We start from the raw sequence: 57,671 nt of genomic DNA, 5'->3' as shown, positions 1-57,671 counted from the left end.
GCTCATTCAACGGGGAATTGTGTGGGAACAAATTAAATGCTAATGGATAGGGAAAAATATCTGTTTCAGGAGTTTTTCCCTCTAAAATTTCTTTGGCTTGAGTTTTCATTTCTTCCATTGCTCTAGCCCCTGCTCCACTTGCTGACTGGTAAGTGGCCACTACCAATCTTTTAATTGGCTGAACTTGATGCAAAGGCCATATTGCTACACACATTAATATTGTTGTGCAGTTAGGATTAGCTATTATACCTTGATGTAGAGTCGCAGCTTTTGGGTTAACTTCTGGAACTACAAGAGGCACTTCAGGGTCCATACGAAAAGCGCTGGAGTTATCAATTACTATAGCACCAGCTTCTACTGCTTTCTTTGCCCATTTTTTTGATGTAGATGCACCTGCTGATGCTAGCACTAAATCTACATCTTTAAATGAATCATGTGTTACAGCTTCTACTTGTAAGTTTTGTCCTTTAAATTTTAGAGTGCTACCTGCTGAACGGGGTGATGCCAGTAGTTTTAATTCTGCTACTGGAAAATTTCTAGTTTGCAGCAATTCTAACAACTCTGTACCTACAGCCCCAGTTGCTCCTAATATTGCTACTTTGTAAAACTCTGACAAATTCTTGTCCTCCTTAATTTTTCAATAATTTGATTTTTTGATAATGGTTTTAATTAAGTTTAATAGCTTTTTTATGGCCATTAATTTCGATGTTTTAATAGTTTGATCTAATTTTTTATCTATCTGACTTAAAAATATTTTTATTTTTATTAAACTTGGCGATCGTCTAGATTATCTAAGATACACTCCTATTACAACTTTTCCTTTGGATAATTTTCATCAACTAAAGATTAAAAATTAACTTTATATTTCATCCATAACATATATTCAATTTGATAATAAGCAGCATCAATCATATCAAATATTTAATAAAACAAATAAAATTTTTATATTACTCAATTAATTTTATACTTACTGACTGACCATGGTCAAATCAAATCAAACTATTCTTAGATATTTCAGTTTTAGCTATCTACATCAAGTAAATAATCGAGTACTAACATATCAATATTCATAAAAATTTAAAGATAAATTATTATCTAAATTTAATCAGTATCAAATATTATTATAGTTTAACAACTTGAGAATACTGAAATCAGAACTTAGAGTCATTTAATCTAGAAGTAAACTTATTACAATAGCATGATATAGTAGCTTTTACAAGTTAAGATATCTCAGCTTACTTTGCCAATAGGGCGGAAAGAATAAAGTTAAAAAAGTCCTAATATCAAAGCATTATAGGCACAGGTAGAGAAATACTTATAGTTAAGGAATGAGAATTCAATCAAAGTCCAGAATTTTTGGAAAAGAACTAAGATGACATGGAGTTTAAGCTATCTAACTTGCGTAAATAATAAAATTCTCATTCCATTCCTAACAGTGCAAGAAAAAGTAAGAATGTTAAGATTCCCATAAATAATTATATAGCTTACTAGAATCATAGCCTATAATCTTAAACTTAGTTCTAACCAACTTAAACAAAAGCCGATGAAAGTTACCCAGGAAAAACTTCCAGCTAGCCAAATAGGTCTGGAAATCGAGATTACACCAGAAATGTCCAAGAATGCCTACGAACAGGTAATTCAGAAATATATCCGTTCCGCCAATATTCCTGGGTTCAGAAAAGGCAAGGTGCCTCGACAAATATTGATACAAAGGCTGGGTAGAAATCATATTAAAGCTATGGCCTTAGATAACCTAATCAATGATTGCTTAGAAAAAGCAAGAGAACAAGAACAAATCAATGCAATAGGCCAATTTGACCTGGTGACACAATTTGAAGAGTTAGTAAAAGATTTTGAACCAGGAAAAGAAATGGTCTTATCGGTCAAAGTGGATGTAGAGCCAGAGGCTAAAGTTAATGACTATAAAGGATTAGTAGTAAAGGCTGAAGAAGCTAAATACGACCCAGCTCAATTAGATGAATTTCTGGAAGAACGTCGCTCTGAGAAGGCCACACAAATTCCCGTAGAAGGAAGAGCTGCTCAGTTAGGAGATTTGGCAATAGTAGATTTTGAAGGTATCCTCCCATCTGAGACAGAGGGAGAAGAGCCGAAAGAAGTTCCAGGAGGCAAAGCTCAAGATTATCCAGTGGAATTGAAAGAAGGACAATTTATCCCTGGGTTCATTGATGGAATAGTAGGCATGAACCTAGAGGAAACAAAAGAAATTTCCGTTCAATTTCCTGAAGAATATGGTCAGGCAGAGTTAGCAGGTAAGCCAGCAGTATTTACAATTACTCTTAAAGAATTAAAAGAAAAAGAATTACCAGAGTTGGATGATGATTTTGCTCAAGAAATTAGTGAGTTTGAAACATTAGCCGAATTACAGGAGTTCATGGAGAAAAAATTTACTAAACAAAAAGAGGAACAAACAAAACAGAATAAGGAAATTGCCATTGTAAATGAGCTAGTGAACCATCTGGAAGTAGAATTACCAGAAACTTTGATCAAAAATGAAGTTATGCAAATGTTGAACCAAAGTGCAATAGAGTTGAGCCAGTACGGAATTGATGTTAAAGAATTATTCAGCAGTGACCGACTGCCAGAAATGGAACAGCAATCGCGGCCAGAAGCAATTGAGCGATTGAAAAGAGATTGGGCTATTAAAACAGTGGCCAAGGAAGAGTCTATCGAGGTAAGTGAAGAAGAGATTGTAGCAGAGTCAGCCAAAGTCATGGAACAGCTACAAGGAAAGGATGTAGATCCAGATAGATTAAGAGAAGTAGTCACCGAAGACTTACTAAAGGAAAAAACAATCAAATGGTTGGAAGAAAATGGCACAGTAGAGTTAGTACCGGAAGGAACTCTAACTCAAGATCCAGAAATAGATGAAGCTACAGAAACTCCTGTAGAAACTGAGCCAGAGTCAGAAACAGCTCAAGGTACAGAAACTATTGTAGACGTTGAGGCCGAACCAGTAGCTACTGTGGAAAATTCTCATTGAAAAAAGCAGAAGGCAGGAGTTCATTAATTGATAATTGATAATGGATAATTGATAATTACCTCGGATTTTAACCGCTCTTGATTGAAAATAAGGAAATATTATTTCTTTTTTCCCCTTAAAAGGGGAGGCTTTAAACCAGAATTATTTAATTATTAATTATTAATTATTCGGTAAGAGGCAGAAGGCAGAAGGAAAAATTGCTGATCGGATAGTCAACAAAAGGCCAGTTCGTGTCTTATAAACCCAAACAATTTTAAGTACCCCTAAAATTACAGCACTTTTTATGAAGGGTGAGGTACGCTTTTAAAGATAATCTTTTTTTCCCTACTCCCTCTCTTCCAGAATGGTTGGGTAATCACAACTAGCAATATCAGTAAAGTTAAGTCATAATAATATTCAGCGTGACATTCTCCTACATCATAATCTTTGATTTGATATAGGCTTCCCAACCTCACGGACGCGGGCTTTCTGTTTTGCTGGCGCAACGCTGCGCGTTACATGTCGCGGAGCGAAACACAGGGAGTTCAACCACTTAACCCTCCGCAGACACCAGACTCGGAGACCCACCGCCTTTTTGTACTGAACAATTCTGTACTCCCGAAAGCACCCTCAAGAGTTTTACCTTTTCACGGGCTGACTAGAACTTCTGAGATGAACCCCATAATCTATTTTGTTTTCGGTAGCGCTGTTACCAGGTGCGTATTATCGCAACTCCTGATATAATCATCAGAGTAACACAAAAAGGCATACGGGGACGCTATGCGGTTTATTAGTTGGTCGGCAATTCCTCTCCCGTTAACATTCGTATAACAGGAGACCCCTTGCCGACACCAAAGTTGAATTGATACGAATCAAAAATGAGCAAGTAAAAACAAAATTTGTTTATATATAAACTTATGTACTATGGTTATATCTCAATATTCTGATGATTTAGTTAACATTTATAACAAGTTACAAATTTACTCCGGTCCTAGTAACATTGTCCCCATGGTTGTCGAACAGTCAGGCATGGGAGAAAGAGCTTTTGACCTCTACTCACGGCTGCTGAGAGACAGAATTATTTTCTTGGGGACTCAAGTGGATGATAATTTAGCCAACACCATTACTGCTCAGATGCTATTCCTGGATGCTGAAGACCCAGAAAAAGATATTCAACTCTATATCAACTCTCCAGGAGGTTCTGTGACTGCTGGAATGGCTATATATGACACCATGCAGCAAGTACGGCCTGATGTTGTTACAATTTGTTACGGTTTAGCTGCAAGTATGGGAGCTTTTCTTCTTTCTGGTGGGACAAAAGGTAAAAGAATGTCCCTTCCTAGTTCTAGGATAATGATTCATCAGCCTCTAGGTGGCGCTCAAGGTCAAGCAGTAGATATAGAAATTCAGGCTAAAGAAATCCTGTATCATAAACGTAAGCTGAATGAACTGCTATCATATCATACAGGTCAACCTTTAGAAAAAATAGAGGTTGATACAGACCGCGACTTCTTTATGTCCTCAGAAGAGGCTAAAAATTATGGCTTGGTCGATCAAGTGATTACTAAACAGAATCTTCCTGTACCAGGAGAGTCTGTTCCTGCAATTTGACATACTCTCCGGCTGTTAGGCACAGAGATTCTCCTGAAACAAGGATTCTTGGTTTGCGCTCCGCAAGGCTACGCCAACACTGAGTCCACTTAAACTAATTACCTTGGGATACCTAGCCCAGAGATGGTTCTCACCCCTGCGCGTTTGCTCTATTCCAAGAGCCTGTTCCCGTATTCCCTACGGTACAGTTCAAACCTCAAACAAAAATTTTGGTTCTCTAGTACTTGTTGCTTAGAGTTTTTCCATGTACAAGCATTACTGTACAAAACCCCATAACTCTTGTCTTGGTCAGCATTCCGCAAGCGAGCTGACGGCGACGCGGGGTCTGACCGCAGTTTTCAAGGTGCAAACGCTACAGTTAAATAGCTATAGGTTTTTAGAGCGGTTGAATACCTTTCCGCTGTTTCCATAATAACATTAAAGTCCCCCTAAAAGGAGGAGGCTTGAAACCCAATTTTTCGGTAATAAGAGGAAGTTATGTCTAAATACGACTCCCATCTAAAATGTTCATTTTGTGGCAAGTCTCAGGAACAGGTCCGCAAGTTAATAGCAGGTCCTGGAGTTTATATTTGTGATGAATGTGTAGAGTTGTGCAATGAGATTTTAGATGAGGAGCTTTTTGACTCTAAGGCAACAAGGCCACAACCTCCAATGGCACGGTCGGGAACCTCTACTCAAAAGCAAAGTAGTGGTGCCAAGAGAGTGTCAATAGCCCAACTTCCTAAGCCTAGAGAAATTAAGAATTATCTGGATGCTCATGTTATTGGTCAGGAAGAAGGTAAGAAGGTTTTGTCAGTGGCAGTTTATAACCACTATAAACGTCTGACCTTTGTCGAAGCAAAAAAAAGTGGTAAGTCTTCTCCAGATGAGGTGGAATTACAAAAATCTAATATTTTATTGATAGGGCCGACTGGTTGTGGTAAAACATTGTTGGCTCAAACTTTGGCAGAATTATTGGATGTACCATTTGCTGTGGCAGATGCGACAACATTAACAGAAGCTGGATATGTTGGGGAAGATGTGGAAAATATTCTGCTACGACTTCTGCAAGTAGCAGGTTTAGAAGTAGAGGAAGCAGAACGGGGCATTATATATATAGATGAGATAGATAAAATAGCTCGCAAGAGTGAGAACCCTTCTATAACAAGAGATGTTTCTGGAGAGGGGGTACAGCAGGCTTTATTAAAAATGTTAGAGGGAACTGTTGCTAATGTCCCGCCTCAAGGTGGCCGGAAACATCCTTATCAAGATTGTATTCAAATTGACACTAGCAATATTCTATTTATATGTGGTGGGGCTTTTGTTGGTTTAGATAAAATAGTAGAACAGAGAAATGGCAAAAAGTCAATGGGCTTTGTTCAGCAAACAGGAGAAAATCAGCCCAAGGAGAAAAAAGTTATAGATTTAATGAAGCAAATGGAACCGAATGACTTGGTGAAGTTTGGTTTAATTCCAGAGTTAATTGGGCGAATACCAATGGTGGCGGTAGTTGAACCTCTGGATGAGGAGACTCTGATGGCAATTTTGACAGAGCCTCAGAATGCTTTGGTGAAGCAATATCAAAAGTTGTTGCGGATGGATAATGTACAGTTGGAGTTTGAGGAAGAGGCAATTCGGGCGATCGCGAAGGAAGCGTTTAGGAGAAAGACGGGAGCACGAGCGTTGCGGGGTATTGTGGAGGAGTTGATGTTGGATGTGATGTATGAATTACCTTCGCGGAAGGATGTGACTCGGTGTACTATTACTAAGGAAATGGTAGAGAAGCGATCGACTGCAGAGTTATTAATGCATCCATCATCGTTGCCAAAACCTGAGTCTGCTTAAGTAGCGATCGGCATTTTCCGTACCGGAATGCTCTGCAAACAGCACTCAGCTTTCAGCGCGCTAAAAGCTTGGGTTGACAGCGCTTTTCAGATTTATGACACATCGTCATAACCAAAATCCTGTAAGGGGGGAATGGCAATTTGCTAACGCAAAGCTCCGAATGGCACCCCTACTGTGGTCTACTGAAATGAAAACCGCTGTAAATCTCCGACTTCTAGCTTGTAGTTTAATTGTTAGTAGGTGCAACATTTAACCTACTCAAAGCTATATACCTTGAATCTGTATAGCATCACCAGTATAAAGTGATGGCTGTTGCCGGCAAAGTCTTGTTGTCAAGCAACAAGACGCATAGTTTTTTTAAGGTTTGGAGGCCCGTAGCCTACTCGTTCCCCGCACTGTGGCGTCTCACAGTCCATTATTTAATGTCGCTTAACATCAGACCATTTATCTTTGGATAAATTTTAGTTCTTGGCCGGACGGGAGTGTTCGCTTGTTAAACAAGTTACTAACCATAGAAAATCATACTTTATTTAATAGTTTTTGTCAAAGAATTGATTGAGCTTTCAACGAACCCTTTTAAAGCTACATAACTACATATAATAAGCCTTGAAAAGGTTTATATAGGTTTTTGGTCAACTATTACTCCTCTAATTCGGAGGAAATTATTGTCCAGTGTTCGATTAGTTTTTCTGGCCGCCAGTTTCGTCTAATTGTAGTATATAAATCTGTAGTTTGGTAAGTATTTATACTATGCAAATCATCTCAATTACTTTTTTCGTTCATCAAATTCCGAGTAAAAAATTTGGGGTTGCACATTATGGAATGATAATGCAAAAATAGGTGTTCGATTTTGACTAAAAACCATTAATTAATCATTCTACCAATTCTCAAATCCAAAATCCTGTTCATCAAAAATCTCAAATCATTTGTCACTGTGCAACGCCAAAAATTTACGCATAAATACTTGCTCGATCATGTACTCGATCGCGACAGCTATGATTTTCTTCTAAAATTCTGTCTCCAGCTCTCCTGACTCCTGACTCCTGATTCGGTTCCTACATTTTGTGGTGCGGAATGTAGGTTAAAACTTAAACCGAATAAAATACATCTGTCTCTGTTTATCTCACTTACTGTTAAGCGTGACATTAGTTTTCAGTTTCCTTGAGGCGGATCTGAAAGCTTTTTCGTAAGCAATATCCAAATATTCTTGAGATTTTTCAAAATTGTCTAAATCGGGATTATTAATAGCTATCCAGCCCATCCAACCGTAGACAGGATGGGGAATAAAGACGTTTAATGCCTGAAAATCAAAATCTCCTTCAATAACTCCGCCTTTAGGAGGTCTTGACGGTCGAAGACCAAATATTTCTTCGTATTTTTCAGGTGTCAAACCAATATTAAGCCGAAAAACCCCAGTGCGGTTGAGATATGAGGCTTTATCATTTTCACCATCCTTTGATTTAATAGTGACAAAATAGCTTCCACGCTTCAACTTCATCCCAGGATTAACAAAGTAGCTGCGTTCGCCCCAGGAATTGATGATATTTAAGTGTTTATAAGTTTCTAACAGATAAATTTCGATATTGCTTTCGTTAACCATATTTTAGAAATTGTTTATTCCATAAAAATAGTATATCTGTATAATAAATTATTACAGCGCTTTTCATTTGAGTAGACCACAAAATTATTTTTGGCGCTTAGAGTAGAGTAGGAGTAGGGAGTAGGGAGTAGGAGTAGGAGTAGAAAAATGCTTTTGGGTTGCCCATACTAACTGTAGTCTATCCATGTGAAAAGCGCTATAAGAGACTAAACAACAAATTTTTAGTCATTACTATTGAAAAAGTTATTTTAGGAGAAATAAATAAAAATGGCATCAGAATCATTAGGAACTATTTTGGTTTTTGGCGCGACAGGGGCAATGGGAAGTTTTGTCGTCAAACATTTGCTCACAGATAAAAAGAATAATTGGCAAATTCGAGCTTTTACCAGAAATACCAATAGTTCTCATGCTCAAAGCTTAGTTAAATTAGATAGCGATCGTGTTAAATGTCAGCAAGGCGATCTTAATTATTATGAAACTATTACCAAAGCGATGAAAGACGTTTATGGGGTGTTTTGCAATACCAATTTTTGGGTTGGTAGCAGCGTGACTAAAGAGCGTCAAATAGGGTTAAACGTTTTGGAAGCTGCTCGAAAAGCTGATGTGCAGCATTTTATTTATTCCTCTCTCGATGCTTGCGTTCACATTTCTCAAGGAAAAGTTCCCGTACCTCATTTCGACGCCAAAGCTGCTGTCGAACACGAAATTGACTGGCACAGATCGGATGAATTCATGCGCCAAGAGAAAGGTTGGTATTCGAGCAATGTTAGCGTATTAAAAACATTAGCTTACTTTGAAAACTTATTTGCTTTTATGAAGCCAAGTTGGGGAAAACTTAGTGATGGGCGGGAAGGATTTATTTTTTCTGTACCAGCCGCAGATGCTCCCTATCCTTTTATTGCTCTTGATGACATTGGTTGGTTTACAACCCATATGTTTGCCCATCGGGAAACCTGGGGTGGTCGAACATTGGAGATCGGAGGCGATCGCCTAACTTTTGCTCAAATTGCAGCTACTTTTGAGCGAGTAACGGGTATTCCCGCAGAGTATCAACCTATGAGTGATGAAGAATTTTTAGCTCTCGATATGTCTAATGTTCACGATCCTCTCAATCAATTTAAGTTTCATCGCGAATATGGTCCCGATCGCAACCATGAAGCTTTAAGAAAAATCCATCCTGATTTGATGAATTTTGAAACTTGGTTACGACATAGTGGTTGGAAAGGTGAAGCACGAGAAGTTCAAAAAGATGCAATAACTGGTAGCGAGTAATAGATGCATTAGTACTTACAGAAGTAATCGGGCGGCCTTTTACAGCACTTTTCAAATTGATGAACCATTTCTTCATAAGCAAAACTTTGTAGGGACGTTCCATGGAACGTCCCTACTGTGGTCTACCCAAATGAAAACCTCTGTAAAACAGAAGTGCGATCGCCTCAAGAGCTTTTAGAAAAGGCTTTACAACCTGGAGTAGAGGGTATTAACTCTAATGCCTATATAAACTGTGTTTACACTCAATTATAACTAAACATTGCTGATAAAATTCCCCCAGCAGATCGCATTTTCGATAACTTTGAAGCAATAGTAGGACGCAAACCAAATACTTGGCATGATTTTGCTGTTAATTACCACGATAAATTAACTTATTAATTAGACATAATTAGATATTTATTGTGATATAGGGGAGTGAGGGAGTGAGGGAGTTAGGAGATTAAATATTGAAGTAATTATAGAATTATCAACATATACTATATAAAAATAAAAGGGACATTCCATAATAATTGAGAGTATTTAGGGACAATACTCATCCGATCATTTCCAAATTTCTTTGTTTATTAGTTATAATAAACTTTATATAAAACCCCTCTTGTTAACTTTATATAAAACCCCTCTTGATAGTTAGACTTGCGATCATAGCATATTCTCAATAAACCTCTGATTTGATTGATATTTCTAAAAAATATTGAGAATTTATATCAATTACTTTTAGAGGCTTTAAACTAACCTTTAAGTAAAAAATTGCCAAAAAATAATGCTTTATTTAAGTCCAAATACCTTGGAAACACAATCTAACTTAATAAGTTTTATTCTTAATAACTTATTTGTAAGTTGGACAAAGCCACCGTTGCACTGGGAGCAGTTAACGGTGTGAGAACATCAAATCTTGATCAAGAATAATAATGACGATATCTTTTCTAGTTTTTTACTTTTGATAGCTAAAATAGCTTTTGAGCTTGTAGCAATATCAAATACATTAATGCGCCTTAATGCGTAGTGCTATCAAATTTTTCAAATTGGACATGACATTATGATAGGCAATTTCATTGGTCCATCAACGTTGCGAACAAAAGGAAATTGAGATAATGCGTAAAACAATATTCAATTTAGCAAGAATACAAGTATCTGATTATCACCCAGTGCAACTACTCTTTGAACTACAGCAGAAGCTAGAAGGCTTTAATAGAGATGATTTTGCCGAGTTGATGGGAGTGCAACCCCAAACTGTCCGACAATGGTGTAGCAAACGTGGTAATCCCAATCCTCAAGCTAGACAATTAGCTGGTGAAATTAAGGCCAGACTACAACGCGATCGCGTATTATAGAAAATTGTAGATTCAATCTACTGACATTTTATTTTAATTAGTTCACTATAGCAATTAAAGCAATTAACACTATATCCACAAAGGAGAACTACTAATGGTAGACTATAACATCACACAAGAATGGACTCCAGGAAAAATGGTTGAACTCAGCACTGAGCTGGAAAAACCCAGTCCATTTTATTTCGGATATGATATTAAAGAACATTTTCTCAAAGAATTATCAAAACACGATATAGACAAAATCTTTTTCTTCTCAGAGCAAAATATGTTTGGGCTTTACGGAGAGGAACTGTTCCACGAGCTGAATTCGGAATACAAATGTCTTCTAGAAATGGTTCCCCCTGGTGAGAAATGTAAATATTTTTCAGTTTTAGAACAAATATGTGAAACATTAGTCACTGAAGGTGTATCTAAAAAATCTCTATTAATTGCCTTTGGTGGAGGAACAGTAGGAAATATTGTCGGTTTGGTTGCTGGATTAATTTATCGTGGAATTCACTTTGTCGAAGTATCTACAACCATGACTGGAATTACTGATAGTACCCTCAGTAACAAACAAGCGGTTAATGGTTTAAGTGGTAAAAATCACTTTGGTCTTTATCATAGTCCTCTGTTTATTTGGGGAGATACAAAATACCTCAAAACAGAGCCTCCTTTCTCCAAGCGATGTGGGATTATTGAAGGGATTAAAAATGGTTTTATTGCCGAACCTACCTTTTTGGATTATTTAGAAAAAACTCTTAATCCTGAGCTTGATTTTTCCGAGCAGGTGTTAACTGACCTAGCTTATAAAATTATTCTTTCCAAGTTAGAAATACTCAAAAAAGACCCCACTGAAAAACATTATGGAATTATTTTAGAGTATGGTCATACCTTTGGTCATGGTTTGGAATGGCTGCTAAAAGGAAAACTATCTCATGGAGAAGCAGTTTCTTATGGTATGAAAATAGTAGCGGAACTAGGGCAAGAACTGGGCTTTATGTCACAAGAAGATGTAGATTTGCACCACCACTTTATTGATGATAAACTCGGATTTAATAATCCTTGGCCTGAGCATGTAACTACTGATTTATTAATGAAGGCGATGATTGCAGATAATAAGAAAACAGGGGACGACCTTCGGTTTGTTATGTTAGAAAAAATCGGTCAATGTTATAATCCAGAAGGAGATTTTTTGATGACGGTTGACAATAAAACGGTAGAAAAAGTTCTGGATAATTATATTAAAAAAGCAACTGGAAAAGTTGCACTTGCTGTTGCATAATTGCAGTAATTTAACTCTACTTCTCCTCAGTCCAACTTAGGATTATTTGTAAGTACAATGATGGGAAATAAGATTGATAAATTTAATTATAGGGAAAGGAAAAAAATCGAGATTTTATGGGGATTTAATCATCGAAATTACACCTTTTCCCGTGTTTTCCCTACAACCTATTCCCTGTCTGACAAAGGTTTCCAGTGGGGTAAAGGATAAATCCTTAAAGGAGGAGTAGAGTAGCTTGATATTTTAGCATAAAATTTCATGGTTTGTCAAGATTGAATTGTTGGGTAGTGTGAGCATCTTGCTCCCATAAGAATAGAGCAGGGTGGGCAATTCCAAACAGGTTGACCATGAATATAGAGCCTTGGGATCTATTTAAAAATAGAGGAGGAGATGGGGAGATGGGGAGATGGGGAGATGGGGAGATGGGGAGATGGGGAGATGGGGAGATGGGGGGATGGGGAGATGGGGAGATGGGGAGATGGGGAGATGGGGAGATGGGGAGATAAGAGCATTTTTCTACTTGCTTGGTGCACTATCGAACGGCGCGGGGTCGCATCCACTTTTTCCCCTATTCTTGTTCCTGAATTTCCACTGACTCGCTCAGACTGAGGACTGTTGCTAAAAGCACATACCGCATACTAAAGATACTAAATGGGTTCTATAGAGCGATCGCTATTTGCCAACCCTACTAACTAATGTTGGGTTTATCCTTATCCTACGGATAAGCTGCGCTAACGGATAAGCTCCGCTAACTTGTCTCAACCCAACCTACAGTTCTGCACTCCAACTGACTGTCCGTAAGCAAGATGCTTACATTAACAATACTTGTCAAATATTCATTCACCAGGAAAGTCAAGTAATGGAAAACAGTAAATTTATCAGTCACAGTACAAAAATTTACTTAGATAGAAACCTGCAAGTCATTATTGGGATAACATTGATAGCAGTCTTAGGTTCAGCAGGTAGTATCGGACCAGTATTACCAACAATGGCATCAGCACTGCAAATTCCTCCAGAAAAAATAGGATTAGTGATTACAGTATTTGTTGTACCCATCGCCATTGGAACTCCCATCTTAGGAGTATTAGCAGATCGCTTTGGGAGAAAACAAATACTCATTCCCTCATTGTTATTGTTTGCTGTCGCTGGAGTTGCTTGCAGCTTTGCTCCCAATTTTCGTACATTGCTAGAATTGCGGTTTCTCCAGGGTGTAGGAGCTGCTAGTTTAGAATTCCTCGCACTTACATTAATCACCGATTTGTATGCAGGCAAAAGTTTAACATCAGCAATGGCATTCAACGCTAGTATGATTGGCATAAGTTTGACAGTGTATCCTCTAATTACTGGATGGTTGGCAACATGGGGATGGCGCTATCCTTTTTTACTGCCAATGCTTGCAGTTCCAGTTGTACTTGCTGTTATTTTTTTCCTAGAATTACCCTCCTTTGAAAAGCCGCCAAAATTCCGTTTGAAGGTATATTTAAGAAATATTTGGCATAGTGTTAATAATAGGCAGGTATTAGGATTATTATTTGCAGTAGTTGCTTTATTTATATTGCTATTTGGTGCTTATTTTACTTATATTCCGATTTTAGCTGCAGATGTTTTTGCAGCTTCTAATGTGACAATTGGAATGATTTTAGCAACTATGGCTTTATCTTTAGCATTTGTGTCTTCTCAGGTAGCATTATTTTCTCAATCTCTATCAGAGTTTACCCTAATTAAAATTTCATTTGTACTTTATACTTTGGCAGTAATAGTTACTCCATTCCTACAAAATATGTGGTTATTATTAATCCCTAGTATTTTGTTTGGAGCTGCTCATGGAATGTGTTATCCTGCTACTCAGGCATTGTTAGGAAAACTCGCTCCTCAAGATTATCGCGCTGGTTTTATGGCTGTTAATGCTACAGTTTTATCTACAGGACAAGCATTAGGTCCGTTGTTAGCTGGAGTTGCTTTTGGAGTTTGGGGAATAGCTGGAGTTTTTTACGCTGCTGCTGGTTTTTCTGTTTTGAGTTTGGGGTTAATTAGTAAACTTTTTGTAACTGTTGATTAGCCTAATATTTAAGAAGGAAGAAGGAAGAAGGAAGAGGGAAGGCTTTAATTAGGGCGTGACCGATCTCATCTAAAAGCATTGACATATAAAGACAAGTGCCTTTTTGAGGTCGAGAAAAGTGCCTGGTTTTCAGCTCTTCATACTCAAAAAGTTAGTATTTTAGGCAAAAGTTGGGCAGAGAAATCATTCTTACAATTCTTACTCCTACCTACTCGCTCCCGACCCTTTTCTCCTGTCTCCTGTCTCCTGTCTCCTGTCTCCTACCCTCACCCATAAGACTTTTTCAGCAAACCCTAATTACCTATGGTTAAAACCGTTACGGAATTGAATATAAGGAAATCTGATTTCTTTTTTATCCTTAAAAGGAGAGGGTTTAAACCGAATAGATTAATTATTAATTATCAATTATTCATTGGTAAAAATAATTGAGAAATTGAGACAGAATAAAAGTTACTGTTAAACTCCCCTTCCTAAACCTTAGAAGTAATTATTTATTACTAATTGCTGTTTGCGTAGCATTCCAAAGGAATAGCTTACTGCTAATAGCTGTTTGCGCAGCATTCCCCAGGAAATACTTACTTTATGGGAAAAGATAACTTAAGTTTTTTTGTAATATATCTACTAAGAAAATGAGTATAAGTATACAAAGAAAAATCGGTGTTACTACCTGGATATTTGGTCAGAATAAATTAGAAAAAACTGCCAATATTATTTCAGATATGGGTTTCGATGGAGTCGAATTATATGTAGATATTAATCAAACTCTACCCCAAGATGTGAAAAATATTTTGGCGGATAATGGATTAGAAATATTCTCCATGACTCCTAGTAATGTAGATTTAGGAAGTAGCGATCGCCAAACAAGAATGGCAGCTCTAGATTACTATAAAAAGTTAATTGATTATGGAGCGGAATTAGGTAATCCTATAATTACTTGCCATGAATATATTCAGAGTCAGATGGGAACTACTTATGCAGGTTCGAGGGATAATTTAATTGCTTCTTGCCAAGAATTAGCAGCTTATGCAGAAAAAGCCAAAATAAAATTAGGCTTTGAACCCCTGAATCGTTATTTATGTCGTTTCATTCTGAATAGCAATGATGTTTTATCTTTACTCGCAGAAATTAACTCGCCAAATATGACTGTTATTCTAGATACTTATCATGGCAATTTAGAAGAAGCAAATTTAGTTGAAGCTATTCAAAGATGTGGGGATAAACTGAGCGTATATCAAATTGCTGATTCTAATAGAAAAGGCATTGGTTTTGGTCATACTAATTTTGCCGAACATTTCGACGCACTAGATGAGATAAAATTCTCCGGTCCAATAATTCTGGAATGTGCTCAACCTCGACAAACACCAGGTTCAAAAGAAGAGATTGATTTGGATGAACTAAAATTTCATTTGTCAGTCAGTAAAAAATGGATTATGAATCAAACAAAAGTATTAGTTGCTAATAGTTGATTTATAGTTTTAGTTGCATATAGATGTAGGTTTGGTTGAGGTGCTCACAGGGATTCTGCCACGGATATACGGATTAAATTGATAATTGATAATGGATAATTGATAATTACCTCTGGTTAAAACCGTTACGGAATTGAATATAAGGAAATATTATTTCTTCTCTTGGTCGATTGGATATGGCGAGGAGACCTCGCCATCCCTCGACCGCTTTTTTCACCTTAAAAGGGTCGGCTTTAAACCAGAATTATTTAATTATTAATTATTCGGTAACGCACCATTTTTACTTAGGGCTTGCTGATTAAATATCAAAGCATTGACAGATCAAGGTTTTAGCATTTTTTGGTCGAAAAAAGTGCCAGCTTTTCGGCGGAAAGAGCTGCATAAAGCTAGTATTTTGGGACGATTATGGCAGAAAAATAACTCTTACAATTTTTCCGACTACCTCCTCTATAATTCCCCGTTCCTCCTGTCTCCTGTGTCCTGTATCCTGTCTCCTACCCCTACTAAAAGACTAGTGAAGCGCAAACCCTACTTATTGTTGTTGGGTTTCCTACGTCAACCAAACCTACGCTTATTGCTTCCTTTAAACACTACGAATTAAAATTAAAATTAGGAGAAAACAAAATGAATCCCATCTATCAAGACCTCAAAGAAAAACATATATTAATTACTGGTGGCAGTAATGGAATTGGCGAAGCTCTAACTAAAACATTTGCGGAACAAGCAGCAGAAGTTACCATTTTAGATAAAGATTATGAAAGAGGTTTAAAAGTAGCTGAAGAATGCCAACAATATAATTGTAAAGTCAACGTCTATGGAATAGATTTAACTGATAGTGAGGCTTTAACTGAAACTTTAGCTAAAGTTAAAAAAGACAAACCAGTAGTAAATGTTTTAATTAACAATGCAGGTTATGACCCCAGATATAACTTGTTAGAAATGTCAGCACAAGAATGGAATGATTTATTTCAATTAAATGTTGTACATTATTTCATCACTTGTCGGGAATTATTACCAGAAATGATTAATGCTGGTGGCGGTAGTATTATTATGACAAGTTCTCACCTAGTTTGGATTGCTAAACCAGATATGGTTGCTTACAATGCCACAAAAGGAGCAATAGTAGGTATGGTTAGGACTTTAGCAGAAGCAGTAGGCAAACATTATATTCGAGTAAATTCCGTAGCACCAGGTTGGATAATGACAGAAAGGCAACTGCGACAGTGGGTGACACCAGAAGCAAAACATAAGACTGTACATGAATTACAATCAATTCCCATAGAATTAACACCCCAAGAATTAGTAGGAACATATTTATTTCTTGCTTCTGATACATCCAGAGCAATAACTCGTCAGACCATAGTTGTAGATGCAGGGTATGCACAGACTTAAATAAAGTCAAAAGTCAAAAGTTAAAAGTTAAAAGTAAGAATCTGGGTTCAGTTATTCTTCTGTTTTGGCTTTGTTGGATGAAAGTAGCGTTCTTAATATCCATTGCGCAGCTTAATCGCTCTGTTTCACGATTATTGATGCACTACCATCTATTGTCCAATAGTTATTTCTCTGCTGAGAAAGCGATCGCTATACACAACTCAAAAGTCAAAAATTAAAAGTTAAAAGTAAGAATCTGGGTTCAGTTATTCTTCTGTTTTGGCTTTGTTGGATGAAAGTAGCGTTCTTAACATCTATTGCGCAGCTTAATCGCTCTGTTTCACGATTATTGATGCACTACCATCTATTGTCCAATAGTTATTTCTGTGCAGTGCCAAGCGATCGCTATACACAACTCAAAAGTCAAAAATTAAAAGTTAAAAGTAAGAATCTGGGTTCAGTTATTCTTCTGTTTTGGCTTTGTTGGATGAAAGTAGCGTTCTTAACATCCATTGCGCAGCTTAATCGCTCTGTTTCACGATTATTGATGCACTACCATCTATTGTCCAATAGTTATTGCTCTGCTGAGAAAGCGATCGCTATACACAACTCAAAAGTCAAAAGTTAAAAGTTAAAAGTAAGAATCTGGGTTCAGTTATTCTTCTGTTTTGGCTTTGTTGGATGAAAGTAGCGTTCTTAATATCCATTGCGCAGCTTAATCGCTCTGTTTCGCGATTATTGATGCACTACCATCTATTGTCCAATAGTTATTTCTGTGCAGTGCCAAGCGATCGCTATACACAACTCAAAAGTCAAAAGTTAAAAGTTAAAAGTAAGAATCTGGGTTCAGTTATTCTTCTGTTTTGGCTTTGTTGGATGAAAGTAGCGTTCTTAATATCCATTGCGCAGCTTAATCGCTCTGTTTCACGATTATTAATGCACTACCATCTATTGTCCAATAGTTATTTCTGTGCAGTGCCAAGCGATCGCTATACACAACTCAAAAGTCAAAAGTTAAAAGTTAAAAGTAAGAATCTAACCAGGTTCAGTTATTCTTCTGTTTTGGCTTTGTTGGATGAAAGTAGCGTTCTTAACATCTATTGCGCAGCTTAATCGCTCTGTTTCACGATTATTGATGCACTACCATCTATTGTCCAATAGTTATTTCTGTGCAGTGCCAAGCGATCGCTATACACAACTCAAAAGTCAAAAATTAAAAGTTAAAAGTAAGAATCTGGGTTCAGTTATTCTTCTGTTTTGGCTTTGTTGGATGAAAGTAGCGTTCTTAACATCCATTGCGCAGCTTAATCGCTCTGTTTCACGATTATTAATGCACTACCATCTATTGTCCAATAGTTATTTCTGTGCAGTGCCAAGCGATCGCTATACACAACTCAAAAGTCAAAAATTAAAAGTTAAAAGTAAGAATCTGGGTTCAGTTATTCTTCTGTTTTGGCTTTGTTGGATGAAAGTAGCGTTCTTAACATCCATTGCGCAGCTTAATCGCTCTGTTTCACGATTATTAATGTTCTATTGATCTATTGTCCAATAGTTACAGCAGTTTCCACACGTTATGAAGTACATATGCGCAGCAAGTGCGGCAGCTATATACTTTCATGCAACAAAGCCTTATTTAATTATTACAGGACTTACGCAAAGGCGCTATTTATAGAGTTCAATAACTATTGTCCAATAGTCTTTAGCGCTATATGTAGCGTATCTTCGTAAGTCCTATATTAATTATTAATTATTCGGTAAATATATCTATAGCGCTACCCATTAAGGTTAGGATATGAATAGAAGCTGTTTGCGCAGCATTCCGTAGGAAAACCCTTTTTTATTCCCCTGTTGCCTATTGCCTACTGCCTGTTGCCTTGCGCGTAGCGCTTTAGCGCAACTACAAACAAAGACTATGTCTCAAAAATCAACTATGGGTATTAACAAAACTTTATTAATTATGGCAATGGTCGGTGGAGCTGCAGTTGCCAATTTATATTACAATCAACCCCTATTAGCAATAATTGCCGAAAGCTTCCATGCTCCCACTCAGCAAGTCGGGTTAATTCCCATGATGACACAAATTGGTTATGCCTTGGGATTACTGCTATTTGTGCCCTTGGGCGATATCATAGAACGACGACGCTTAATTGTGACAATGCTAATAGCAACCGCTATAGCTTTACTAACAGCAGCTATATCTCCTAATATTAGTTGGTTAATTGTTGCGAGTTTACTTATTGGTATGACTACAATAATTCCCCAACTCGTTGTACCTTTTGCTGCTTTTTTAGTAGAACCGGGAAAACGTGGCAAAGCTGTCGGAACTGTAATGAGTGGTTTATTCATTGGGATTGTTTTAGCTAGAATGACTAGCGGGTTTGTCGGAGCAAATTTCGGTTGGCGAGCAATATATTTCTTTGCTAGTGGGTTGATGATGTTAATAGCAGTAGTATCAACATTTGTACTGCCAAAAGCAAAACCCTCTGTGACTCTCTCATACCCTAAATTAATTTTTTCTTTGGGACAAATAATTCGAGAACAGTTATTATTGCGACAAGTAGCTTTAATTGGGGCAATGTCTTTTGCTGCTAATAGTATTTTCTGGAGTACAATGGCATTTTTCCTGAAAGCGCCACCCCTAAACTACAGTAGTAAAGTAGCAGGAATGTTTGGTTTGCTTGGTGTTGTGGGAGCTATAACAGCGGTAATTGCTGGTAGAATGGCAGATAGAAAAAATCCTAGATTGATTTCTATGTTAGGTGTTGTGATTTCTAGTTCATCATTTTTAGTATTTTCTTTAGCAAGATATGAATTATGGGGTTTAATTTTGGGAGTGATGTTGTTAGATTTGGGAGTACAGACAACTCAAATCTCTAACCAAGCACAAATTTATAGTTTGCCTGCCAAAATACATAGTCGTCTGAATACGGTTTATATGGTTTCCTATTTTGTGGGAGGATCAATGGGGTCTTACTTTGGTAACTATGCTTGGAGTAATTGGCAATGGAACGGAGTTTGTGGTGTTGCTTTATTTGTTCTAGTTTCAGCTTTGAGTATTTTATACTTTACAATTTTCTGGAAAAAACCAAAGCAACAACTTTTGAGTGCTAGATCGACAAGATGAAATATTGAGATGAACCCACCCCCACTCGTGTTTACGGAAGTCAAAAGTCAAAAGTCAAAAGTAAGAATCTGAGCAGGTTCAGTTATTCTTATGTTTTTGTTAGGTTGCGCAGTTGCTTTTTCCTTTCCTTTGCTTCGGAATGCTGCATAAAATTAAACCTATAGAACCCATTTGGGATCTATTTAAAAATAGAGGAGGAGATGGGGAGATGAGAGCATTTTTCTACTTGCTTGGTGCACTATTGAGCAGTGCGGGTTCGCATCTGCTTTTTCTCCTATTCTCGTTCCTGAATTTCCACAACTTTTGAGGACTGAGGACTGCCGCCAAAAGAACATACCGCGTACAAAGATACGGTTAGGGGTTCTATAAATATATCAGGACTTACGCAAAAGATGAACAGGACTTAGACAAATTGACTTTTAAACCACCTAAAATCTTACTTTTAACTTTTAACTTTTGACTTTTGACTTCCGTGAAACGGTATAGCTTTCGTAGTTGTGCTAAAGCACTCCAAATATCTCTAGCAGCGCTAAAGCGCAACTACAAACTCAGACTTTTTTATAATTATTGCAACCGACTTTACCGAAAAAATGAGAGGTAATTCTAAATTCTAAATTCTAAATTCTAAATTCTTGAAATCCTATCCGTTTTAAAGGAGAAGTAATTCTAAATTCTAAATTCTAAATTCTAAATTCTAAATTCTTAAAACCTACACTTTTATACAACAAAATAAATAGGAATTTTAACTATGGGTGTTATACGTGCGCTTCGCTTTGACAATTTCGGTTCTCCGACGACTCAACTCAAACTTGAAGAACTTCCCACTCCCGTTTTACAACCAGGTGAAGTGTTGGTTGAAGTTCATGCAGCATCTATTAATCCCAGTGATGTGAAAAATATTTTGGGAGTTATGGAAAATACTACCCTTCCACGCACACCCGGTAGAGATTTTGCGGGAGTTGTCGTCGCAGGTGAGCCAAATCTAATTGGTACTGAAGTTTGGGGAACAGGAGGCGATATTGGATTTATCCGTGATGGTTCCCATGCTTCTCATTTGGTATTACCTGTCGCAGCAATACAACCCAAACCGAAAAATATATCCATGATACAAGCAGCAACTATCGGAGTCAGATATATTACCGCTTGGTTATCTTTGATTGAAGCCGCAAATTTACAACCAGGAGAAACAGTTTTAGTAGTGGGAGCAACAGGTGGGGTTGGTAAAGCTGCGATTCAAATAGCAAAATGGAAGGGAGCTAAAGTTTTAGGAACAGTGCGACGGGAATCAGATTATTCAATAGTTGAAACATCTGGTGTTGATATCGTTATTAATTTGGCAACGGAAAATCTTAATTCTGCTGTTTTATCTGCTACTGGAGGTAAAGGTGTGGATGTGGTATTGGATACAGTCGGGGGTTCTATGTTGGAAAATAGTATGTGGACCCTCGGTCATAGAGGTCGTTTGGTCGCGATTAGTGCTCCACCAAAAGAAGCGAAAATTTGTTTTGACCTCCGGGATTTTTATCACCGGGAGTTGCGCTTGTTTGGGGTAGATAGTCGAGCTTTTGACGTAACTCAATGTGGGGAAATTTTGGCAGAACTCAATCCCTTGTTTGAAACAAATGCTATTTTACCACCAGAAGCGATCGCTACTTACCCACTTAGGGGAGGAATAATTGCCTACGAACAAGTACACAATAAAACTAATGTTTCTCCGCTAGTTTTAACTACTTAGGACTTACGTAGGTGCGCTATATATAGTACTTGCAACTATTGGACAATAGTTACTAGACTCTATAAATAGTGTCTTTGCGTAAGTCCTGCTACTAATATGTAGTAATATCATTTCCGGTTAACTTCTGACTTCTGACCTCTGACTTCGTTAAACCTCCGATACTCGAAAACTGTTGTAATATCATGTCCGGATAATTAGTTATAAAAAAAAACTTTCTCCTTCAACTCCAGTTATTCTTTCTTCTTTCTTCCCCTCCTGGGAGGGCGAGGGGTGGGTTGACTCCTGACTCCTGACTCCTGACTCCTGACTCCTCCGTAGTTATTTATTTATTACTGTTCAACCGGACATGATATAAGATGAGACAGTTTATTGATTAATCAAGGAAAAGTGTCTCAAAGCACAAAAAATTCCATCAAAATTTACCAAGATTCTAATTTTCAGATTATTATTGGAATCACTTTAATTGCACTTTTAGGTACCGGTTCTATAAGTCCTATTTTACCTTCAGTAGCTGAAGATTTGAATGTTTCTCCCGAACATATTGGTTGGGTAATCTCAGCGTTTGTTATTCCTATTACTATTGGTAGTCCAATCTTTGGAATATTAGCTGACCGTTATGGTAGAAAGCAAATTTTGATACCTGCTTTATTCCTATTTGCAATTGGTGGAACCGTTTGTTCATTCGCTCCCAATTTTCAGACCTTAATAGAGTTTCGTTTCGTACAAGGAATTGGTGCAGCACCACTAGAATCATTAGTTTTAACATTAATTAGTGACTTTTATCGCGGTAAATTACTGACAGTAGCTATGGCTTTTAATGTCATGAATATCGGTCTTACTTTAACTATTTATCCTTTAGTTAGTGGTGGGTTAACTACCTGGGGATGGCGCTATCCTTTCTTATTATCTTTGATGGCTATTCCCTTAAGTTTTTGGGTGTTATTTTATTTAAAAATTCCGGCAAGACCTAAGCAAAAATCATTTAACTTAAAAAATTATTTGAGAAACATTTGGCAAAGTATTAATAATTATCAAGTAGGAGGTTTGTTAATAGTAATTGTTTCTATTTTTATTCTCTCATTTGGTCCTTGTTTAACCTATATTCCTCTATTTGCCGATCGCCAGTTAGGAGCAACTCATATTGTAATCGGAATTATTTTAGCAAGCAGAGCTCTTGCCTTTGCATTTGTTTCATCTCAATTAGGGCTATTTGCCAAGTCCTTATCTGAAGTTACTTTGATAAAAGTTGCATTTGTTATTTAATGAACTACCCCGCCGTGTAGACGGACGGGGTTTCTAAGTCCCCGTCAACAAAGTCCGCACTTTGAGATTTTGAGCGCTTCACCAAGAAAATGGGTCTGAAGCCTCGCCCTTCTAGGGCGACTTTTTATTGGTTTATTGGTGAAAAAGTAGTAAGTATGCTATCATATTATTAGTTTAAACAAAAATTATGAAAGCTAGATTTAAGTATCGTATTTATCCAGCACCGGGACAAAAAGCCAGATTAGCAAAGCTGTTTGGTTGTGTTCGTGTTGTGTGGAATGATAGTCTAGCTTGCTGTCAGGAAAAGTACAGATTAGGACAAAAGAAACCCACTAATTCTGAGCTACAAAAACTCTTTATTACTCAAGCAAAAAAGACTGAAGACAAAGAATGGTTATCAGAGGTTTCAGTTGTACCATTACAGCAATCACTGAATGATTTAAACCAAGCTTATCAAAACTTTTTCAGTTCGACAAAAGGCCAGAGAAAAGCAAGAGCCATAAAACCTCCCAAATTTAAAACCAGGAAATCAAAACAGACTGCCAGGTTTACCTTGAGAGGGTTTAAAGTACACCAAGATAAAGTTTATTTAGCTAAGATTGGAAAGCTTAAAGTAGCCTGGTCAAGAAAACTACCCAGTGAGCCTAGCTCAGTAACAGTAATCAAAGATTCAGCTAATAGATACTTTCTTAGTTTTGTAGTAGAAATACAACCAGAAACTTTACCAAAAACGGATAATTCAGTAGGTATAGATTTAGGAATTAAAACTTTTGCTACATTAAGTAATGGTCAAAAAATTGATGCACCAAAACCACTAAAGAAACGAATTAAGAAATATCGAAAGTTAAGCAAATCATTATCTAAAAAACTAAAGGATCTAAAAGATATGAAAAAGCTAGGTTGAGGGTAGCTAAATTTCATGCCAAACTGAAAGATACAAGAACAGATTTTCTGCATAAATTATCTACTAAAATAATTAGTGAAAACCAAACAATTGTTTTAGAGGATTTGAACGTTTCTGGTATGGTAAAAAACCGTAAATTATCCAGAGCTATATCTGATTTAGGTTGGAGAACATTCAGAACATTCCTAGAAGGAAAAGCAGAAAAATATGGTCGTGATTTTAAAGTAATTAGTCGTTGGGAACCCACATCTCAAACTTGCTCTAGCTGTGGGTTTAAAGGTGGAAAATTAGACCTTCAGGTGCGAGAATGGGAGTGTCTCAACTGCGGCGCAAAACATGATAGAGATGAGAATGCAGCGATCAATATATTAGTCGCCGGAGGGCATTCGGAGACGAAAAACGGACGTGGAGGCAAGCGTCAGACTAGCGTCAAGGTAGCAGCAGCCTGTGTTAGCGGCAGCTATGCGAAGCAAAACGTCAACCCGCCGAGGAGTTACGGCTCGGTAGGAATCCCCGTGCCTTTAGGCCGGGGAGGATGTCAATTGCCCCAGTTGCCTCATTGAGCCAGTATGCTTACGGGTCAAATCAGTAGAGCTAGAGCATCGACGATTAACGAGGCCAGTTCCTAACCCCGGTTGCCTATCTGCAGCAACATTCCACATCACCATGACCGAGCCTTGGTCTCTTGGTATCTCAAAACCACAATCATCACAAACATGGTAACGATTACTCAATTGCGCCCATTCCTGATGAACATTTCCACATCTTGGGCAACGTTGAGATGGCTTGACTTTTTTGGTGTCTATGGTTATGTGCAAACCACCTTTCGCTAGGATTTTATATAGCGCCATTTGGTTTAACACTCCAAAACCCACATCTAACAAGGCACGGTTTAAACCTGCTTTCTGTTTTTTGCGCTTACCTTTTTTAGCCTTGCGAGTCATACCTCTAACATTTAATTTTTCGGTCACAACGATGTCATAACAACTAGCAATTTCTGTTGTGACTTTGTGCTGCCAATCTTGTCTTACGGCTGACTGTTTGGCCTTGAGTTTAGAGATTTTTCTCTTCGCTTTTTTCCATCTACTTGATGCTTTTTGCTTACCTTTAATTGGTCGCTGCTTTCTTTTGAGTTGACGTGAAGCTTGCTTAATTTTTGGGGCAAACTCCCTGTCAAATCTAGGATTACTGATTGAATCGAACCCATACCCGTCATAGCAGGTCAATGCTGTTTCACATCCTAAGTCAAAAGCCACCATTGATTCATAATCCAGTGGAGACTTACTACCAAACAATGGTAATGGTTCCGAGGTCTTGATACTAAATGAAGCATTCCACTCATCTTGATGAGGACGATAAACAATCGTACAAGTAGTAGGTTTTCCCCAATACTTAAACCTACCCCGCATCCTGAGTCTCATACCCAAGTCATTAAGTGTCACCCATCCACAATTGACTGTATATTTTTGGCTACATTCAATCTGCACTTTAAAACCTTGCCGACCATCTGGGTAAGTCCAACCGGAGTAATTTCTAATTGGCTTAAACTTTGGACGCTTCCTGATTCCTTTGAAAAAAGCGTTGTAAGCTAAGTCAACTCGTTTTACGGTTGCTTGCAATGAACTCAGATTAAGCTGTTGATAATCAGACCACTGCTGCCTAAAACCTGGTAATGCGTTTTGCTGAGTCAAGTAGTCTACACTTGAGCGGTTTTTTCTCCACTCAAAATGTCTATGAGCGACACAAGCGTTATACAAAAGCTGGTGCAGTTTTCTGGCCAAAAATAGTTTTTCTTTTTGCACTTTTGTCGGATACAGTCGAAAAGTCAATCTTCTATTGGCCATAGAACGATCACCTCTAGATAACGTTTGAGTCGATATAATTATCTTAACACCTGTATTGCTGTAGTAGATAAAAACAATGAGTTTAGAAACGACTGATTTAATGTTAATCGTTGATGGAGAAACAGCACCTGTGGAGGCCAAAACTCCACCAGGAAAACCAACATTTTATGACACATTTAATTATATAGCTAACCCTGATCGCTTCTGTCGTGAAAACTTTGAAAAATATGGTCCTATATTTAAAACAAGTGTTTTTGGTGGAACAACTGTATTTGTAGGAAGTGCCTCAGCAATAAAAATGGCCTTCAATGGAGACCAGAAATATACAGAAATTGCACTACCAGAAACTACAATGGAGATGTTTGGCGAGTACAGTCTATTTCAACGTCCTGACTTACATCGTCAACGAAAAACAGCACTAGCTCCTGGTCTTACTGGTGCAACGTTAGAAGGATATACAATTCACATCAATAATATTATTGCTCGAGGTATCAAAACATGGGCGAATAGAAAAATTCCGCTATATCCAGAAGTGGAGAAAATTAGTTTTGATATACTCACACCCCTGTTGTTAGGAATTAGCTTAAATGACTCCGATCCAAAAACTTTTGAGGGTTTGCCAATTTCCTCTAAAGCGGAATTAAAAGCTTTATACAAAACGTACTTTGATGGTTTTTATGGACTGGTCAAATGGAAATCTCCTCTCACAGCATTCGGTCGTGGAATTAAAGCACGGGTAAAATTGATTGAGTTTATGGATGCTGTCATCAAACGGCGACTAGCGGAAAATGAAAAGATTAACCCGACTCAAGATTTCCTATCAATGATGTTAGCTAGTCAGCAGGAAAACCCAGATGGAGTATTTAGCGATACTTTGATTAAAAATCAATGTCTTTTGCAACTTTGGGCATCCCATTACGAAATTTCAGGGTTTATATCTTCCTTAATATATCAACTTGGCAAGCATCCACAGATATTACAACGGTTACGACAGGAACAAGTACAAATATTAGGAGAAAATAACAACTTTAGCCAGTTTTCACCAGCAGATTTGAAACAGATGATTTTTCTGGAAGCTACCATTAAAGAAACTCTCCGCACTTTACCGCCAAGTCCTACTGCTAGTCGTCGGTTAACTCAATCTGTTGTAGTGGATGATATTCTCTACCAGAAAGGTTGGACTGTGATTGCAGAACCTAGAATTGCTCATATTATGCCAGAATATTTTGAGCAACCAGAGAAATTTGAGCCAGAACGTTTTTTGCCAGAACGTGGTGAGGGTAAGATGTACGAATTTATCCCTTTCGGTGGTGGGGTACACGCTTGTTTAGGAGCGCAGATGGCAATATTAGTTAGCAAAGTTTTTGCGTCTCATTTACTACAAATGTTTGATTGGCAACTGATGGGAGAGCCAAAGTTTGTTCAGTTTCCCATTAAGAGAATTAAAGATGATTATCAAATAGAGATTAAGTCTATAGCAGGGAATAGGGAATAGGGAAAAGGGAACAGGGAACAGTGGAAAAAGTATTTATCTGTCTAAGGTTTATCATCAATTTATGTGCTAAACAACTCGTTCCTTGCTATAGAAATCAAAATTAAATACTAGGGAACAGGGAACAGGAAAAAGTATTTATCTGTCTAAGGTTTATCATCAATTTATGTGCTAAACAACTCGTTCCTTGCTATAGAAATCAAAATTAAATACAGTGTATTTCATATTAGACCTCTCCAGAAAAGAGGGAATAGGGAATAGGGAACCCACCCCTAACCCCTCCGGTGGAGGGGAATAACTGATAATTTCTGTACGACAATTGATTTTATTTTTCATTTTTGGAGATGTCTATTAGTAAGGTACACCAATCGCGGGCAAGATGCCCGCACTAGGAACACTTTACCGAAAAATTAACGTATAAAGCTTCTCTATTCATGGAGAAAAAAGCGGTCGAGGGATGGCGAGGAAACCTCGCCATATCCAATCGACCAAGAGAAGAAAAAAATTCCTTTTAATCTAATCCTCTCCTTGAAAAGAAGAGTTCATTAATGGATAATGGATAATTGATAATTTATAATTTATCAAAATAATATGGGTCTAAAACCCCGCCTTTTAAGGCGCAACATTTTTGGAGCGGGGCTCAAATCCCTACTTCCCCCTCCTGGGAGGGGTTAGGGTGGGTTGGGAGGGGTTAGGGGTGGGTTGGGAGGGGTTAGGGGTGGGTTAACTTCTGACTTCTGACTTCTGACTTCTGACTTCGTTAAAATTACCTCTGGTTAAAACCTTTCTTGATTGAATATAAGGAATATTTTCTTTTTTTTCCCCTTAAAAGAGGAGCTTTCAAGGCGCGAATTATTTAATTAGGGTTTGCGTATGGAAAGTCTTTTGGTAGGGGTAGGAGACAGGAGACAGGAGACAGGAGACAGGAGAAATGGGAATTATAGAGGAGATAGTAGAAAGAATCATCCCTTGATTTTTCTGCCCAACTCTTGACCAAAATCCTAAGATTTTGAACCTGAGTCGCCTAAAACCTCGCACTTTTTGATACTTAAAAAGGCACTTACCTTTATCTGTAAAAACTTTGAGATTTAATCAGCAAGCCCTAATTATTAATTATTAATTATTCGGTAATTCTAAATTCTAAATTCTAAATTCTAAATTCTTGAACTCATTTACCTACAATTTTCTGTATGTACATATTAATCTTAGTATTGTTTCTAGCTATCTGTTTTTGTCTCGGTGCTCTCCCACTCACTGGTTTAATAGTTAAAATTCTGGCAAATATCGACCTCAGAAAAGTCGGTACGGGTAATGTTAGTGTGGCAGCAGCGTTTACTCATGCGCCGAAACCAGCGGCAATAACAACAGTATTAGCAGAAATAGTTAGAGGTATTGCGCCAGTTTTAGTAGCAAAAGTTTTATTTCCAGAGATTTTTACCTTGCAGTTAGCGGGATTAATTTTGTTAGTAGCAGGTAGATATTTTATTGCTAAAGGTGGCGGTGTTACTAATGCTAGTTGGGGAGTTTTGGTTTATTCTCCTGTGGTGGCATTAGGTTCGGGAATTACAGGGTTATTAATATTAGTAATAGGCAAACAAATATTTCCCAAAAAAAACCAAAATATCCGGCAATGGGCAGCTCGTCTGGGATGTCTCAGTAGTTTTTTATGGGTGTTATTATTTCGCCAGTCAGCATCTTTTTTAGAACTTTTAGCTGCTGCTGGATTAGCAATTATATTAGTAGTAATAAATCTGAGGCAAAGTGATGATATGGCTTTAAAAAAACAAATTATATTTTCTCTCGATAATCAACTAGATGCCAAAATATGTGGCGAGAAAGCAGCTAGATTAGCTCAATTGAAAAAAGTTGGTTTTAATATTGTTGAAGGTTTTGTTTTACCTGCAACTGAAGCAGGTACTCGAGGCAATTGGAATAGGGAAGTTGATTCTTCATTACCTACTATCAACTCTCCTTTACCGAAGCTGGATAAAATGTCTATTAATTTTCCCCTAATTGTTCGTTCTTCTGCTGTGGGGGAAGATAGCGATAATAGTTCGGCTGCCGGACAATATCAAACTATTTATCCGGTGAAAAATCAAACAGAATTATTAGAGGCAATTAATATTTGTCGTCAATCTTATTGGTTGCCAGAAGCTGTTGCTTATCGTCGGCAAAGAGAAATTCCTGATGCGGAAATGGCGGTATTAATTCAGCCTTATATTATCAGTCAAGTTGCTGGAGTAATGTTTACTCGTAATCCTTTAGATGGTGGTGCAAAAATAATTATTGAAGCTCTGCCAGGAGGTGCAGAAAAAGTTGTGGGTGGGCAGTTTAGTCCGGTACATTTAGAAATTGTTGAAGAAGGAAGAGGGAAGAGGAAAGAAGGAAGAAGGAAGGAGGAAGAGGAAAGAGGGAAAAAGTTGATTGTGACTCAAACTTCAACTAATTTTAAACAGCCTGTAGACGACGAGGTATTAAATCAAAAAGAAAAAGATAAAAATCAATCTTTAGAAGAAGGAAGAGGCAAGAAGCAAGAGGGAAGAAGGAAGGAGGAAGAAGCAAGAGGGAAAAAGTTGATTGTGACTCAAAATTCAACCAATTTTAAACAGCCTGTAGACGACAGACTATTAAACCCAAAAGAACAAGATAAAAATCAATCTTTAGAAGAAGGAAGAGGCAAGAAGGAAGAGGCAAGAAGGAAGGAGGAAGAAGCAAGAGGAAAAAACTCGATTGTGACTCAAAATTCAACCAATTTTAAACTTGTAGACGACGAGGTATTAAATCAAAAAGAAAAAGATAAAAATCAATCTTTAGAAGAAGGAAGAGGCAAGAAGCAAGAGGCAAGAAGGAAGGAGGAAGAAGCAAGAGGAAAAAACTCGATTGTGACTCAAAATTCAACCAATTTTAAACAGCCTGTAGACGACAGACTATTAAAGCCAAAAGAACAAGATAAAAATCAATCTTTAGAACAGGTAAAATATTCTGATTTTTTACCTGAAGAAGTTATTGAAGAATTGGTAAATCAAGCAGAGGCAATTGAAGCATTTTTTCATGGCTTACCCCAGGATATTGAATGGTGTTGGGATGGTGAAAAAATTTGGATTTTACAAAGTCGCCCCATTACTAATCTCAGACCAATTTGGACACGAACTATTGCAGCAGAGGTAATTCCCGGAGCTATTCATCCTTTAACTTGGTCGATAAATCGTCCTTTGACTTGTGGAGTTTGGGGAGAAATTTTTACTATTGTTTTAGGGGAAAAGGTAGCAAAATTAGATTTTACTGAAACGGCAACTTTGCTCGGTTCTCATGCTTATTTTAATGCTACTTTGTTAGGGGAAATTTTTAGAATGATGGGATTGCCGGAGCAGGGTTTAGAGTTTTTATTACGGGGGCAAAAAATGGGAAAACCGCCTTTAGGAAAAGTGTTGCCTTCTTTGCCTGGTTTATGGCGTTTGATTCAAAAAGAAATGGCAGTTGACCGGGAATTTGAACGCGACTATTATCAAATTTTTGTTCCCGCTCTACAAATTTTAGAAAATAATTTCAAACAAAATTCATCTCAGTCTTTATCAGAATTATTAGACCAAGCAGAACAAATTCAGGAATGGTTAAAACCGATTACTTTTTATAATATTTTGGGTCCCATAGGTTTAGCAATTCGGCGATCGCTCTTCCGAATTTCTGAAGAATGGTTGCCTACTGATACTGCTCCAGAAATTGTTTCGATTCGAGAATTACAAAAGTTGGCAGTTAAGTTAAAAATGGCAACTAATTCTGATGTGGAAATAAAGGCAGAATTTGAGCAAAATCAGGAATTACAATGGGAGTTTCAGCAATGGTTGGAAAATTATGGTTATTTGAGTGAAGTTGGTACGGATATTGCTGTAGCAACTTGGGGAGAAAAGCCAGATAATTTCCGTGAATTATTATTTGCAATGGCTCGGAAAGGTGAGGGAGAAAAAGATAATTTTAAAGATAATTTTTCGGTAAAGTCTTTAAATTTGTGGCAGAGGTGGCGACTGGCGCAATGTGCAAAGCGTGCGAGAACTAAGGGTAAAATTGCTGAGGTTTATGGGAAACTTTTGGCTTATTTACGATTGACATTTTTAGCAATAGAAATAAAAGTCAAAAGTCAAAAGTCAAAAGTCAAAAGTGATGATTTAGAAGTTAAAAGTCAAAAGTCAAAAGTCAAAAGTGATGATTTACAAGAAAATCTAGAGGTTTTTGAAGAAAAGGGTGATATTTTTTATTTGGAATTTGAAGAAATTCGGCAATGGATTTTATCTACAGTAGGTTTGGTTGAGGAAGGAAACCCTGCAAAAAGATCCCCCCTAACCCCCCTTGAGAAGGGGGGGATGTTTGAGGAACAAAACAGAACAGAATTTAACACTGTTACACCTAATGACGAGCGATCGCCCCAGCTCCCCAGCTCCCGTACGGACGTTGCATGCAACGTCCCTACCCCACTCCCCTACTCCCTTACTCCCCTACTCAGACAAAGAAAGGAACAACTGGAAAAAGACCGCGATCGCCAAGTTCCCCAGGTAGTTTATGGGAATGTATTACCCCAAGAAAGTAGGGAAACTTTCTCTACTGAGGAAAATGTTTCTATTTTACAAGGGATACCAGGGAGTGTTGGTTGTGTGGAAGGTTATGTCAAGGTTTGTCGGAGTTTAGAGGTAAATCTGGCAGAGTCGGAAAATCTAATTATAGTTGTTCCTTATACTGATGCAGGTTGGGCACCATTATTATTGAAGGCAAAAGGTATTATTGCAGAGGTGGGAGGACAGTTATCCCACGGAGCTATTATTGCGCGGGAATATGGCATTCCGGCAATAATGAATGTTTCTGGAGCGATGACTCGTTTACAGGATGGGCAAAAAGTTAGGGTTGATGGGTATCGGGGGATGGTGGAATTTATTTAATCAGGAGTCAGGAGGTACATAAAAGATCCCCCTAAATCCCCCTTAGAAAGGGGGACTTTTTGTTAGCTCCCCCCTTTTTAAGCGGTTCCCCCCTTATTAAGGGGGGTTAGGGGGGATCTAATTATTATGGCTAATTAATGAGACTTGATATTATTCGTAAAACATAGGAATAGTTGGAAAGGGAGAGCGATCGCCTATTTCCTATTCCCTGCCTTTACCAACAGACTTTTTCCGCAAACCCTAATTATCAATTATCCATTATCAATTATCCATTAATGAATTCTATCCCATGAACTTTTCGATAGATTAATTCAATCTGACAATTAAAATCTACACTAGCAAAATTAACTTCTTCTCCCCCGCTATAAGTTTGAGAAATCCAAATTCCTTGTTCATTTTTTCTAAAACATTCTATACTCATCTCAGACTGACTAACTAATACATATTCTTGTAAACTTGTAGCTGTTTGATAATCGGCAAATTTATCTCCTCTATCAAAATTAGCTGTGCTTGGAGACAAAATTTCTATGATTAAAAAAGGATAAAGAATAAAGTCTTCATTTGAACTTAAATCCCATTCATCATAAGTTACTACCAGATCGGGATAATAATAACAATTAGCTTCTTCTAGTCTAATTTTAATATCGGAATTAAGTACAAGACAGTCATTATCCAGAAGATAATTCCCTAATAATGCGCCTAAATTACTAGCAATAATAACATGGGGTAAAGAAACCCCTACTCTTGCATAAATTTTGCCTCGTCTATACTCATGTTTAATCGGACTTTGTCGCTCTCCTGCTAAATAGTCTTCTGGAGAAACATAGAATTGATTTTGATTAACGACCATTGAGTTTTATTCTGCTATTTAGACTGTTATATTATATCAATGTGTTTTAACGGGAAATGTTTTTGGAGGGTTGTTTAAAATCCCCGAAAAACAACTTCCAACTTCTTTAACATATTTATTCTGAGAGGTTATGATGACTACAGGCCAAAAGTTACGTCAAATATTAGAACAACCAGGTATTCTAGTGCTGCCTGGAGTTTATGATTGTATTGGGGCAAAAATTGTAGAACAGATAGGGTTTTCTGCTGTGTTTACCAGTGGGTTTGGCATTTCTGGTTCCACTCTTGGTCGCCCTGATTATGGTTTTCTTACTGCTACAGAAATGCTCTACACTGTGAGGCGTATTACTGAGTCAGTGAATATTCCTTTGGTAGCAGATATTGATACTGGATATGGCAACCCGTTAAATGTGATTAGAACTGTTACCGATATTGTTGATATGGGAGTTGCCGGAATTATTTTGGAAGACCAAGAATGGCCGAAAAAGTGCGGTCATTTTGAGGGTAAGCGAGTAATTCCAATGGCGGAACACATAGAGAAAATTAAAGCAGCGGTTCATGCTAGGGGTGATAGTGGTTTAGTAATTATTGCTCGGACAGATGCTCGTGCGCCATTGGGTTTGGATGAAGCTATTAAGCGGGGGCGTGCTTGTGCTGAAGCTGGTGCAGATGTGGTTTTTATTGAAGCACCTCAGTCGATAGAAGATTTGCAGGCGATCGCTACTGCTTTTGAGGATGTGTATTTGTTTGCCAATATGATTGAGGGTGGTAAAACTCCGGTTTTATCGGGTGAGCAGTTGGCAGAAATGGGTTTTAAAATTGTGGTTTATCCTTTGTCGGGATTATTTTCTGCTACTAAAGCGATGATGAACTGTTATCGTCAATTATTTGAAAATGGAACTACAGCGGGGTTGACAGATATTGTTACGTTCCAGGATTTTGAAGAGATTATTGAAGTGCCTAAATATCGAGAGTTGGAGCGGAAGTTTTCAGTTGATTAGTACTTACGCAGATAGGCTATATATAGCAATTGAAACTATTTAAGATAGAATTAGACTCTATAAATAGTTTCTTCGCGTAAGTCCTGTTGATTAAATTTGTAGGGGCGAATGGCATTCGCCCTTATAAAACCCATTTTCCATTGAAATAGGGAGGTTGCATAAACATTCCTACAGGGTTATCATTAAAATATTTTAGGAAAGAGTAACGATGCCAAATCTAACAATAAAAGACCTAGAAAAATTAACAATTGATAATTAGAGATAGTTTTCATTATTCGTGATCCATTAATTATGATTGCAATTAAAAATTCTCAATATATTACCGCTCAAGAATATTTGGAATGGGAAGAAAAACAACCGATTAAATATGAATATATTGACGGTGAAGTTATAGCTATGACTGGGGGTAATATTCCCCACAGTGAGATTGTTGCTAATCTGACAACAGCATTAAAAAATCATTTGCGCGGGCAAGGTTGTAAGGTCTTAGTGGCAAATGCAAAAGTGGAAATATCTGAACAAGGACCATTTTTTTATCCTGATTTCATGGTTAGTTGCGATGAACGAGATAAAAAGGCAAGAAAAGCGATTAAATATCCTTGTTTAATTATTGAGGTTTTATCTCCAGGAACAGAATCTTTTGACAGAGGAAAAAAATTCCAAAATTATCGTCGCATTTCTACTTTGAAAGAATATGTTTTGGTGAGTGCTAATGAAATGATGCTTGAATGTTTTCGGTTGAATGAAAAGGGAGTATGGGAGTTTTATTCTTATTTGGAAGGGGATAAGATTGAGTTGAAAAGTGTTAATTTGAGTTGTCCTATAGATTTAATTTATGAGGATGTGTTTTTAGGGGAATAATTGTCAGATTCAGTTATCAGTTATCAGTTGTCAATGGGGAGCGTTGGCGAAGCCTAGCGGCAGCTATATCGCCAAACTAACTCCAAAAAATAATCCGTATATCCGTGGCCAAATCAGTGTCTAGCTACTAGGGAGCGATCGCCAATTTCAGTTATCAGTTGTCAATGGGGAGCGTTGGCGAAGCCTAGCGGCAGCTATATCGCCAAACTGACAAAAAAAATCAGATGACTTTAGCTATTAGCTTAGGATTTTAATCCTTAGTTCATGAAAAGTCTTTAAATACCATAATTTCTGCTTTTGTGCAAAAAATTCCTAAAAGTCTGATAATTTACCACTTATTAACTTTTTTGGTACATTACCTAGTATAATTAAAATATATAATTTAAAACCATAACGTTATACTTATGACTATTTCATACATTAGTACCACAGAAGCAGCTTTTCTGCTAAATATTTCAACAGGTAGATTGCGACTTCTACTGAATACTAATCGTGTTGTTGATGCTAAAAAAGTCGGGAGATTTTGGAGAATTCCTCTGAACCGTCGGGGAATGCCAGAAATTACACCAGGTCGTCGCGGTCCTCAAGGGACTTGGAATAAATTTCAACGTAAAGCCAAGACTATCGTTCATGTTCTAAGAAAAACTATAGACTACAACAGAGATCATAAAACTAAATATGCAGCAGTAGCTGTGAAAGTGGGAGATAAAAAAGATTATTGCCACGCTCTGAAAATTCACGGTTCTTGCGAAATAATTTATCAACCCCATCAACCAAATACAAGTCAAGCTGGAGGTGCCAGGCTGTGGCTTGAAGTAGAGCCGGAAACTATAGTAGAGCGAGTGTACTTTAGTGATGGAGATTATGGTCCGCCACCAGAAGTAGTTCAGCAGCGTGCAAAAGCTAAGAAGCCAAAAAGTCAGAAGAGAAAATCGAAAAAGAAAGGAAAAAAGTAAAGTAGTTAAATATTTGGTTTGGAAACGAGAGTTCCACAAGCAGTGCCTGGGTTCTGCTTAATTTTTTGCTGTCTATAGAACCTATTTGGGAACTAGGAGTCAGGAGTCAGGGGTCAGGAGGGAAGATAATTTAGGAAGAGTTAGAGATCGCCCCTGAATTAGAAGTCAGGAGGGAAGAGTTGGCGATCGCCTATTTCCCTCAAATAAAATTGATTTGAAATTACCATTATTCAACTATTCTCTAAAGATGATTTCTCCATCTCTGATATTATTTGCAAACTCATTTCATCAGATAAATATTCTTAATAAATAATCCAGTCATCTTGAGATGACTTTAGCTATTAGCTTAGGATTTTAATCCTTGTCTATCTTGGCTATACCAGGAACTTTCCGATAAATTAATTCAATTTCACAATTAAAATTTACACTGGCAAAGTTAACTATTTCTCCCCTGCTATAAGTTTGAGAAATCCAAATTCCTTGTTCATTTTTCCGAAAACATTCTATACTCATCTCAGACTGGCTAACTAATACATACTCTTGTAAACTTGTCGCAGTTTTATAATCAGCAAATTTGCCTCCTCTATCAAATTTAGCTGTGCTTGGAGACAAAATTTCTATGATTAAAGAAGGATAAAGAATAAAATCTTCAGGTGAACTTAAATCTCTTTCATCACAAGTTACTGCTACATCAGGATAATAATAACAATTAGCTTCTTCTAGTCGAACTTTAATATCCAAAGGAAGTACAAAACAGTCATTATCGCGCAGATGAATATTTAGTTCTGTTACTAAATTACTAGCAATAAGAATGTGGGGTTTCTTTGCCCCTACCATTGCATAAATTTGGCCTTGTCTATACTCATGTTTAATCGGACTTTGTTGTTCTCCTGCTAAATAGTCTTCTGGAGAAACATAGAATTGATTTTGGTTAGCTATCATTGGGTTTTTCTCTGCTATTTTTACTGTTATATTATATCATAACTATAGTTGGAAAGAGCGATCACCTCTGAATAAGGAGTCAGGAGGGAAGAGTTGGCGATCGCCTATTTCCCTCAAATAAAATTGATTTGAAATTACCATTATTCAACTATTCTCTAAAGATGATTTCTCCATCTCTGATATTATTTGCAAACTCATTTCATCAGATAAATATTCTTAATAAATAATCCAGTCATCTTGAGATGACTTTAGCTATTAGCTTAGGATTTTAATCCTTGTCTATCTTGGCTATACCAGGAACTTTCCGATAAATTAATTCAATTTCACAATTAAAATTTACACTGGCAAAATTAACCTTTTCTCCCCTCTTATAAGTTTGAGAAATCCAAATGCCTTGTTCATTTTTCCGAAAACATTCTATATTCATCTCAGACTGGCTAACTAATACATACTCTTGTAAACTTGTCGCAGTTTTATAATCAGCAAATTTGCCTCCTCTATCAAAATTAGCTGTGCTGGGAGACAAAATTTCTATGATTAGAGAAGGATAAAGAATAAAATCTTCAGGTGAACTTAAATCTCTTTCATCACAAGTTACTACTACATCAGGATAATAATAACAGTTAGCTTCTTCTAGTCGAACTTTCATATCGGTAGGAAATACAATACAGTCACGATCGAGGAGATGATTGCCCAATAATCTGTCTAAATTATGAGTAATAATAACGTGGGGTTTCTTTGCCCCTACCATTGCATAAATTTGGCCTTGTCTATACTCATGTTTAATCGGACTTTCTCGCTCTCCTGCTAAATAGTCTTCTGGAGAAAAATAGAATTGATTTGGATTAGCTATCATTGGGTTTTACTGCTCTATTTTTACTGTTATATTATATCATAACTATAGTTGGAAATCGCCTATTTACCTCAGAGAAAATTGATTTTAAATTACCATTATTCAACCATTCTCTAAAGATGATTTCTCCATCTCTGATATTATTTGCAAACTCATTTCATCAGATAAGTCTTCTTGTCTGTTTTCCCTGAGAACTTGCTGTAAAAAATATAGATAGTTGTTCAGAAAAGTTTGAGTATTGGGATGTTCTTTTCCTAAAAGTTGCATTGTCATCTTCAATGCTTCTAGATACAAAGGTTCTGCTTCTGTGTATTGCCCTTGGGAGTAGTAGAGTCCTGCCAGATTGTTGAGACTGGTGGCAACAGACGGATGTTCTGCTCCTAGCAATTGCTTTTTCATTTCCAAAGCTTCTAGATACAAAGGTTCTACTTCTGTGTATCGCCCTTGAGAGTAGTAGAGGTGTGCCAGATTGTTGAGGCTAATGGCAACATCAAGATGTGAAGAGCCTAGCAGTTGCTTTATCATCTCCAGTGATTCTTTGAACAAGGGTTCTGCTTCTGCGTATTGCCCTTGAGAGTAGTAGAGTTGTGCCAGATTGTTGAGACTTTTGGCAACATAAGGATGTGGAGAGCCTAATTGCTTTGTTATCTCTAGTGATTCTTTGAACAAGGGTTCTGCTTCTGCGTATCGCCCTTGGGACTTGTAGAGTAATGCCAGATTGTTGAGACTCATGGCAACATCAGGATGTGAAGAACCTAGCAGTTGCTTATATATCTCCAGTGCTTCTTTATGTAACAGTTCTACTTCTGTGTATCGCCCTTGAGAGTAGTAGAGGTGTGCCAGATTGTTGAGATTTTGGGCAACATCAGGATGTGAAGAGCCTAGTAGTTGCTTTCTCATCTCTAATGCTTCTTTTAACAAGGGTTCTGCTTCTGTGTATTGCCCTTGAGAGTAGTAGAGTAATGCCAAATTGCTGAGACTGGTGGCAACATCAGGATGTTCTCTTCCTAAGAGTTGTTTATATATCTCCAGTGCTTCTATATATAAAGTTTCTACTTCTGTGTAGCGTCCTTGAGAGTAGTAGAGTAATGCTAGATTGTTGAGATTTTGGGCAACATCAGGATGTGAAGAGCCTAGTAGTTGCTTTCTTATCTCTAATGCTTCTTTTAACAAGGGTTCTGCTTCTGTGTATTGCCCTTGGTAAAGGTAGAGGTTTGCCAGATTGTTGAGACTTATGGCAACATCAGAATGTGAAGACCCTAATAGTTGCTTATATGTCTCCAGTGCTTCTAGATACAAAGGTTCTGCTTCTGTGTATCGCCCTTGAGAGTAGTAGAGTAATGCTAGATTGTTGAGACTTTTGGCAACATCATGATGTGAAGACCCTAGCAGTTGCTTACACGTCTCCAATGATTCTAGATACAAAGGTTCTGCTTCTGTGTATCGCCCTTGATATCTGTAGAGTAATGCCAGATTGTTGAGACTTTTGGCAACATCATGATGTGAAGCTCCTAGTAGTTGCTTTGTCATATCTAATGCTTCTTTTAACAAGGGTTCTGCTTCTGTGTATCGCCCTTGATATCTGTAGAGTAATGCCAGATTGTTGAAACTTGCGGCAACAAATAGATGCCTAATGCCTAAACGATTGCGAGTAATATCTAAGCATTGCTTATGCCAAAGTTCTGCTAGTTCATATAATCCCTGACCTGCATACAACCAGCCAAGGCTGTTAAACGGCCATATCAAATCTTCATCCTCAACCCACTTTTGCATCTCAGTTGCTGTCTCAATCAAGTGAGGAATAGATAAGGTTAGTTTTTCTATGTCTGCTTTTACTGGAGTCTGAGGAACTTTTTGTGCTTCTACCACTATACCCCGACAAAACTGATACTTCAACTCCTCTACTTTTTTCATCTTCTCCAACTTACCTCGAAAATATCGACGTACCAATTGATGTAATTGATAAGTTTCCTCTGCTGTCTGTTTAATCAAGTTTAAATCTAACAAACTATCTTCCCTAACATCCTCCCAAGCGCTTATAAATTCTTCCTCCTGACTTTCACCTCCAGACAAACACTGTTCCACCAAACTCCAAGGAATAGGAGCTAAGGCAAACATACTCAAGAAACAACCCAAATACCTCCCTTTCTTATCCAACTCCTGCCAACTTAATTCCAAAGTAGCTTTCACTCCTCTTTCCGCCGTCATTTCTCCTGATGGTTTCTTTAGCGCAGGCAAATCTAAAGCTTGTTTCTCCAACTCTTGTATCATTCTTGCCAACTTCCACCCAGAACGCCTCTTGAGAAAACGTCCCACCAACTCCAACCCCAAAGGTAAATATCCCAACCACTCACAGAGTTGTTTAGCTGCCTCTCTTTGCTCTGCCACGCGAGACTCACCAATTAACGCCACCAACAACTCCAAGGCAGCACCCTCATCCAATACTTCCAAACGCAAATTTTCAAATGATTCTGACAACCAATATCTGCGGGTAGTAATTAGCAATTTGAAACGTTCTTCCTGTGGAGGTAAATAACCTGCAATTTCCTCATACTTATCCACATCATCCAAAATAATAAGCACATCTCCAGGAGGTTGCCAGTTTGCCCAACAGAAGTCAAGTCTCTGTTCTAAATCCCAATCTTCTGCCGGAAATAGCCCTAGTTGAGTCTCGGCAAAATCTAATAACTGTTCTACAACACTCCTTTCCCGAACCCCGATCCAGCAAATGCCACCAGGATAAGTAAATTCCTTTTTAGATAAGAGAGCGTACTGGAGTGCCAATTCTGTCTTGCCTACTCCTACCATCCCCGTGACTACTGCGGTGATAGAAACTCGCTCCTTTTCCTGAAGTTGTTCATGTAATGTTTTGAGGTCTCCATCTCTACCAACAAATTTGACAGCACCAGTGCGTAGTTTATTCAGGTTATTAGGAAATTCTGCTGGTTCCCCCTTCCTTGGCAGTCCCTTTGTTTTTGTACCTATATTAATGTCACGAATATTAATATCGCGTACCTGAGAGTTATCAAAATCAAGATTAACTGCTGAGTTAAAAGGTGTCACAGGTAAGGAAGGGGGATTTACTTTTTTAATGTGATATCTTCTACTGTCATATCCCCTTTCAATTCCCAATCTTCTCCTTTCATTCTTACTCCTGTAGCTTCTCCCTCAGAGATGACTTTTTGAATCTTGACATTAACTGCTTTGAGACTCTTTATGTCTATACCTACAGCATCAAACTCTGCTTTTGGTACTTTTTCCAATAATTCTGTAAGAGCTTTTGTTTTCTCAAGCAGCTCATGAATAACATTTTCTATTTCCTGTGGGGTTCCTGACAAATCTTGAATAGCATCCTCTAAATCTTCTGCCAATAATTTTTGCCTGTCCTCACTTGGCCGTCTTTCCAATTGGTCTACTGGTTTTATTAGTCCAAATTTTTCTCCAATAAATTCTTTCAGGGAACGATACTTGACCACAATTTCTTCTCTAGCTACAGAGGAAGCAACTAATGTAGCACCGGATGCTAAAGCATTAATAACAATCAAACCGATATTTACTGGTTCCATTTAATTATTTCCAACAACTCTATTTTATTTCTCAGTAAGCGTGAGGTACAGTGCTGGAGATCCCCCCTACCCCCCCTTGACAAGGGGGGAACCTGGAAGTCCCCCTTTTTAAGGGGGATTTAGGGGGATCTTCTATGTACCTCACCAGGGTGAAAACGGCTATATTGTAATTTAAGTTTAACGCAACAAAAAGTTAAAAATAAAAAGAAAGATTTTAGAGGTTTCAAATCTCAACTGAGACGTTCAAAACCTCAACAGCGCAACAACGACAAATTAATAATACGTTACCGAATAATTAAGGTTTAAAGCCTCTCCTTTAAAGTAGAAAAAAGCGGTCGAGGGATGGCGAGGTTTCCTCGCCATATCCAATCGACCAAGAGAAGAAAAAAATTTCCCTACCGCGTCAATCCTCTTTTTTTCAAGGAGAGGTAATTATTAATTATTAGGCGTTGCTGAATTGAAGTATGAATGTGCGATTGTTTGGTTCTCGCCTTCGCCCCCGCGCATCCCCCATTCAACAAAAAGCGCAGCAACATCTGGCTTCCCCCATTCAACAAAAAGTGCAGCAACATCTGGCTTCCCCCGTTCAACAAAAAGCAAAGCAACATCTGGCTTCCCCCTTTCCAAGGGGGACGGGAGGGGGATAAAAAAGGGGGACGGGAGGGGATTAATAAAGGGGGACTTTTAGAGTTTTATTCCCCCCAATTTTGGCTTGCTCGGGGGGCAAAATCATACCCAGAATCAGCAACGCCATTATTAATTGTTGATCAACTTACCTTTCTCAAATTCTGTTCATTGTAAACGATACCTAAATTATTGAAAATCATTTCCCAGTAGAGAGGATAACTTTCCTTAGTATAAACCTCTTGCGCTCTAACAAAACAAGCGATCGCCTGTTCCAAATTATCTTGTCTATCTCCTGTTATCCTGTCGAGATAAGCATTACCCAGATTATTTTGAGTAGTTGCCCAGTCTGTAGGGAGCTGTTCGCGAGTACGGACTTTGAGAGCCAAATTATAACAAGCGATCGCCTGTTCAATATTTTCCTGTTGCTCTCCTGCGATTCGATCGTGGTAAGCGCTACCCAGATTATTTTGAATACTCGCCCATTCTTGAGGTAGCTTTTCTAGAGTTCTGACTTTTAAAGCTTTCTGATAACAATCGATCGCATTCTCTAAGTTTTCTATTCTTTTTCCCATGCTACGTTGTTGATAGGCATTACCAAGATTATTCTGAGTGCTTGCCCATGCTTCAGGTAATGTAGAGTAAGTCCTAACTTGAAGTGCTTGATAGTAGCAAGCGATCGCCAATTCGATATTTTCTTCTGAGTTTCCGACAGTGCGTTTGTGGTAGCTAGTACCCAAATTATTTTGGATAGTTGCCCAAGTTACCGGAAATTTTTGACGGGGTAAAATTTGTAGAGCATTTTTATAACCTACAATGGCTATTTCTACGTTATTACTTTGATTACCAAAAGGAAACTGTAAAATCAGGTTACTTAAATTAACAATATCTAGAGCAATATTTTGTGCTAATTGAGGCTCCATTTTTTGGATATTTTCTCCAGGCCAAGTTCGTAGCACTGCGACAAAATTTTGCTCCAGTTTATCTTGATTATATTCTAATACAGAATATACGGCTTCAGGGTTTTCTTCATTCTCTGAGATTACTTGTAAAATTTGCATGAGTAAATTTCGATATATTTCCCGGTCTAAAGGTTGGGAAGCATATTCTAAGTTAGTCTCTAACATTGTCGCCAAATTTTGCAACCATTGAGCATTCAAGTTACCTATTTTGTTGTTTGTTTTTGCTATTTGTTTCATTACTTGAACTAATTTATGGTCTATCAAGTTTTGATTAGCTTGCAAAATTTGATTTTCATCACCACTAGGACAAACTAATAAAGATTGAATGAGACCAAGATAACTAGAGATACTTTGTTGATTCATGATTTTTTCCTCAGAGCTTTTTTCTAGACACAATTACTTTGGTCTAGTAGACATATTGTTTTTCTATTTGAAATAAATGCTTACCCTGATGAAAAATTTTTATAGTAGTCAAAAAAAAGGGCGCGGAAATATCAAAAGCTTAAAACTTAGACAAAGCCAGATTTTTCTTTCTTCGTTTTTCCTTCCTTCTGCTATAACTAATTGAAATATTAATCATGATTGTAGCATTCTGATTTGATTTGTAAACATATAGTGCTACGCGCAAGGCAACAGCTCATCTGGCAATAGGCAACAGGCGAATATAAAAGGGTTTCAGCTTCTATAGCGCTGTGCGCAGGCAACAGCTCATCTGGGGGAATAAAAAGCGGATAATATCAGATTTTAGCTATTAGACATCTCCAATAATCAAAAATAACATCAATTATCATACATAAATCATCAATTATTCCCCTCCACCGGAGGGGTTAGGGGTGGGTTCCCTACTCCCTACTCCCTACTCCCTCTTTTCTGGAGATGTCTATTGGACACCTCCTGTAATTTGTACATAAGCCAGCGCACATTGCTATATTCATGTCAAACACCTTAATGCGTAATGCGTAGCGCTATACCTTTGAAGGAAACAGGCAACAAATAATCAAGTATATTAAAGATTTGCTATAGAAAAAGAGCTACATTTTTATTTGCTCATTTTCAGATAAATTTAAGAACTCAAAATTTTTTATGTATCATTTTTTGATTAAACTCTGTTTAATAAAATATTAAATTTAGACATCTCCTCCAAAAAAGGGAACAGCTAAGAACAATAACCAAATTTTCAGGAAAATTTTAGCTCTCAATTATATATACTTCCTTTGATAACAAATTGTTTCCGATAAAACTTTAAATTTGTAACCAAAAAATTTTAATAAAGTTGATTAGTTTTTGTTTTATCGCAAAGAAAGAGTTTGTGAGGACATACCAAAAGCTTAAAAATCAGACAATGCCAGATTTTTACTTCTTCCTTCTGCTATGCTATACAACTTTTGTGGAGCGAGTGGCCTAATCCATACTCAATTTGGCCAATATTATCAAAGTTATAGCTATTGATACAGAGCTGATTTATAAACTGAGCTAAAACTCTTATGCTATCTAGGTCTCAGGAATTTATGGTTTACTGGTCCAAAATCGGCAAAACCTTTTTCCTGTAAGAAATTCAGCCTCTTAATATTTACTTTATAAATCAGCTCACAGTATTTCATACTTGAGAGACAAAGTGATGATAATCTATTCCAAAATCACTATATTTAATGGCCAGTTGCTCTTAACAACCTTTTACCGAAAAATTAAGGTATAAAGCTTCTCTATTTCTCTATTGATGGAGAAAAAAGAAACAAAATCCTTTTATCCAATCCTCTTCTTGATAAGAACAGGTAATTATTAATTATTAATTGTTAATTATTAATTATTGAAAGCAGCTTTGCTTAAAGCAGGCAAAGAAAGGAGACCTCCTGAATACCCTCTGCTTTTTTTAAAATTTATTGAGACCCCTTAGGAAAAATACCCATCCAATGACAAAATTAATTATTCAAATTCCTTGTTATAACGAACAAGAGTCTTTAGGAGTAACTCTTGCTGCTTTAGCCAGAAAGTTAGCAGGAGTAGACATTATCGAATGGTCGATCGTCAATGACGGTAGTCAAGATCGAACAGTTGAAGTTGCTAAAGAATATGGGGTAGACCATATTGTGAATTTCCCTGCTAACCAAGGTTTAGCAAAAGCATTTATAGCAGGTCTAGAAGCTAGTCTAAAAGCAGGAGCAGATATTATTGTAAATACCGATGCTGATCATCAATATTGTGCCGATGATATCCCCTACTTAATTCAACCTATTATTTGGGGTCAGGCAGAAATTGTAGTTGGGGAGAGACCAATTTGGCAAACTAAATACTTTTCTCGTAGTAAAAAATTACTACAAAAATTAAGTAGTTGGGTAGTAAGAATAGCTAGCAATACAAATATTCCTGAGACTCCTAGTGGGTTTCGTGCTTTTAGTCGAGAAGTTGCCATGCAACTTAATGTTTTTAATGCCTATACTTACACTCTAGAAACAATTATTCAAGCAGGGCAAAAAGGTATGGCAATAACATCAGTTCCCATCATAACAAATAATGTCTTACGACCTTCCCGACTGGTAAGAAGTACCCCTGTTTATGTATTGCGATCGCTTTTTACTATCTTCAGATTTTTTTTGCTTTACAAACCCCTACGTTTTTTCTAATGTTAGGAAGTGTACCATTTAGTTTTGGGATAATTTCTGGTATCCGTTGGTTATTTTTATTTTTAGTGGATATGAAAAACTAGACTTCCAACTTGGATTTTAGCAACAATTTTAATCTTAGTCGGCTTTCAATTATGGTTATTAGGTTTAATCGCAGATTTAATGGCAGCAAATCGTATAATCATGGAATAAATTTCAGTAAGAATGCGAAAGTAAGATTATCAAAATAAGTAAGAGATAAGAATAATAAATACTTACTAAAAATAGCTTTTTTGGGGTTAGTAATATACAGTAAAAAATGATGATTACAGCACTTTTGAGGATAGTGAGGTACACTTTTAGGACTATTCTTATATTTCCTATTCCCTGTTCCCTGTTCCCTGTTCCCTGTTCCCTGTTCCCTGTTCCCTAGAGCAATAAAACTTTGTACCTCATCAACTAGAAAACTGCTGTAATATATGAAATATTATTTTTACTTCCGAGAAATTTAATTTTTATTCAAACAAATAAAATCTAGCAAAATATTAACAATATAAAGTAGTAAAAATATAGCTATGCAAGATTATCAGTCATCCATCACCAATGAAACCGATCTATTAAAGGTAGAGTCTAATTTATCCTCGGATAAAAATACTATAATTGACACCGAAAAAGAACAGATGAGAGATTTATTTGCCAGAGAAGCACTTGCTCAAATTCCTAAAATTTTGACCTTACTAGACCGGAATTATCATAGCCCTACCTACGGTTGTTTCGACCGCAATTTTTGGCATTACAAAATTATAGACTTTCCTAGTGGCATGGCTCAAGAGTTTGTCTTACCTTTAGCTTTAGCCTATAACTTAGATATTCCTAATAATCAATTTTATTTGCAAGAAATGATATATAAATGGGCAGAAGCAGGTATATTATATAGTGCCCACACTGCTCATCCTGATGGTTCTTGTGATGATTATTTCCCTTTTGAAAGAGCTAGTGGAGCAACAGCTTTTTCTTTATTAGCTAGTATTGAAAGTTATCAAATATTAGGATTAAATAACTACGAAGTACTCAGCTTTTTTGAAAAACGAGCAGATTGGTTAATAAATCATTATGAAAGTGGCAATTTAGCTAACCATGAAGCATTAATTGTATTGTCCTTAGAATTGTTGAGTAAACTATTAGAAACCTCAAAATGGGAGGAAACTAAAGCAGCACGTCTGGAAAGATTATTAAGTTGGCAAAGTCAGGAAGGATGGTTTACAGAATACTCTGGTTTTGACCCCGGTTATCATACTTTAACTATATCTTGTTTAGCCAGAATTTATGAATTAAACCCCAGTGAAAAACTCAAAAATTCTATTACTACAGCAGTAGAATTAGCTGCTCAATTTATTCATCCTGATGGCTCCTTCGGTGGAGAATATGCTAGTCGTAATACCTATAACTTTTTTCCCCATGGATTTGAATTAATAGGTAAATGGTTGCCTGCTGCTTTGTCTATTAACGATCAATTTTTAATAAGCTTAAAAAATGGTTTAGCTCCCTGTTATGCAGACGACCATATTATCGGTCATCATACCTGGAATTATTTCTTAGCATGGCGAGATTTTATTACAGAAAGACCTACGGATGTGAATCGTGATATTGCTAGTCTTTGGTTAAAAGAAGCTCAAATTTTGATTAAACGCAGACCAGGAACAGAATTATATATAAGTACGAAAAAAGGTGGTGTTTTTAAACTATTTCGCGACCAAAAATTAGTTGTTTCTGACACTCATTTATCACTGCAAGTTAAAAAAGGTAATAAAATTTTAAATGCAGTTAGTCATTTAACTGGAGATTATGATGTAAAAATATATCAGGATGAATTAGTTATTTCTGGTAATATGGGTTGGGCGAAACAAACTCAAATGTCACCTTTGAAGTTAATCATTCTCAGGTTTGTCATGTTAACTTTTGGGCGTTTTTTCCCCAATTTTATTCGGAAAACATTACAAAAAATCTTGATTACTGGCAAGGAAGATGCACCTTTCCACTTCACTCGCCACTTTAAGTATGAAGATGGCATTTGGTACATTACAGACGAACTCTTTGCTAAGTCTTGGTGGAATGTAATTAGTGCAGCTATTGGTTGCGACCAGACTTCTATTTATGTTGTAATGAGTCGCACTTTTCAAATTAATCAATTACAGCCTTGGTATGATTTAACAACTGAGATTAAAAAACTTTCTCCCGGTCAATCTTTGAAAATTGAGCGCAAGTTTTAACTTGACTTATTCTTACTTATATAAACTCATCAAATATTGCTACAATGAATAAATAGGAAATAGGGAGGGAAAAAAATTCCATAATAATATGGAATAGGCAACAGAGAATAAAAAAAAATGACTAAAAAATAGGGTCTCAAACCTCGCCTTTTAAAGGGATAAAAAAAGAGAATATTCTAGATTTCAAGCATCTTGCTTTCCTAGGTTATGCTGCGCAAACAGCTAGAAGTACTGATAACTGATAACTGATAACTTAAATGACCGCTAATTAAAAAACCATAAAAGATATATTTAAAGTGAAATAGTATGTACCTATTGCAAAAATTTTAATTAAATCAACTCAAGATATGAAATCAACAATTTTTACTCCCTATTCCCTATTCCCTATTCCCTATTCCCTGACTTCTGCAAGAAGTCTTATGAGTGAAAGAAAAAAAATTTTAACTTTTAATCTTTGTGATATTATATGTGAGTAATTTAACTTTTTGGGCGGGAGTCCCCAATTAATATTATGTTTGCTTGAATACCTAATAAATATAAATTAAAGATAGGTACTTATAAAAATAAGGAGAATTGTCTCCATTTCGTATAAGTCAAAAGTCAAAAATATCATATTTTATTGATAATGCGCTGATTAGGAGACAATATGACACTAATTATCAATCTTGCTCATTAGAAGAAAAAGTAAATTGATAACTTCTTTCACTCTATTTATTTCCCATTCTCCACTCTGATTGAATCTATCTCAATAATTAAGAAAAATGGTATTATCTATTAGTAAAAAATCAAAGGCCAATGACAGAACAGTCATCAATATCTGCTTTAGCAGAGGCGCTATTAAACAAGTATGATTTTGACCTCGCTGATGAGACTTCTGAGGAACTTATTACTCGTTGGCACAATAAGTATAAAATAGAGTGGCTGCCCTTAGCAGTAGTTGAGGCACTATATCTTGGACGTTACAAAGCTGTCTGTGTTGAGCAAATATTGACATTATGGGAACGTCGCGGTCAACCTATCTATCATTTCAACTCTGAATTTCAAAATATTATTACTAAAAATATTCTCACAAATTTAACATCTCAGATAGATACTCAGTCTTTACCACCAGAGACACCTCCTTTATCTGAGTCAAAACCTCCTGAGTATTCTACATCTACATCAGTTTATCCATCCTCAAACCCCTTCAATGCAGGCTCAAAAAATACAGCTCAAGAAGTGGTAGAGCAGCTCCCAGTAAAAACAACTCAGTCTAAGATCAAGCACACTGATTTTTATACTAAACTAAAAGCATTTGTCAAAAATAGCCAAGCATCGCGATCGAATCAGAGCAAACCCGATTGAGTTAAATAGACATAGGACTTACGCACTTACACTGTATTTCCGTTATTGCGACCGATAGTGTTTGCGGAGCATTCCGGAACGGAAAGCAATCTCAAACGCTACTTTTTCGTGCCTCGTGCGTAAGTCCTGATTATATAGAACCTGTTTGGTATCTCTAAAAATTTAGGCGTACGCTCTTATTACTTAACTTAAGCTGATGTCTTTTCCTCAAAAGATATCTCCAATCATCAAAAATAAAATCAATTATTGTACACAAATCATCAATTATTTCCCTCTACTCCCTACTCCCTACTCCCTACTCCCTCTTTTCTGGAGAGAGCTAAAAGATACCAAATGGGTTCTATAAAGAAAAAGATTTAATTAAAGTATTTAATTTATATTTATTATTTTAAATAATCGTAAACTCACATTTTTGTCTCCTCTTTTACTACTATTATTGTTTTTGTAGCAATCAAACAACCTGTCATTGAAAATATGAGTAAATATACTAACTGGATTAAATACTTGCCACTAGGAATAACACTGATAGCTCAACCAGCTTTTGGTAGTTCAACGTGTAGTTTCCCTAATCCTTTACCTCCTGCATTAGGCAGTAATACAATCATTCCTTTCCCTGTACCGAATCTTTCTGTTCCTTGTTCTGAAGCACCTATCTATACTTCACCTGTAAATAGTTCTTGGACTGGAACTTGGGTAGGAACAGGTGCAGATTTACCTTGGAGAAATGTAGGTACATTTAATGTTACGGGAAGTGGTACAGGAAGTGGATTTGTAGGAACAACTACTTTCGACTTTGTTACTAATCCACTACCTGTAGGAACTTATTTTAACTTTGGAGATGTAGATAACGGAAGTGCAACAGGTCAAGAACAATTTATCTTACAAGCTTTTGACTCATCTGGTAATCTAATTACTACTAATTGGTTAAGTGAAGCTTTTAGCGTTAGAGGTACTAGCTCTCCTACAGACTTACCTAGTTCTGGTTTTAGCTCAGGAATTTATACTATTGATGGTATGAATGTACCTGGTAATCCATTGGTTGGTTTTACTCTCGCTAGTCTTGAGGAAATTGGTACCCTAGTTATTCAGAAAAACCAAAGCAATAATGGTTTTGGTCTTCGTGCTCCAACTCCAACTGAAAATCCTACAGACGTTCCTGAAACTACTTCTTTATTAGGTTTAGCATTTATTGGTTTAATGGGTTTCATTTATCGCCGTAAATGTTAATTAAACCAGTTATTAAATTTTTCAAGAAATATAAAATCCACTAATTTCTAGCTAATATTGAATTTTATAGTTCATATAAATCAGGACTTACGCATAAGCTACGAAAAATTAGGATTTGAGATTGCTTTCCGTTCCGGAATGCTCCGCAAACCCTGTCGGTCGCAATGACATAAATACGTTGCAGTTGCGTAAGTCCTATAAATAAAATATGACATCTATAGTTGTTTTAAATAAGAATGAGACACTTTTTTAGCTGAAACCGTTTCACAGCAAGAAATTATCGTCTCAAGCTAAACTAAAATGACTATAGTTGTGCTATGCAAGAGTTGCTCCATTTTAGTGCCAACCCGACAGATTTTTGTTGCAGATATAGCAATATGCGCTGGCATATTTACAAATCACAGGAGGTCTCCAATAGCTAAAAGTCTTATATTATCAGCAATTTATTCCCCCTGTTGCCTGTTGCCTGTTGCCTGCGCGCTGCGCTATATTTTCTGGCGATCAAGCAATCAATTATGATGCAGTTTAATTTTTCAAGCGGCGAATTTCTGAGCAAAAAGAAGCCACAGTAAAACCTAATGGTCTTTTAACTACACTGGTGCGTAACCGTAAATTAGGCATCAGATACCAGAAACGTTCCTCTGCGTATAAATCTTCAGATTCAGTAATCAATGTTAAAACATCATCACTTCCCATAATATATCGACCACTGATATTTGTATTCTCACCATCCCCTCTATCCTGCAATAATTTACCTTGGTGGGGGTCATCAGAACTAGGAAGAACTATCAACATTCTTGTACCTATATCTTTAACTTGCTCTCGGTTGATAGTACCATTCCAGTTAATTTGCAACCCTACTAATTGAGCTAAACTTGGGTCAATTTGATGTTGTTCGCACAACTTGATGACTGTGGGGTTTGTTTTTTCTAGTATCTCAACATTTACTTCTGATTTGCCTGCTTGCAACTCCCCGGAAACTAAATTGTGAACCGTGCGTTGGGAAAACCATTGACCTGCACTCAATTGCAAAAATTCGATAATGTCCATTAACTTGCTAATTATTAATTCTGAATCAATACTATTGTTGCACTGATTGGCACATAAGGCACTTATAGCAGAAGAAAGAAGGAAGAAGAAAGAAGAAAGAGGAAGAAGGAAAAATATTGCGTTGTCTGAGTTTTAAACTTTTAACATTTCTGGAATAATGGTCGATTTATAAAATTCAATAATCATGTATAATATTGTTGATTTATTTTTTTTTGATGTTACTAATTTTCATCTAAAAATTTATTTTCACAAATTAAAATGATAGCGATCGCACATATTCAGAAGGATCGTATAACCGTAAAAAAAATAATTATTTCACTAGCTAAATTAGCCACAATAGAAATAGGGATGAAAAATAATGTAGAGCTATTCCATGACCAAAAAATTAAGTCTCAAGCCTCCCCTTTTAAGGACAGAAAAAAAAGATAATTTCTTATTTCAAGGCTCCTGCTTTCCTAGGTCATGCTGCGCAAACAGATTTGAGGTACTGACAACTGATAACTGAAGTGACATATCCCTACAAGGATTAAATCTAAGGTTAATTGATGGGCTGAAGATGTCTAATTACAAAAACTTGAATCTAGAGCAAATATGGCATATTATACCATTTATGAATAGTAATTGTATGTTTGATTACCATATCGCTACTCAATATCTCCCCATTATAAATATACATAGCAAACTTTTTGAGATTTGGAATTAGGTAATATATAAGGTACAAATATTAACGATAAAGTGCGGGTATCTTGCCCTCCCACAAATGTACCTAACTGATATGAAACATCCTATAATTTTTATTATCGCAAATATATCTAGTTTTTTTAGGAGGTAAAAAATAAAAAATCAAACTATAGCTCGATCCCAGCAACAATAGATGAATCAAAAAAGAGAATTTAATTGGACTAAAAAACCATAATTGTGACTATAACTCTTCTCAAAAATATCATATTGTGGTACATATAGAGGTTAAGCTATGCTATTAAAATTATTACATATCACTAAATATCGTATAAGTCAAGGGTACTACTAAACTATGCTCATAGAGATATTAACCCTTTTTGCGGGTGCAGGACTTGAACAAGCAACCAGTGTCACATGGCATTGGGTAAGTAAATGGGCAGCAAAAAAAGCTGATGAAAAGAATCAGGTAATACAGACAGCCTTATTAACTTCATATTGTAAGGCTTTACAGGTAATTCGTAAAGAGTCTCAACAACTACCCCAGTGGAAGCAAGCTCGAGCTGAAATTGAAGGTAGACTAACAGAAATGGAAAAAGATGCACTAACGATACTAGATTTAGTGCAAACACACAAGCAAAGAATAACTCATCTACCTCAAGGAAGAGAAGAAGAAGCAATAGTGAAAGTCGTGATGTCTAGACTGCAAAGCAAAGATAAGTGGCTCAAACACGCTCCGAGGGAATTATCTGTGCTAGTGGAAACTAAATTAGTCTCAATTACAGTCCATCAATTTCGTCACGAACTGAGAACAGAAAGCACAGTATTTCAAGCCTTAGTGCATGATATGCTAGCAACAGCAGGTGAAGATATCAGTTGTCTTGTTGATGTCACCAACAAAATAGAGAAAAGAGTAGATCAATTTGTTGGCGACTACCGTCAAGATATAGACAAAATAATTGCAGGTATTGGTGGAGCTAATACTCACTTAGAACAGTTAATATTACTGCTGCGTAAACAGATGCAACAATGTCAGGCAATACCTGCTGACTTTGCTGCCTTGATCGCAGATAAAACTGAAGGGTTTCTCGGACGAGGTTTTGTTTTTGATGCCATTGACGATTTCATCCATAACCAATCTAAAGGATATTTTATCATCGAAGCAGACCCAGGAGTAGGCAAAAGTACAATCATTGCCGAATATGTACGTCGTAAAGGTTGTCTTGCCTATTTCAATTTATTATCAGAAGGTAGAACTAGGGCTGAAGATTTTCTTAAGAGTATTTGTACTCAGTTAATTGAAGGTTATAACTTGCCTTATGAATTACCATTACATCCGGATAACACTAGCAATGGTAACTTTCTATCAAAACTACTGAACGAAATTAGTTCCCAACTAACACCAAGAGAAAAACTCATAATAGCTGTTGATGCTTTAGATGAAGTCGATTTAAGTAGTCAAAGTGGGGCAGCTAATGTGCTTTACTTACCAGCTAACTTACCCAATGGAGTTTATTTTCTGCTTACTAAGAGGTCTGACCCACTACCGTTAGTCATTTCGGCACCGCAGAAAATTTTTGACTTAATGATTTATCCCAATGAAAGTCTAGAAGATGTCAAACTATTTATTCGTCTGCGTACAAAAGGATCGGCACTAGCAGAATGGATCGAACAAAGAGGCTTAACATTAGAAGAATTTGTCGAATCTATAGCCAGCAATAGTGAAAATAATTTCATGTACTTAAAATATGTACTTGATGATATTGAGCAAGGTAACTATAGAGATATCAGCTTAGAAAGTTTACCTCAAGGTTTAGAGAAATATTACGATCAACATTGGCATCGCATGAAAATGAATGTCAAACCATTGCCTGTTACTAAGTTAAAAGTCATATATTTCTTAACAAAAACTCGTAAACCAGTATCTTGCAGAATGTTAGCAAAATTTAGTGGAGAAATTTCCTTAATAGTTCAAGAAATTCTGGATGAGTGGGCACAATTTCTGCGAATTCATCAAACAGAAGGAAAACCAGTTTATAGCATATATCATGCTGCATTTCAAGATTTTCTCTACCGAAAAGATATCGTTCAAGAAGTAGAATCATTAATTGAAATAGAAGGTATGGAAAAACAAATCAAAAATAATTTGTTAGGAATGGTTTACAAAAATGCCTAAAAATTAGGATTTGAAGTTGGAAGTTAGGAGACACAAAAAGTGTAAATATAGATAATTTTGTAGGGTTGGCAAGTTTTTTTCTATTGCTCAATGTTTGCTGACTGAAAATTTCTGGTGTCAAGACTCTAGCTGAAGCAAGAGGTAGTGATAACTGATAACTGAAATGACCCTATGGGGTAGTTCTGCATAGTAATGGTATACAGGAACAAGGAATTCCTAGCACGGGAGCAAGATGCTCCCACTACAGTTGAGAAAGGTTATTTTGATGAGTCGGAGCTAGCTTTTCATTTGGGTTTTGAGCAACAATTACAAGAAAACCCGTGAAAACATAGATTGAAGATTTACTAAATGTTATTACTGTTGAGGTAACGGTTCAATAATCCGGGGTAAATAGTTCAACAATGAATAATGAATAATGACCTCTCCTTGGAAAGAAGAGGATTGAGTAATAATGAAAATTTTTCTTTATTATCCCCTTAAAAGGGGAGGCTTTAAACCACAATTTTTCGGTAAATGGCAAGTCTAAAATGGCGTAAAATCGTTCCTAAACTGGTAGTCTACCCCTATTTATTGGCCATGGTTTGTTGAACTTTTATGAAGGTTTGATGAAGTTATTCAACTTTTCAAATTTTATCAAAATATATATAATAATATCCTAAAGATCCTTTGAGACATAAACTATAGGAATTTAAAATAGCCTAGTTAATTTTAGAAACACTATTTTTCTTGCTACAGATATATAAGCTTTAAATTAATCTAATCAACGAAAGATATTGATTATTTGTATCAATTTTATTTTCTACTTCAAAGTTGAAGTTTATGAAGCTTTTATGAAGTTCAGTAGTGGTACTTGCCATCTAAATAATATCAAGATTAATATTTTTTTAGAACTTGATAGTTCAAATTAAACAGAAACAAATTGAAGGTTATGAACAGCAAAAAAATAGTCAGAAAAAAGAAAACCAGTCTATTTACAAGACTGGCAACACCATTCATTATTTCTTTATTGCTCCCATCAAGTTTGATTTTTGAAGTCGAATTTCCTAATAGTATTAGGGTAGAGCTAAGGAAAAATTTTACTGAACTTTTTGTAATTAAGTAAGACCTTAATGGAATGGATTCCTACGGCAATAGGAGTCCATTCAGAATTAAAAAGCTCAAAACTTTTAACCATTAGATTTAAACCAAACTAGATGTGTTATCTTTAGATAATAATATTTAACTGTTTTGAATTAATCAAGCCCATATTAAGGATAATTGCAAATCTTCATTAAATCTTTAACAAAATTAGTGCATTCTTTACCATTTCTTTATAGAACCCATGCCGAACTATTTCATAGTGTTAGCTTGGAACAAGTTTATGCAACAATTTTGTATTATTTGCGCGATCGCGAAACGGTAGGACAATATTTAAAAAATTGGTTGGACTATGCAAATAAAGCTCAAGCTGAATTTGACTGTCATCCTCCACCTTTTGTGGAGAAGGTATTGAAGTGGAAGTTGGAACGTCTAACTCAAGTTGAGGGCGTGTCTAAATAATGGTAATTAAATATTTGCTTGATGAAAATTTCTCCCCTCTATTGCTCCTCTACCTTAATCCTCATTCTCAATATAATAAATGTATAAAATGTATAAGCACTAAAGCAAAATTAATTGTATATTTGATGGTCATATTAAATAGGTGGGCAAAATTATTTTTATATCTACTGCTCAAGCATATAAGTATATTTTTATTTCCTACTCCCTGCTTAAAGATGTTAAATTAATTTTGCACAAATACCTATTAGTTTACATCAGTATAACAAGGAAATTGAAATGGGTGAATTTAGAGAAAATTTAGCTCAAATGCCCCTAGAAGATCAATACTATCTCTTAGAAACTTTACCAGGTTTTCTCGTGAGTGAATCTGATACAGAGCAATTGCATCGCTTACTCACAGATTTTGATTTTATCGAATCAAGACTATATTTATTCGGAGTAGAATATCTCTTAAATGATTATGAGGAAGCCATGCATTCCAATGTCTGGACCTCAAATGAAAAAGTTAAAACTCTAAAATTAATTCAAGGGGCAATTGAACTATCATCTCATATCCTTGTCGAAGATAAAACACAGCTACCAGGACAACTGTGGGGGCGACTGCTATCTTTTGAAATACCAGAAATTCAGGAAATGCTACAACAAGCTAAATCTTGGAACCGATCGCCCTGGTTAAGACCAATGGCACCAAGTCTCACACCTCCAGGAGGTAGACTACTACGAACTTTCATCGGTCACACTGGCTGGGTAAATGCAGTAGTTGTTACCCCAGAAGGATTGGTAATTTCTGGTTCTGCTGACAATACTCTCAAAGTTTGGAACCTGGAAACAGGGAAAGAAATAGCAACCTTAACTGGTCACAGAGGGAGAATTAGAGCTATAGCATTACTAGATGAAAATTGGTAATTTCTGGTTCCGATGATTTCAGCATCAAAATTTGGAACCTGGAAACAACTAAAGAATTTCTCACCCTCACTGGTCATACAAGAGGAGTAAGAGCAGTGGCAGTATTACCAGATGGTAGATTAATTTCTGGTTCTTCAGATAATACGATTAAAGTCTGGAATTTGGAAACACAAAAAGAAGAATTAACCCTCACTGGTCATAAAGGTTGGGTAAATTCGTTAGCGGTATTATCCGACCGAGAAATTATTTCAGGTTCATCGGATCGCACTCTCAAAATTTGGGATATCCAGACAGGAGAAGAATTATTAACACTGAGTGGTCATACGGGTGGCGTGAGAACTGTGGCGAAACTTCCAGAAGGACAAGTAGTTTCCGGTTCTTCTGACAACACAATCAAAGTTTGGAATTTGCACAGCCAAAAACTACTTTGACATTCAAAGGTCACGCCAAAGGGATAAAATGCAGTAGCAGTATCTCCAGATAGTAAGGGAATTATTTCTGCTAAGCTTCCGACAATACTCTCAAAGTTTGGAGTCTCCAGACAGGAGAAGAGTTATTTGCTCTCAAAGGTCATGCTGACTCTGTGGCCATGCAGTTGCAGTTTTACCAGATGGACGCATAATTTCTGGTTCTGATGATTTTACTCTCAAAGTTTGGAGTCTTGATACTTCTGTAGAATTACCACCTCCTATCGGACATACTAATAGGGTGAATGCAGCAGTAGCACTGCCAGATAGACAAGCAGCATCAGCATCTTGGGATAATACAATTAAGGTCTGGAATTTAAACACAACAAAATCAGTTTGTACTCTTAAAGGTCACACCGATAGAGTTAATTCAGTAGCAGCATTACCAGACAAACGTATTATATCATGTTCGGATGATAATACTCTTAAAATTTGGAGCTGGGAAACAGCACAGGAGTTGTTGAGTCTAAAAGGTAACACTAGATGTATTTTTGCTGTGGCAGTTACACCAGATGGTAAACGAGCGATCGCCTGTTTATCTGACCAAACTCTAAAAGTCTGGAGTTTAGAAACTTTAAAGGAGGTTGCTTACTCTGATAGGACATACTGACTGGGTAAGTTCAGTGACAGTAACGCCAGATGGTAAGCGAGTAATTTCTGGGTCTTTTGATAAAACTATTAAAGTTTGGAGCTTGGAAACTGGAGAAGCAGTTTCTACTTTAGTCGGTCATA

Annotated in this window: 44 protein-coding genes and 2 pseudogenes (1 of these 46 running past the window's edge); 35 read left to right on the top strand and 11 right to left on the bottom strand. The window is 36.8% G+C overall.

The window, feature by feature from the left end; translation table 11 throughout:
• Window positions 1-616 carry the 5' portion of an aspartate-semialdehyde dehydrogenase gene (locus SAGCYANO_RS02980; protein WP_202218721.1) on the bottom strand. 422 nt of this gene lie to the left of the window's left edge, so only the first 616 of its 1,038 coding nucleotides appear in the window; the start codon lies at window positions 614-616; the stop codon falls past the left edge of the window.
• Between the two features lie 927 nt (window positions 617-1,543).
• On the opposite strand from SAGCYANO_RS02980, the gene tig reads away from it, so the two are divergent.
• From tig to clpX, 3 genes are all read left to right on the top strand, one after another.
• Window positions 1,544-3,001 carry a trigger factor gene (tig, locus tag SAGCYANO_RS02975; RefSeq protein ID WP_202218720.1) on the top strand — a complete coding sequence of 486 codons (1,458 nt, stop codon included), beginning with the start codon at window positions 1,544-1,546 and terminating at the stop codon, window positions 2,999-3,001.
• 903 nt (window positions 3,002-3,904) lie between these two features.
• The gene (clpP, locus tag SAGCYANO_RS02970) at window positions 3,905-4,591 is read left to right on the top strand and encodes an ATP-dependent Clp endopeptidase proteolytic subunit ClpP (protein ID WP_305081030.1); all 687 of its coding nucleotides are present in this window, start codon (window positions 3,905-3,907) and stop codon (window positions 4,589-4,591) included.
• A 477-nt stretch (window positions 4,592-5,068) separates the two neighbouring features.
• Window positions 5,069-6,415 carry an ATP-dependent protease ATP-binding subunit ClpX gene (gene clpX, locus SAGCYANO_RS02965; protein ID WP_202218719.1) on the top strand — a complete coding sequence of 449 codons (1,347 nt, stop codon included), beginning with the start codon at window positions 5,069-5,071 and terminating at the stop codon, window positions 6,413-6,415.
• A 1,123-nt stretch (window positions 6,416-7,538) separates the two neighbouring features.
• Here the strand turns inward: clpX and SAGCYANO_RS02960 are convergent.
• Window positions 7,539-8,015: a DUF6194 family protein gene (locus SAGCYANO_RS02960; RefSeq protein WP_202218718.1), complete on the bottom strand. Its 477-nt coding sequence runs from the start codon at window positions 8,013-8,015 to the stop codon at window positions 7,539-7,541.
• Window positions 8,016-8,282: 267 nt separating this feature from the next.
• Here SAGCYANO_RS02960 and SAGCYANO_RS02955 point away from each other — a divergent pair, with 267 nt between their 5' ends.
• The 16 genes and pseudogenes from SAGCYANO_RS02955 to SAGCYANO_RS02890 all read left to right on the top strand — a co-directional run bounded on the left by SAGCYANO_RS02955 (window position 8,283) and on the right by SAGCYANO_RS02890 (window position 24,367).
• Window positions 8,283-9,287: an NmrA/HSCARG family protein gene (locus SAGCYANO_RS02955; RefSeq protein ID WP_202218717.1), complete on the top strand. Its 1,005-nt coding sequence runs from the start codon at window positions 8,283-8,285 to the stop codon at window positions 9,285-9,287.
• A gap of 117 nt (window positions 9,288-9,404) precedes the next feature.
• Window positions 9,405-9,539, top strand: coding sequence for a hypothetical protein (locus SAGCYANO_RS47255; protein ID WP_255502443.1), 135 nt, complete (start codon window positions 9,405-9,407; stop codon window positions 9,537-9,539).
• An 839-nt stretch (window positions 9,540-10,378) separates the two neighbouring features.
• A complete protein-coding gene (locus SAGCYANO_RS02950; RefSeq protein WP_202218716.1) occupies window positions 10,379-10,618 on the top strand; it encodes a hypothetical protein in 240 nt (79 codons plus the stop codon).
• Between the two features lie 94 nt (window positions 10,619-10,712).
• Window positions 10,713-11,882, top strand: coding sequence for a 2-deoxy-scyllo-inosose synthase (locus SAGCYANO_RS02945; RefSeq protein ID WP_202218715.1), 1,170 nt, complete (start codon window positions 10,713-10,715; stop codon window positions 11,880-11,882).
• A gap of 347 nt (window positions 11,883-12,229) precedes the next feature.
• Window positions 12,230-12,388, top strand: coding sequence for a hypothetical protein (locus tag SAGCYANO_RS43895; RefSeq protein WP_237395686.1), 159 nt, complete (start codon window positions 12,230-12,232; stop codon window positions 12,386-12,388).
• On the top strand, window positions 12,321-12,491 hold the full coding sequence (locus SAGCYANO_RS02940; RefSeq protein WP_237395685.1) for a hypothetical protein: 171 nt from the start codon (window positions 12,321-12,323) through the stop codon (window positions 12,489-12,491). Before SAGCYANO_RS43895 ends, SAGCYANO_RS02940 begins: the two co-directional genes overlap by 68 nt.
• A gap of 250 nt (window positions 12,492-12,741) precedes the next feature.
• Window positions 12,742-13,941 (top strand): MFS transporter, encoded by a 1,200-nt coding sequence (locus SAGCYANO_RS02935; RefSeq protein ID WP_202218714.1) that lies wholly within the window; start codon window positions 12,742-12,744, stop codon window positions 13,939-13,941.
• A 629-nt stretch (window positions 13,942-14,570) separates the two neighbouring features.
• Window positions 14,571-15,407 (top strand): sugar phosphate isomerase/epimerase, encoded by an 837-nt coding sequence (locus SAGCYANO_RS02930; protein WP_202218713.1) that lies wholly within the window; start codon window positions 14,571-14,573, stop codon window positions 15,405-15,407.
• 624 nt (window positions 15,408-16,031) lie between these two features.
• Window positions 16,032-16,799, top strand: coding sequence for an SDR family NAD(P)-dependent oxidoreductase (locus SAGCYANO_RS02925; protein WP_202218712.1), 768 nt, complete (start codon window positions 16,032-16,034; stop codon window positions 16,797-16,799).
• 271 nt (window positions 16,800-17,070) lie between these two features.
• Window positions 17,071-17,406 carry a hypothetical protein gene (locus SAGCYANO_RS02920; RefSeq protein ID WP_202218711.1) on the top strand — a complete coding sequence of 112 codons (336 nt, stop codon included), beginning with the start codon at window positions 17,071-17,073 and terminating at the stop codon, window positions 17,404-17,406.
• 113 nt (window positions 17,407-17,519) lie between these two features.
• Window positions 17,520-17,891 carry a hypothetical protein gene (locus SAGCYANO_RS02915; protein ID WP_202218710.1) on the top strand — a complete coding sequence of 124 codons (372 nt, stop codon included), beginning with the start codon at window positions 17,520-17,522 and terminating at the stop codon, window positions 17,889-17,891.
• Window positions 17,892-17,913: 22 nt separating this feature from the next.
• Entirely contained in the window at window positions 17,914-18,315 is a 402-nt protein-coding gene (locus SAGCYANO_RS02910; RefSeq protein WP_237395684.1) for a hypothetical protein, read from the top strand.
• 375 nt (window positions 18,316-18,690) lie between these two features.
• Window positions 18,691-19,902 (top strand): MFS transporter, encoded by a 1,212-nt coding sequence (locus SAGCYANO_RS02905; RefSeq protein WP_202218708.1) that lies wholly within the window; start codon window positions 18,691-18,693, stop codon window positions 19,900-19,902.
• Window positions 19,903-20,650: 748 nt separating this feature from the next.
• A complete protein-coding gene (locus SAGCYANO_RS02900) occupies window positions 20,651-21,637 on the top strand; it encodes a zinc-binding alcohol dehydrogenase family protein (protein WP_202218707.1) in 987 nt (328 codons plus the stop codon).
• A 387-nt stretch (window positions 21,638-22,024) separates the two neighbouring features.
• Window positions 22,025-22,900 (top strand): MFS transporter, encoded by an 876-nt coding sequence (locus tag SAGCYANO_RS02895; RefSeq protein WP_202218706.1) that lies wholly within the window; start codon window positions 22,025-22,027, stop codon window positions 22,898-22,900.
• 187 nt (window positions 22,901-23,087) lie between these two features.
• A pseudogene (locus tag SAGCYANO_RS02890) lies at window positions 23,088-24,367 on the top strand (RNA-guided endonuclease InsQ/TnpB family protein).
• Here the strand turns inward: SAGCYANO_RS02890 and SAGCYANO_RS02885 are convergent.
• Entirely contained in the window at window positions 24,326-25,648 is a 1,323-nt protein-coding gene (locus SAGCYANO_RS02885; protein ID WP_202218705.1) for an RNA-guided endonuclease TnpB family protein, read from the bottom strand. The pseudogene SAGCYANO_RS02890 and the gene SAGCYANO_RS02885 overlap by 42 nt on opposite strands.
• Before the next feature lie 76 nt (window positions 25,649-25,724).
• Between SAGCYANO_RS02885 and SAGCYANO_RS02880 the strand changes: the two genes are divergently transcribed.
• The gene (locus SAGCYANO_RS02880; protein WP_202218704.1) at window positions 25,725-27,143 is read left to right on the top strand and encodes a cytochrome P450; all 1,419 of its coding nucleotides are present in this window, start codon (window positions 25,725-25,727) and stop codon (window positions 27,141-27,143) included.
• 1,187 nt (window positions 27,144-28,330) lie between these two features.
• The gene (locus SAGCYANO_RS02875; protein ID WP_202218703.1) at window positions 28,331-32,068 is read left to right on the top strand and encodes a glycerol-3-phosphate acyltransferase; all 3,738 of its coding nucleotides are present in this window, start codon (window positions 28,331-28,333) and stop codon (window positions 32,066-32,068) included.
• A gap of 265 nt (window positions 32,069-32,333) precedes the next feature.
• Here the strand turns inward: SAGCYANO_RS02875 and SAGCYANO_RS02870 are convergent, their stop codons facing one another.
• Complete coding sequence (locus SAGCYANO_RS02870) at window positions 32,334-32,918, bottom strand: Uma2 family endonuclease (protein WP_202218702.1); 585 nt, start codon at window positions 32,916-32,918, stop codon at window positions 32,334-32,336.
• Window positions 32,919-33,048: 130 nt separating this feature from the next.
• Here SAGCYANO_RS02870 and SAGCYANO_RS02865 point away from each other — a divergent pair, with 130 nt between their 5' ends.
• The 3 genes from SAGCYANO_RS02865 (at window position 33,049) to SAGCYANO_RS02855 (ending at window position 35,735) form a co-directional block, all read left to right on the top strand.
• Window positions 33,049-33,918, top strand: coding sequence for an oxaloacetate decarboxylase (locus tag SAGCYANO_RS02865; RefSeq protein ID WP_307785811.1), 870 nt, complete (start codon window positions 33,049-33,051; stop codon window positions 33,916-33,918).
• A gap of 291 nt (window positions 33,919-34,209) precedes the next feature.
• A complete protein-coding gene (locus SAGCYANO_RS02860; protein ID WP_202218701.1) occupies window positions 34,210-34,779 on the top strand; it encodes a Uma2 family endonuclease in 570 nt (189 codons plus the stop codon).
• A 404-nt stretch (window positions 34,780-35,183) separates the two neighbouring features.
• A complete protein-coding gene (locus tag SAGCYANO_RS02855; protein ID WP_202218700.1) occupies window positions 35,184-35,735 on the top strand; it encodes a DNA-binding protein in 552 nt (183 codons plus the stop codon).
• Window positions 35,736-36,089: 354 nt separating this feature from the next.
• On the opposite strand, the gene SAGCYANO_RS02850 is transcribed toward SAGCYANO_RS02855, so the two are convergent.
• The 6 genes from SAGCYANO_RS02850 to SAGCYANO_RS02825 form a co-directional block, all read right to left on the bottom strand.
• Complete coding sequence (locus tag SAGCYANO_RS02850) at window positions 36,090-36,677, bottom strand: Uma2 family endonuclease (protein WP_202218699.1); 588 nt, start codon at window positions 36,675-36,677, stop codon at window positions 36,090-36,092.
• A 268-nt stretch (window positions 36,678-36,945) separates the two neighbouring features.
• Complete coding sequence (locus SAGCYANO_RS02845) at window positions 36,946-37,533, bottom strand: Uma2 family endonuclease (RefSeq protein ID WP_202218698.1); 588 nt, start codon at window positions 37,531-37,533, stop codon at window positions 36,946-36,948.
• Between the two features lie 99 nt (window positions 37,534-37,632).
• Window positions 37,633-40,662, bottom strand: coding sequence for a tetratricopeptide repeat protein (locus SAGCYANO_RS02840; protein ID WP_237395682.1), 3,030 nt, complete (start codon window positions 40,660-40,662; stop codon window positions 37,633-37,635).
• Window positions 40,611-41,096, bottom strand: a complete 486-nt coding sequence (locus SAGCYANO_RS02835) for a hypothetical protein (protein WP_202218696.1) — start codon at window positions 41,094-41,096, stop codon at window positions 40,611-40,613. Before SAGCYANO_RS02835 ends, SAGCYANO_RS02840 begins: the two co-directional genes overlap by 52 nt.
• A 435-nt stretch (window positions 41,097-41,531) precedes the next feature.
• The gene (locus tag SAGCYANO_RS02830; RefSeq protein WP_202218695.1) at window positions 41,532-41,696 is read right to left on the bottom strand and encodes a hypothetical protein; all 165 of its coding nucleotides are present in this window, start codon (window positions 41,694-41,696) and stop codon (window positions 41,532-41,534) included.
• Window positions 41,697-41,863: 167 nt separating this feature from the next.
• Window positions 41,864-43,045 carry a tetratricopeptide repeat protein gene (locus tag SAGCYANO_RS02825; protein ID WP_202218694.1) on the bottom strand — a complete coding sequence of 394 codons (1,182 nt, stop codon included), beginning with the start codon at window positions 43,043-43,045 and terminating at the stop codon, window positions 41,864-41,866.
• Window positions 43,046-44,592: 1,547 nt separating this feature from the next.
• Between SAGCYANO_RS02825 and SAGCYANO_RS02820 the strand changes: the two are divergent.
• The 4 genes and pseudogenes from SAGCYANO_RS02820 to SAGCYANO_RS02805 all read left to right on the top strand — a co-directional run bounded on the left by SAGCYANO_RS02820 (window position 44,593) and on the right by SAGCYANO_RS02805 (window position 50,123).
• Window positions 44,593-45,495: pseudogene (locus SAGCYANO_RS02820) on the top strand (glycosyltransferase family 2 protein).
• A gap of 467 nt (window positions 45,496-45,962) precedes the next feature.
• Window positions 45,963-47,552, top strand: coding sequence for a hypothetical protein (locus tag SAGCYANO_RS02815; protein ID WP_202218793.1), 1,590 nt, complete (start codon window positions 45,963-45,965; stop codon window positions 47,550-47,552).
• A 795-nt stretch (window positions 47,553-48,347) separates the two neighbouring features.
• Window positions 48,348-48,896: a hypothetical protein gene (locus SAGCYANO_RS02810; protein WP_202218693.1), complete on the top strand. Its 549-nt coding sequence runs from the start codon at window positions 48,348-48,350 to the stop codon at window positions 48,894-48,896.
• Between the two features lie 474 nt (window positions 48,897-49,370).
• Window positions 49,371-50,123 (top strand): hypothetical protein, encoded by a 753-nt coding sequence (locus SAGCYANO_RS02805; RefSeq protein ID WP_202218692.1) that lies wholly within the window; start codon window positions 49,371-49,373, stop codon window positions 50,121-50,123.
• A 525-nt stretch (window positions 50,124-50,648) separates the two neighbouring features.
• Here SAGCYANO_RS02805 and SAGCYANO_RS02800 read toward each other — a convergent pair.
• The gene (locus SAGCYANO_RS02800; protein WP_202218691.1) at window positions 50,649-51,173 is read right to left on the bottom strand and encodes a phycobiliprotein lyase; all 525 of its coding nucleotides are present in this window, start codon (window positions 51,171-51,173) and stop codon (window positions 50,649-50,651) included.
• A 1,033-nt stretch (window positions 51,174-52,206) separates the two neighbouring features.
• Between SAGCYANO_RS02800 and SAGCYANO_RS02795 the strand changes: the two genes are divergently transcribed.
• From SAGCYANO_RS02795 to SAGCYANO_RS43885, 7 genes are all read left to right on the top strand, one after another.
• A complete protein-coding gene (locus tag SAGCYANO_RS02795; protein WP_202218690.1) occupies window positions 52,207-54,027 on the top strand; it encodes a hypothetical protein in 1,821 nt (606 codons plus the stop codon).
• A 192-nt stretch (window positions 54,028-54,219) separates the two neighbouring features.
• Window positions 54,220-54,351 (top strand): hypothetical protein, encoded by a 132-nt coding sequence (locus tag SAGCYANO_RS47250; protein WP_255502441.1) that lies wholly within the window; start codon window positions 54,220-54,222, stop codon window positions 54,349-54,351.
• 933 nt (window positions 54,352-55,284) lie between these two features.
• Complete coding sequence (locus tag SAGCYANO_RS02785) at window positions 55,285-55,566, top strand: hypothetical protein (protein ID WP_202218688.1); 282 nt, start codon at window positions 55,285-55,287, stop codon at window positions 55,564-55,566.
• Between the two features lie 276 nt (window positions 55,567-55,842).
• On the top strand, window positions 55,843-56,472 hold the full coding sequence (locus SAGCYANO_RS02780; RefSeq protein WP_202218687.1) for a hypothetical protein: 630 nt from the start codon (window positions 55,843-55,845) through the stop codon (window positions 56,470-56,472).
• Window positions 56,466-56,903, top strand: coding sequence for a WD40 repeat domain-containing protein (locus SAGCYANO_RS02775; RefSeq protein WP_202218686.1), 438 nt, complete (start codon window positions 56,466-56,468; stop codon window positions 56,901-56,903). Before SAGCYANO_RS02780 ends, SAGCYANO_RS02775 begins: the two co-directional genes overlap by 7 nt.
• A 277-nt stretch (window positions 56,904-57,180) precedes the next feature.
• The gene (locus tag SAGCYANO_RS02770; protein WP_202218685.1) at window positions 57,181-57,549 is read left to right on the top strand and encodes a WD40 repeat domain-containing protein; all 369 of its coding nucleotides are present in this window, start codon (window positions 57,181-57,183) and stop codon (window positions 57,547-57,549) included.
• Window positions 57,550-57,562: 13 nt separating this feature from the next.
• On the top strand, window positions 57,563-57,671 hold a 109-nt coding region (locus SAGCYANO_RS43885), incomplete at its 3' end, for a hypothetical protein (protein ID WP_237395699.1).

This window comes from Okeania sp. KiyG1, assembly GCF_014132355.1.
Taxonomy (GTDB): Bacteria; Cyanobacteriota; Cyanobacteriia; order Cyanobacteriales; family Microcoleaceae; genus Okeania.
Note: the sequence above shows the minus strand (reverse complement) of the source record. Positions and strands in the feature narration are given on the sequence as shown.

Excerpts from the sequence above, each read along its gene's own strand:
- SAGCYANO_RS02945 (WP_202218715.1), top strand. The coding sequence starts at position 10,713 with ATGGTAGACTATAACATCACACAAGAATGGACTCCAGGAAAAATGGTT.
- SAGCYANO_RS02875 (WP_202218703.1), top strand. The coding sequence starts at position 28,331 with ATGTACATATTAATCTTAGTATTGTTTCTAGCTATCTGTTTTTGTCTC.
- SAGCYANO_RS02935 (WP_202218714.1), top strand. The coding sequence starts at position 12,742 with ATGGAAAACAGTAAATTTATCAGTCACAGTACAAAAATTTACTTAGAT.
- SAGCYANO_RS02960 (WP_202218718.1), bottom strand. The coding sequence starts at position 8,015 with ATGGTTAACGAAAGCAATATCGAAATTTATCTGTTAGAAACTTATAAA.
- SAGCYANO_RS02810 (WP_202218693.1), top strand. The coding sequence starts at position 48,348 with ATGACAGAACAGTCATCAATATCTGCTTTAGCAGAGGCGCTATTAAAC.
- SAGCYANO_RS02805 (WP_202218692.1), top strand. The coding sequence starts at position 49,371 with ATGAGTAAATATACTAACTGGATTAAATACTTGCCACTAGGAATAACA.
- SAGCYANO_RS02910 (WP_237395684.1), top strand. The coding sequence starts at position 17,914 with ATGCACTACCATCTATTGTCCAATAGTTATTTCTGTGCAGTGCCAAGC.
- SAGCYANO_RS02950 (WP_202218716.1), top strand. The coding sequence starts at position 10,379 with ATGCGTAAAACAATATTCAATTTAGCAAGAATACAAGTATCTGATTAT.
- clpP (WP_305081030.1), top strand. The coding sequence starts at position 3,905 with ATGGTTATATCTCAATATTCTGATGATTTAGTTAACATTTATAACAAG.
- SAGCYANO_RS43895 (WP_237395686.1), top strand. The coding sequence starts at position 12,230 with ATGAATATAGAGCCTTGGGATCTATTTAAAAATAGAGGAGGAGATGGG.
- SAGCYANO_RS02860 (WP_202218701.1), top strand. The coding sequence starts at position 34,210 with ATGATTGCAATTAAAAATTCTCAATATATTACCGCTCAAGAATATTTG.
- SAGCYANO_RS02835 (WP_202218696.1), bottom strand. The coding sequence starts at position 41,096 with ATGGAACCAGTAAATATCGGTTTGATTGTTATTAATGCTTTAGCATCC.
- tig (WP_202218720.1), top strand. The coding sequence starts at position 1,544 with ATGAAAGTTACCCAGGAAAAACTTCCAGCTAGCCAAATAGGTCTGGAA.
- SAGCYANO_RS02900 (WP_202218707.1), top strand. The coding sequence starts at position 20,651 with ATGGGTGTTATACGTGCGCTTCGCTTTGACAATTTCGGTTCTCCGACG.
- SAGCYANO_RS02905 (WP_202218708.1), top strand. The coding sequence starts at position 18,691 with ATGTCTCAAAAATCAACTATGGGTATTAACAAAACTTTATTAATTATG.
- SAGCYANO_RS02815 (WP_202218793.1), top strand. The coding sequence starts at position 45,963 with ATGAGAGATTTATTTGCCAGAGAAGCACTTGCTCAAATTCCTAAAATT.
- SAGCYANO_RS02825 (WP_202218694.1), bottom strand. The coding sequence starts at position 43,045 with ATGAATCAACAAAGTATCTCTAGTTATCTTGGTCTCATTCAATCTTTA.
- SAGCYANO_RS02915 (WP_202218710.1), top strand. The coding sequence starts at position 17,520 with ATGCACTACCATCTATTGTCCAATAGTTATTTCTGTGCAGTGCCAAGC.
- clpX (WP_202218719.1), top strand. The coding sequence starts at position 5,069 with ATGTCTAAATACGACTCCCATCTAAAATGTTCATTTTGTGGCAAGTCT.
- SAGCYANO_RS47250 (WP_255502441.1), top strand. The coding sequence starts at position 54,220 with ATGGTATACAGGAACAAGGAATTCCTAGCACGGGAGCAAGATGCTCCC.
- SAGCYANO_RS02955 (WP_202218717.1), top strand. The coding sequence starts at position 8,283 with ATGGCATCAGAATCATTAGGAACTATTTTGGTTTTTGGCGCGACAGGG.
- SAGCYANO_RS02885 (WP_202218705.1), bottom strand. The coding sequence starts at position 25,648 with ATGGCCAATAGAAGATTGACTTTTCGACTGTATCCGACAAAAGTGCAA.
- SAGCYANO_RS02920 (WP_202218711.1), top strand. The coding sequence starts at position 17,071 with ATGAAAGTAGCGTTCTTAACATCTATTGCGCAGCTTAATCGCTCTGTT.
- SAGCYANO_RS02865 (WP_307785811.1), top strand. The coding sequence starts at position 33,049 with ATGATGACTACAGGCCAAAAGTTACGTCAAATATTAGAACAACCAGGT.
- SAGCYANO_RS02845 (WP_202218698.1), bottom strand. The coding sequence starts at position 37,533 with ATGATAGCTAATCCAAATCAATTCTATTTTTCTCCAGAAGACTATTTA.
- SAGCYANO_RS02925 (WP_202218712.1), top strand. The coding sequence starts at position 16,032 with ATGAATCCCATCTATCAAGACCTCAAAGAAAAACATATATTAATTACT.
- SAGCYANO_RS02940 (WP_237395685.1), top strand. The coding sequence starts at position 12,321 with ATGGGGAGATGGGGGGATGGGGAGATGGGGAGATGGGGAGATGGGGAG.
- SAGCYANO_RS02850 (WP_202218699.1), bottom strand. The coding sequence starts at position 36,677 with ATGATAGCTAACCAAAATCAATTCTATGTTTCTCCAGAAGACTATTTA.
- SAGCYANO_RS02800 (WP_202218691.1), bottom strand. The coding sequence starts at position 51,173 with ATGGACATTATCGAATTTTTGCAATTGAGTGCAGGTCAATGGTTTTCC.
- SAGCYANO_RS02780 (WP_202218687.1), top strand. The coding sequence starts at position 55,843 with ATGGGTGAATTTAGAGAAAATTTAGCTCAAATGCCCCTAGAAGATCAA.
- SAGCYANO_RS02870 (WP_202218702.1), bottom strand. The coding sequence starts at position 32,918 with ATGGTCGTTAATCAAAATCAATTCTATGTTTCTCCAGAAGACTATTTA.
- SAGCYANO_RS02880 (WP_202218704.1), top strand. The coding sequence starts at position 25,725 with ATGAGTTTAGAAACGACTGATTTAATGTTAATCGTTGATGGAGAAACA.
- SAGCYANO_RS02855 (WP_202218700.1), top strand. The coding sequence starts at position 35,184 with ATGACTATTTCATACATTAGTACCACAGAAGCAGCTTTTCTGCTAAAT.
- SAGCYANO_RS02930 (WP_202218713.1), top strand. The coding sequence starts at position 14,571 with ATGAGTATAAGTATACAAAGAAAAATCGGTGTTACTACCTGGATATTT.
- SAGCYANO_RS02795 (WP_202218690.1), top strand. The coding sequence starts at position 52,207 with ATGCTCATAGAGATATTAACCCTTTTTGCGGGTGCAGGACTTGAACAA.